The organism is Neoluteolibacter marinus (assembly GCF_014904755.1).
GTDB lineage: Bacteria > Verrucomicrobiota > Verrucomicrobiia > Verrucomicrobiales > Akkermansiaceae > Haloferula > Haloferula marina.
The window spans coordinates 1-57,671 of sequence record NZ_JACZFQ010000040.1 but is presented as its reverse complement, the minus strand read 5'-3'; the positions used below and the strand labels follow the sequence as shown (position 1 = coordinate 57,671).

The 57,671-nt window shown below is 65.6% G+C and carries 41 protein-coding genes (1 of these 41 running past the window's edge); 21 read left to right on the top strand and 20 right to left on the bottom strand.

The genetic code is table 11. The features are described from left to right. The 7 genes from IG178_RS09500 to IG178_RS09470 all read right to left on the bottom strand — a co-directional run. Positions 1–1,007 carry the 5' portion of a WG repeat-containing protein gene (locus tag IG178_RS09500; protein ID WP_193212306.1) on the bottom strand. The gene continues 109 nt to the left of window position 1, outside the view, so only the first 1,007 of its 1,116 coding nucleotides appear in the window; it begins with the start codon at positions 1,005–1,007; the stop codon falls past the left edge of the window. A gap of 163 nt (positions 1,008–1,170) precedes the next feature. Beyond that, complete coding sequence (locus tag IG178_RS09495; protein ID WP_193212305.1) at positions 1,171–1,893, bottom strand: uracil-DNA glycosylase family protein; 723 nt, start codon at positions 1,891–1,893, stop codon at positions 1,171–1,173. 55 nt (positions 1,894–1,948) lie between these two features. Next, positions 1,949–7,702, bottom strand: coding sequence for a lamin tail domain-containing protein (locus IG178_RS09490; protein WP_193212304.1), 5,754 nt, complete (start codon positions 7,700–7,702; stop codon positions 1,949–1,951). Positions 7,703–7,794: 92 nt separating this feature from the next. After that, complete coding sequence (locus IG178_RS09485) at positions 7,795–8,430, bottom strand: hypothetical protein (protein WP_193212303.1); 636 nt, start codon at positions 8,428–8,430, stop codon at positions 7,795–7,797. A gap of 4 nt (positions 8,431–8,434) precedes the next feature. Further along, the gene (locus tag IG178_RS09480; RefSeq protein ID WP_193212338.1) at positions 8,435–9,034 is read right to left on the bottom strand and encodes a murein hydrolase activator EnvC family protein; all 600 of its coding nucleotides are present in this window, start codon (positions 9,032–9,034) and stop codon (positions 8,435–8,437) included. A gap of 100 nt (positions 9,035–9,134) precedes the next feature. Further along, positions 9,135–10,073 (bottom strand): hypothetical protein, encoded by a 939-nt coding sequence (locus tag IG178_RS09475; RefSeq protein WP_193212302.1) that lies wholly within the window; start codon positions 10,071–10,073, stop codon positions 9,135–9,137. A gap of 60 nt (positions 10,074–10,133) precedes the next feature. Continuing rightward, the gene (locus IG178_RS09470; RefSeq protein WP_193212301.1) at positions 10,134–11,021 is read right to left on the bottom strand and encodes an undecaprenyl-diphosphate phosphatase; all 888 of its coding nucleotides are present in this window, start codon (positions 11,019–11,021) and stop codon (positions 10,134–10,136) included. Positions 11,022–11,139: 118 nt separating this feature from the next. On the opposite strand from IG178_RS09470, the gene IG178_RS09465 reads away from it, so the two are divergent. Next, positions 11,140–11,715, top strand: a complete 576-nt coding sequence (locus IG178_RS09465; protein WP_193212300.1) for a DUF2062 domain-containing protein — start codon at positions 11,140–11,142, stop codon at positions 11,713–11,715. On the opposite strand, the gene IG178_RS09460 is transcribed toward IG178_RS09465, so the two are convergent. The 6 genes from IG178_RS09460 to IG178_RS09435 all read right to left on the bottom strand — a co-directional run bounded on the left by IG178_RS09460 (position 11,675) and on the right by IG178_RS09435 (position 18,693). Continuing rightward, entirely contained in the window at positions 11,675–12,445 is a 771-nt protein-coding gene (locus tag IG178_RS09460; protein WP_193212299.1) for a TPM domain-containing protein, read from the bottom strand. The genes IG178_RS09465 and IG178_RS09460 overlap by 41 nt on opposite strands. A 54-nt stretch (positions 12,446–12,499) precedes the next feature. After that, positions 12,500–13,096 carry a signal peptidase II gene (locus IG178_RS09455; RefSeq protein WP_193212298.1) on the bottom strand — a complete coding sequence of 199 codons (597 nt, stop codon included), beginning with the start codon at positions 13,094–13,096 and terminating at the stop codon, positions 12,500–12,502. 22 nt (positions 13,097–13,118) lie between these two features. Then, positions 13,119–15,866 carry an isoleucine--tRNA ligase gene (gene ileS, locus IG178_RS09450; protein WP_193212297.1) on the bottom strand — a complete coding sequence of 916 codons (2,748 nt, stop codon included), beginning with the start codon at positions 15,864–15,866 and terminating at the stop codon, positions 13,119–13,121. A gap of 102 nt (positions 15,867–15,968) precedes the next feature. Then, positions 15,969–17,066 (bottom strand): succinylglutamate desuccinylase/aspartoacylase family protein, encoded by a 1,098-nt coding sequence (locus tag IG178_RS09445; RefSeq protein WP_343225953.1) that lies wholly within the window; start codon positions 17,064–17,066, stop codon positions 15,969–15,971. After that, a complete protein-coding gene (rimK, locus tag IG178_RS09440) occupies positions 17,063–18,253 on the bottom strand; it encodes a 30S ribosomal protein S6--L-glutamate ligase (RefSeq protein ID WP_193212296.1) in 1,191 nt (396 codons plus the stop codon). The genes IG178_RS09445 and rimK overlap by 4 nt, the downstream gene beginning before the upstream one ends. Beyond that, positions 18,250–18,693 carry an ATP-dependent zinc protease family protein gene (locus tag IG178_RS09435; RefSeq protein ID WP_193212295.1) on the bottom strand — a complete coding sequence of 148 codons (444 nt, stop codon included), beginning with the start codon at positions 18,691–18,693 and terminating at the stop codon, positions 18,250–18,252. The genes rimK and IG178_RS09435 overlap by 4 nt, the downstream gene beginning before the upstream one ends. Before the next feature lie 103 nt (positions 18,694–18,796). Here IG178_RS09435 and IG178_RS09430 point away from each other — a divergent pair, with 103 nt between their 5' ends. Both IG178_RS09430 and IG178_RS09425 read left to right on the top strand, forming a co-directional pair. Next, positions 18,797–19,627, top strand: a complete 831-nt coding sequence (locus IG178_RS09430; RefSeq protein WP_193212294.1) for a hypothetical protein — start codon at positions 18,797–18,799, stop codon at positions 19,625–19,627. Between the two features lie 108 nt (positions 19,628–19,735). Beyond that, complete coding sequence (locus IG178_RS09425; protein ID WP_226895255.1) at positions 19,736–20,614, top strand: hypothetical protein; 879 nt, start codon at positions 19,736–19,738, stop codon at positions 20,612–20,614. A gap of 198 nt (positions 20,615–20,812) precedes the next feature. Here the strand turns inward: IG178_RS09425 and IG178_RS09420 are convergent, their stop codons facing one another. Continuing rightward, complete coding sequence (locus IG178_RS09420) at positions 20,813–21,406, bottom strand: EF-hand domain-containing protein (protein WP_193212292.1); 594 nt, start codon at positions 21,404–21,406, stop codon at positions 20,813–20,815. A 763-nt stretch (positions 21,407–22,169) separates the two neighbouring features. On the opposite strand from IG178_RS09420, the gene IG178_RS09415 reads away from it, so the two are divergent. From IG178_RS09415 to IG178_RS09390, 6 genes are all read left to right on the top strand, one after another. Then, complete coding sequence (locus tag IG178_RS09415) at positions 22,170–23,786, top strand: hypothetical protein (protein WP_193212291.1); 1,617 nt, start codon at positions 22,170–22,172, stop codon at positions 23,784–23,786. Positions 23,787–23,791: 5 nt separating this feature from the next. Continuing rightward, the gene (locus IG178_RS09410; RefSeq protein WP_193212290.1) at positions 23,792–24,976 is read left to right on the top strand and encodes an inner membrane CreD family protein; all 1,185 of its coding nucleotides are present in this window, start codon (positions 23,792–23,794) and stop codon (positions 24,974–24,976) included. A gap of 100 nt (positions 24,977–25,076) precedes the next feature. Further along, the gene (locus tag IG178_RS09405; RefSeq protein ID WP_193212289.1) at positions 25,077–26,138 is read left to right on the top strand and encodes an SPFH domain-containing protein; all 1,062 of its coding nucleotides are present in this window, start codon (positions 25,077–25,079) and stop codon (positions 26,136–26,138) included. A gap of 63 nt (positions 26,139–26,201) precedes the next feature. Further along, complete coding sequence (locus IG178_RS09400) at positions 26,202–27,392, top strand: zinc ribbon domain-containing protein (RefSeq protein WP_193212288.1); 1,191 nt, start codon at positions 26,202–26,204, stop codon at positions 27,390–27,392. Positions 27,393–27,459: 67 nt separating this feature from the next. Then, a complete protein-coding gene (trmD, locus tag IG178_RS09395) occupies positions 27,460–28,167 on the top strand; it encodes a tRNA (guanosine(37)-N1)-methyltransferase TrmD (protein WP_343225952.1) in 708 nt (235 codons plus the stop codon). A gap of 565 nt (positions 28,168–28,732) precedes the next feature. Further along, positions 28,733–29,923 (top strand): coiled-coil domain-containing protein, encoded by a 1,191-nt coding sequence (locus IG178_RS09390; RefSeq protein ID WP_193212287.1) that lies wholly within the window; start codon positions 28,733–28,735, stop codon positions 29,921–29,923. Between the two features lie 346 nt (positions 29,924–30,269). Here IG178_RS09390 and IG178_RS09385 read toward each other — a convergent pair whose 3' ends face one another. Further along, positions 30,270–31,085 carry a helix-turn-helix domain-containing protein gene (locus IG178_RS09385; RefSeq protein ID WP_193212286.1) on the bottom strand — a complete coding sequence of 272 codons (816 nt, stop codon included), beginning with the start codon at positions 31,083–31,085 and terminating at the stop codon, positions 30,270–30,272. Between the two features lie 109 nt (positions 31,086–31,194). Between IG178_RS09385 and IG178_RS09380 the strand changes: the two genes are divergently transcribed. The 3 genes from IG178_RS09380 to IG178_RS09370 are packed head-to-tail and all read left to right on the top strand — an operon-like array spanning position 31,195 to position 36,020. Beyond that, positions 31,195–34,053, top strand: coding sequence for a PSD1 and planctomycete cytochrome C domain-containing protein (locus tag IG178_RS09380; RefSeq protein ID WP_193212285.1), 2,859 nt, complete (start codon positions 31,195–31,197; stop codon positions 34,051–34,053). 53 nt (positions 34,054–34,106) lie between these two features. After that, entirely contained in the window at positions 34,107–34,493 is a 387-nt protein-coding gene (locus tag IG178_RS09375; RefSeq protein WP_193212284.1) for a four helix bundle protein, read from the top strand. A gap of 51 nt (positions 34,494–34,544) precedes the next feature. After that, the gene (locus tag IG178_RS09370; protein WP_193212283.1) at positions 34,545–36,020 is read left to right on the top strand and encodes a DUF1501 domain-containing protein; all 1,476 of its coding nucleotides are present in this window, start codon (positions 34,545–34,547) and stop codon (positions 36,018–36,020) included. 49 nt (positions 36,021–36,069) lie between these two features. Here the strand turns inward: IG178_RS09370 and IG178_RS09365 are convergent, their stop codons facing one another. Beyond that, the gene (locus IG178_RS09365; protein ID WP_193212282.1) at positions 36,070–38,226 is read right to left on the bottom strand and encodes a hypothetical protein; all 2,157 of its coding nucleotides are present in this window, start codon (positions 38,224–38,226) and stop codon (positions 36,070–36,072) included. Positions 38,227–39,058: 832 nt separating this feature from the next. Here IG178_RS09365 and IG178_RS09360 point away from each other — a divergent pair. The 5 genes from IG178_RS09360 (at position 39,059) to IG178_RS09340 (ending at position 46,001) form a co-directional block, all read left to right on the top strand. Further along, on the top strand, positions 39,059–41,041 hold the full coding sequence (locus tag IG178_RS09360; RefSeq protein ID WP_193212281.1) for an MraY family glycosyltransferase: 1,983 nt from the start codon (positions 39,059–39,061) through the stop codon (positions 41,039–41,041). Positions 41,042–41,081: 40 nt separating this feature from the next. Further along, entirely contained in the window at positions 41,082–41,993 is a 912-nt protein-coding gene (locus IG178_RS09355; protein ID WP_193212280.1) for an exosortase/archaeosortase family protein, read from the top strand. Further along, entirely contained in the window at positions 41,990–42,676 is a 687-nt protein-coding gene (locus IG178_RS09350) for a hypothetical protein (protein WP_193212279.1), read from the top strand. The genes IG178_RS09355 and IG178_RS09350 overlap by 4 nt, the downstream gene beginning before the upstream one ends. 50 nt (positions 42,677–42,726) lie before the next feature. Beyond that, entirely contained in the window at positions 42,727–44,454 is a 1,728-nt protein-coding gene (locus tag IG178_RS09345) for a hypothetical protein (protein WP_193212278.1), read from the top strand. A gap of 236 nt (positions 44,455–44,690) precedes the next feature. After that, a complete protein-coding gene (locus IG178_RS09340) occupies positions 44,691–46,001 on the top strand; it encodes an autotransporter-associated beta strand repeat-containing protein (RefSeq protein ID WP_193212277.1) in 1,311 nt (436 codons plus the stop codon). An 87-nt stretch (positions 46,002–46,088) separates the two neighbouring features. Here IG178_RS09340 and IG178_RS09335 read toward each other — a convergent pair whose 3' ends face one another. Continuing rightward, complete coding sequence (locus tag IG178_RS09335; protein ID WP_193212276.1) at positions 46,089–47,231, bottom strand: autotransporter-associated beta strand repeat-containing protein; 1,143 nt, start codon at positions 47,229–47,231, stop codon at positions 46,089–46,091. Positions 47,232–47,759: 528 nt separating this feature from the next. Here IG178_RS09335 and IG178_RS09330 point away from each other — a divergent pair. Further along, positions 47,760–49,019: an autotransporter-associated beta strand repeat-containing protein gene (locus IG178_RS09330; protein WP_193212275.1), complete on the top strand. Its 1,260-nt coding sequence runs from the start codon at positions 47,760–47,762 to the stop codon at positions 49,017–49,019. Here the strand turns inward: IG178_RS09330 and IG178_RS09325 are convergent. Next, entirely contained in the window at positions 49,016–50,395 is a 1,380-nt protein-coding gene (locus tag IG178_RS09325; RefSeq protein ID WP_193212274.1) for a glycosyltransferase, read from the bottom strand. The genes IG178_RS09330 and IG178_RS09325 overlap by 4 nt on opposite strands. 266 nt (positions 50,396–50,661) lie before the next feature. On the opposite strand from IG178_RS09325, the gene IG178_RS09320 reads away from it, so the two are divergent. The 3 genes from IG178_RS09320 (at position 50,662) to IG178_RS09315 (ending at position 54,058) form a co-directional block, all read left to right on the top strand. After that, complete coding sequence (locus IG178_RS09320) at positions 50,662–52,836, top strand: O-antigen ligase family protein (RefSeq protein ID WP_193212273.1); 2,175 nt, start codon at positions 50,662–50,664, stop codon at positions 52,834–52,836. Between the two features lie 197 nt (positions 52,837–53,033). Next, complete coding sequence (locus tag IG178_RS25915) at positions 53,034–53,168, top strand: hypothetical protein (RefSeq protein WP_255518961.1); 135 nt, start codon at positions 53,034–53,036, stop codon at positions 53,166–53,168. A 62-nt stretch (positions 53,169–53,230) separates the two neighbouring features. Then, positions 53,231–54,058 (top strand): PEP-CTERM sorting domain-containing protein, encoded by an 828-nt coding sequence (locus tag IG178_RS09315; RefSeq protein WP_193212272.1) that lies wholly within the window; start codon positions 53,231–53,233, stop codon positions 54,056–54,058. Positions 54,059–54,692: 634 nt separating this feature from the next. Here IG178_RS09315 and IG178_RS09310 read toward each other — a convergent pair. Both IG178_RS09310 and IG178_RS09305 read right to left on the bottom strand, forming a co-directional pair. Further along, positions 54,693–55,529 carry a hypothetical protein gene (locus IG178_RS09310; protein ID WP_193212271.1) on the bottom strand — a complete coding sequence of 279 codons (837 nt, stop codon included), beginning with the start codon at positions 55,527–55,529 and terminating at the stop codon, positions 54,693–54,695. Positions 55,530–55,609: 80 nt separating this feature from the next. Then, complete coding sequence (locus IG178_RS09305; RefSeq protein WP_193212270.1) at positions 55,610–57,547, bottom strand: hypothetical protein; 1,938 nt, start codon at positions 57,545–57,547, stop codon at positions 55,610–55,612. Between the last annotated feature and the right edge of the window lie 124 nt (positions 57,548–57,671).

Sequence of the window (57,671 nt, the reverse complement as noted above, 5' to 3'; positions counted from 1 at the left end):
GAATCCGCGGCGCTGTAGCGAAAAGGAATCACGATCCCCCCTTTGGGGTCGATGAATCCCCAGCGTCCATCCTTTTCCACCGCAGCAAGGCCTTCGGAAAACTCGCGGGCCGAGCCGTAGGTCAAGGCGATGACCTCGCGGCCGCCGCGATCGATGTATCCCCACCGTTCCTCCTCGGTATCCTCGAGGGCAACCGGGGCCAGTCCATCGGCGAAATCCTTGGCATCGGAGAAGCGCGGTTCGACGGCCCAGCTCCCGTCCGCCTTGATGTATCCCCAAGTGCTCATCACCCGCACCGCCGCAAGCCCCTGGTAGAATTCACGGGCGTAGGAAAAACGGGGTTCGATCACGATCCGCTTGTCGTCGACGCGACGGAACCCGGAGAGCCGCACTTCCTCGAGCTCGTCATCGGGGTTCGCGATCCCGTCCTTGAGATCCCGAGCGGCGCGGGCGTGGAAGTCTGCCACCTGGTTTCGCGCCCGGGTCGCGAACGAGTGCATCGCCGGACGCAATCGGATGAACCACTTGCCCCCGGATTCAATCACCTCGGCTTCCTCACTCAGGCGGCGGTTGATCTGGAGCTGCTCGTTCTGAAACAGGAACGAGTATTCGATTTTCCAGGTGCTCCCCGGTGGACTGTCGGCGGAAGGCGCCACGATCCGATCCAAGCGCACGGATTCGAGCAACTTCGCGAGCTCCCCGGGAGCCCGGCGCCGGATGCTGGCGAACTGCTGGTCGAGCATCGCGCAGAAAAGATCCAGGGGAGCCATCGCCGTGAGTTCGGCGACGCTGCCGACACCGGCATTCCGCAGCAAGCCTTGGGCTTCGCCCAACGGCTCGAGGATCTCCGCCGCCGCGGTGACCTGGGCGTGGAAGCTGTCGATGTCCGCGGGAAAAACCAGCGGCGACCATTCCCGCGGACCGGCACTCTGGCTGAGCTCGATGTAGCGGCGGACGGTGACTTCGAGGGCCGGCGGGTGGGCTGGATCTTCTTTGATTACAGGCATGGCAGGAGCGGGGTCGCGCGGGGCATCCTGCGCGCGCCCAGTCAGGACTTGCAAGGCGAGCAGGCCGCCAATGAAACCGGGACAGACGCCGGGGATTCCCATGGGGACAAGGAAATCATCAGCGGGCCTTGCCACAAGCCAAGTTTGCCAGCCACCCGCTCCTTCAATCGGCCCACACGCCCTGCGCGACCAGTTGCTTGGTCGCCGCTTCCGCCCAGCCGCGGTTGGCGGCGGGCGAGGCAGGGGATGGATGAAGGACGCGGCCGAGTCGAGCGGTGGAGCCGAGACGTTCCGCGGCGGCTTTCAGGCGCTGCTCGGCGTATGCGCCCACGCCGATCAAATACTGCCCGTCCAGTAGTTCGAGGGCACGCACCAGGTGGTCGAGGCAGGCCTCCTCGACCGGTTCCATCTCGGCCGCCACCAGCTTGTCCGGGGTGAGGTTCGCCCCGGTTTCGCTCATCCACACCAAGGGGCAGAAGTTGAGGACGAAGTGATCGCGGAAGAACGCATCCGCGGTGCCGAAGCGTTCGGCGAACAAGCCCCACAGCCGGCGGCCGCTGACCTCGGATTTGGTGCAATCGAAACCCTGCACGGGGCGCTTGGGATGCTCGTGCCCCGGCTTCCCGACCTTGCCGGAAATGCCCATCCACTCTTTCACCGCGGCGATCTCCCCGAACGGAACCCCGGTCTGCGCCATCCCGAAGGGCCCTGGATTCATGCCCAGGAACACGACACGCTTGGGGCCGCCGCCAAAGCGCTTGAGATAAGCCTCGTGCGGTTCCCGGGCGTAGTCGAGTGGCAGGTAGACGTGGCTCGATTTGGTGAATTCGAGCGGGCGCAGTCGGTCCGCCAGTTCGCGGGCGGCGGCAATCAGGGGCTGGGTCACGCGGCCGAGCTAAGCGGGCGCACGGCCCGGCCGCAACCCCGCGCCGGAGCGTCTTTCAGCGGACGACCTCGACCCGGAAGAAGCGGGCCGGCTCGAGTCCGGTCGGAAGCTCGGCCGATTGGATCCCGGTCTCCGTCGCCAGCCGGGTTGCCCGGACCGACCATCCGCTGAGAGTCTCGCTGGAGGTGACCTGATAGAGTTTCCCGGCCACGGCGGACCACTCGACGGTGAAGGTCTCACCTTCCGGATCTCGATGGTGTGCGGTGATTGCGAACACCGATGCCGCGAGCTGCGGATCCGTGCCTGCTTCGAACTCCTCGAGGTTGCTCCTGCCGTCGCCATCGGCATCGAGACCGCCATCGCCGGGATCCAGGGAGGAAAGCCCGTGTTCCGCTTCCCAGTCGTCCGGCAGTTCGTCCTCGTCGGCATCGACAAAGGCGAGCAGGTCGACCGGCGGGGAATCCCCCGTCGGTCCTTCCGCGTCCGTCACCCTCAGGACCGCGCTGGCGGCGGGTTCGGCGACCGAGATGATCCCGACGAACTCGCCCGCGGTGAACGGAATCCCGGCCGGGGTGAAGGTGAGTTCCGTGCCGACACCGCTGAGCGTGGCGCTTTCCTCGTAGTCGGCCTTCGGGTTCCCGAAGTCGTCCCACGCGACAATCCGCACCGCGAAACCGTGGTCCGCATAGGCCGAAGCCGGGACAAATTCCCAGGTGAAATGATCCAAGGACCCGTCCGGGAGCGGTGGCAGCAGCAGCGGATCATACTCGACGCGGTAAAATTGCCGGGAGCTTCCGAGGGTCGGCAACTCGACGCTAAGCGGACCATCGACTGTCGCGATCCGCTTCGCGCGCGTCGTCCAGTTTGTCAGCCCGTCGCCGCTGGTGACGCGGTAGAGTTTCCCCGCGACGCCCGTCCATTCGAGGGTGAAGGTCCCGGCAGCGGCGTCGTGATGGCTTGCCGTGACCGCCAAGATCGAGGAGGAGGAATCGGGATCAGTCCCGGTTTGGAACTCCGTGAGATTGTCCTCTCCGTCGCCGTCCGCATCCCGCACAGCATCGCCCGGATCAGCCGGCGAAAGGCCGCGCGCGCTTTCCCAGTCATCCGGCATGCCGTCTTCGTCCTCATCGACGAAGTCAGCAAGCACGACCGGACCGGCGATCTCGCTGCGATGACCGAAGGCGTCGGCGATCTGGAGAAAGGCCGCGTCCGCGGCTTCCGCGATGGCGATCGTTCCGACGAACTCTCCGCCCTCGAAAGAAGCCCCCGCGGGGCTCAGCGTCAGGGGCGTGTCGATCACCCACGGCAGGATGAGAGCAGAATTGGCCGCACCCAGCGACGAGTCGACCAGCGACCAGGCCCAGTCGGACGGGTCGTTGTGGTCGCCCCCCCCGCCGCGCTGCCAGAAGTTCGAGCCGGTCTGGAGGGGATCGCCGGCCAGCGCACCACCGCTCCAGTGACCCGAGGCGACCGGGTCAATGATCTGGCCACCGATCTCGATCGAAAGGCCGGCAAGCTCGACGTCGGTCCACTGTCCGATCGCGACGAAGTCGCGCAGCGTTCCCGTATCATCCAGCAGCATCAGCCAGCCCCGGGAATCCGCGGGGTCCCAGCCGATCTCGCCGCCGAAATGGATGCGTCCGGGCGAATCGGATTCGGAAATCCGCAGGATCCCGCCCGCCCCGACCACCGCGGGCAGCGCGTAGCTCACTTCGTTCGGAACCACGATGTCCGCGCTGTCGCCGATGACCACCGTCCATCCGGCGGTGTCCGCCGATTCCGCGGTGACGTTCTGCAATTCGAACTGATCCTCCGCGCCGTCGGTGACCTCGGTGATCAACACGGGCGAAGCGCCGGCGAGCCGGCTGAAGGCGCGCATCGTCGCGCCGCCCGCGTAGTCCTGCTTCAGGTGGCCCGCCGCATCGCGCGCCGAAACTTTCACCGCGAAGCCCGCGCGGGCATACCCGGCGTCCGGCACGAAGTCCCAGGTGAAATGATCGAGCGGACCGTACTCGATCACGTTCAGGATCAAGGTGGCCTGGGCCGTTCCGGCGGGGCCGGTCGCGGAGATCTGGACCGGGAACTCGCCCCCTTCCGCGGGGATTCCCGAAATGAGGCCGGTCGCCGGACCAACGCTCAGGCCGGCAGGCAGTCCGGTCGCATCGTAGGCCACGGGCGAGCCGGTCGCGGCGATCGAATACGCGAAGGGGTTCGCCATCACCCCGCGTGCGCTGGTGATGCTGGTGATCACCGGGGGTTCACCGCTGCCCGGGCTGCCGTGGATCGCCGCCGAGGCCACCCAAACGCCGATCGACCCCCAATCCGCCGCCCGGGTCGTTCCCGCGTCGCGGAGGTGCAGCGAGTACCCGCCGCCTGCGGTGGCGGGATACCAGGCGGGGTCATACTTGAAACTGAGGATGTTCAGGCCGAAGGGCAGCGGCAGAGTGAGGCTGACCTTCTCGCCGTCGTTGGACAGCGAGCCGGTGTATTCTCCGGGTGCCAGCACCGCGGCCTTGTCCGGATAGCGGCCGAGGAACGCGCTGCGGTTCTTGCACACGACGACGAAGTCCCCGGGGGCCAGCAGGAATCCCGGACCGAACAGGTAGCTGATGCCATCGGTGAATCTCACGCCCCCGAGATCCAGCTCCACCGCCCCGGTGTTCTGCAGCTCGATGAACTCGAAGTCGCCGCCGCCCGCCGGATCATACATCACCTCGGTGACCCGCAGGGCCGCCAGCACGTCCACCAGGCTGCTTGGCGCCGTGGCATTGAACAATCCCGGGGTCGGGATCGGGAAGAGGTCCCAGTTGAAGCTGCCATCGGGATTGAGACCGGTCGACTCGTCGGCGCGCTGCGAAATCATCGCGACGTGGCGAATGACGGTGCCGTTCTCCCCGCACAGCCAGATGTTCTCCGAGCGCCCGTCGAGGCCGAAGCCCAGGCGCCCCGAGTCCAGCACCAGGTAGTCTCCCGGCGCGCAGAAGCTCAGCTCCGGAAAGACAAAGCGGTCGGGATAAGCGCTGAGGTGGTCGGTCAACCTCAGCCCGGAGAGCGCCACCGGGAGACTGGCGGAGTTGTGGATTTCGACGAAGTCGTCCTCCAGGCGGAAGCCGGTGTTGCCGGCCCATTCGTTGATCCACAGCCGGTCCACGCCGCCCAGGCCAACGGGATCGCCGTTGGGACCGTTGAGGGTCGGCTCGCCCAGCCCCCAGGTTGCCGGGTCGGAGGCACCGCGCGCGATCGACCTGTCGGCGACCTGCGGCCCGAAGTCCACTTCATCCAGCACTTCTCCGAGGTTGTTCCTCAGCTCGACCCGGTCGCCTTCCGCCGCCAGGCCGAAACCCAGGGTGTCCGAGGTCACGATCTTGAATCCCCCGGCAGGGACATTGCCGCTGCCTGCGGGAAAAACATACTCGTTGGACGCATCCGCGATGACATGGCCGGCCAGGGCGATCCCGCTGGTGCCGCTGTTGTGCAGCTCGATCACATCGGGAAACGAACCGCCACCGGGGTAGGTGGAGACGTTGACCGCAAGCACCTCGTTGATCCGCAAGTCACCGGCCGCAGCCCGGGTGAAGGTGCCGTGACTGGTCGGCGCCGGCGGCACGATCTTTCCGGCCCCGACCTTCCCGAGCAGGTAGTTCTGGCGGGAGGTCATGTAACTTTTCATCTCGCCGCGGACCGACGCCGGCACCCAATCCCCGAGCAAGTTGTCCACGAAGGCATGGAACGGCGGATTGGGGTTGGTGGTGGTTTCGGCATCGAAGGGCCCGCCGAACATCTCGCGGATGGCACCAAAGTATTTCTCCAGGATCAACGCGTTGCCGGGATCGTCGTTGTCCCCGATCAGCGGCAGGAAGCCCTCGAAGATGTCGCCGGATTCGGTCGACTCGAACAAATCGTCACGGGTCGGTGAAGCAGGGTCGTCCCCCTGCCCGACGATGGTGTCCAGGTCGTGCGGCAAAAGTTGCATCCGCCGGTGGCTGCCATCGTCAACCCAGACCGCCGCGTAGTCCTCGTCCTCGCCGTTGGAGAGGCTCGATTCGCGGTTGTCGATGATGGTCATCAGCGCCAGCCAGCGCGCCAGCTGGTCGAAGTCCACCACCGTCGAAAGGCTGTCGATGTCCGCGTTGCTGAACGGCGCCTTGGTCCAGGTGCCTGAGGCGACATTGCCGGGGTCGGCACCGGTGAAATAGGGTTCCGACACCGACTGCCAGAGGTCTGAAAAGGCGATCACGTCGGACCAGTCGTTGCGGCCGCTGTGGTTGCGCTTGAGCCAGCCGGAATAGACCCCGTCGGGCGTTGCCGGTGCGGTGCCGATGTTGGACCACTCGGTCTTGTCCTCGTTCTTGCGGTAGACCTGCACGTCCGGGGCGGTCGGCCAGTGGTTGTCGACGTAGTCGCTGTCGATGGCTTCCATGCGCACCCACATGCCATGGTCCGGATCATCCCCCGAGCTGCCCGTGGTCCGCTCGATGCCGTTGCGGCGGACCTCGACGGGCGTGGTGTCGTTGGCCGGCAGGCCGGTAGCCTGGTACATCCTCATGCCGAGGAACTGCAGCCAGGGGAACTTGGCGTTGAGATTGAACTTGGTCACCCCGCCCCAGCCGTCGTCGGCCGGCATCGAGATCTGCAGCGACTTGTTGACGAACTTCCGCGAACTGCTGCCGCGGATGCGCATCCCCGTGCGATAGCGGATCGTCTTCTCGCCGCCTTCGGTCGCGACGAGCGTCACATTGAACTTGCGGTCCGGGCCCTTGACGCGGTCGATGTTGGTGGTCGGGCCGTATTCGGACTGAAGATCCTCGTACTTGTCGTTTTCCGCCGCCGTCAGGATCAGCCGGTAGGTCGGCGCAGCGGTGCTCTCCGGCTCGTCGTCGACTTGATAGGTGCAGTTCGCGGTCTGCCCGTCCGAGACCGGCGCCGGCCAGGTGCGGGTCAGGATGCCGTCGCTGGCGTGCACGTAGAACTCAATGATCGTTCCGTCCGGCATCGCCCCGAGGGTGGCGGTGAAGCGGCGGTTGCCCTGGTTGCTCATGGCCAGCGGCTGGAAGGGTCCGGGCGAAGCACTCGTCGCATCCCGCCAATGGAGCGTCGCGAACAAGGCTTCGGAGGCATTCTCATCGACCAGCTCGCACGACAGGGTGACCACGTCGCCGCTGCGCGGCACGGCGGGCGAATGCTGCACCTTCAGGATGACCGGCGCGATGTCGTCGCTGATCAACGAATTGGGCGCCCCGGGAGACCCGCCGGTCGCCAGTGACGAACCCCAGTTCTGTCCGTTGTCGACGGCCAGGTGCGGGTTGCGCCGCTCCAAGGACGCGCCGCCGCCGCTGCTCGGGCTGTTCCAGCGCCAGCCGTTGGTGTCATCCCAGGTCCGGAAGCCCCAGTCACCTTCGTCCGCATAGCGGATCGAATCGACCTCCGCGAACCCGCCGTTTCCGTCCGGCTTCGAAAGTGTGACCCGTTCTCCACGGTTCGAGAGCTGATCGCCGTGCTCCCAGGGACCGAGGATCCCCGGCACGCCGGTCGCCAGCGCCAAGGCGACCGGATCCGCCGCCACCACCCGGTAGGCCCCGGGGCCCAGCATCGAACCCGGTGGAAACACGAAGTCGACCCCGCGGGTGAGCGCCCAGCCGGAAAGATCGACCGCCTGCTGGTCCGGATTGTGGATCTCGATGAACTCCAGCGCGGTGTTCTCGGGGTAGGAGATCCCGGGGCGGTACATGATCTCGTTGATCACGGGCACTCCGGATGCCGTGGGCGCGATGAACCATAAGGCCAACAGTGCCTTTTCGTGAGCTTTCATGAACTGGGGGGAACCGCAGGGGGGCGCGGCAAAGCAACTCCGGGTAGCACATCCCGAGCCTCGGGTCGACCTCGACCTGACTTTAAAAGTAACTAACGTTCAATCACCAAGCCCCAGGCACCACGGCCGTCGCGCTTTGCAATGCGCTCGAATTCCCGCAACTCGCGCAGACGCGTGTGCACGGAGGTGCCGTCGGGAAGGCCGGCAGCTTTGGTGTGAATTCTTGCCAATCCATTGATCACCAGAAACTCGTGAACCATCGGACCGTCCGGCGGTGCGATGAAGGCATGGTAGCGGTGATCGCCAAAGGGATCGTCCCAAGCCGTAAAGACCGTGAACTCCGTGCTCGCCAGCCATTGGTGGACTTTCGCCTTTGCCTGCCGGCCGATCTCGACCGCCTGTTCGTCGGAAATCCCCAGATCCTTGGCCTGGTCGTGGATCCGGTCAAAGTTGTTCCGGCCGCCCTTGTAGCGGCGGAAGTCACTTTCCGGGGCGTCTACATAGTAGAGGCGGAATTGCTCGACCCGACCGTCCGGCAGGCGGACGCGGAAGCTGTCGCCGTCGTTCTGCCGGTGATCCACCCAACGACAGCCGGCGAAGCTCTGGTAAGCGCCCGTCGGGAGCTTTCCGGCAGGAAGCTCGTTGCGGTGATCGAGCCACCACAGCACCGCCGCCGCGATCAACAGCAGGACCCACTGCCAGGTCTTCCTCGGCCGGCGTCGCGCCATGCGGTCAAAGCCCCTTGAAGCCCTTGTATTCCTTGTAGGTGCCGAGCGGCATCGACGCCTTGCCCCAGTCGCGGTTCAAGCGCCGGTAGCGCTTGATGAACTCGGTCGGATCCGCCCAATGGGTCATGTCCCGCGGCACCGATTCCCGGTGCATGCCAACGGTCAGGTCGTGGCGGATCTCGAAGTGCAGGTGCGCGGCGTACATCCCGCGGTTGCTGCCGATGGTGCCGACCTGCTGGCCGCGCTTGACGATCTGGCCCACCCGCACCATCCGCTCGTTCAGATGCCCGTAGAGCGCGTCGCAAAACTTCACCTGTCCGGTCGAGGGCTCGCGGTAGGCGTAACGGATGATGACCACGTTGCCCCAACCGACGCGAACGTCGTAGGACCAGGTCACCACGCCGTCGCCGATGCTGTAGACCGGGTCGCCCAGGTCGGTGTTGCCGCCGCCCCGGCCGTTCCAGTCCTCGCCGAAGTGGACGGGCGGCCTCAAGCGCAAGCCGCGGGCCTTGTAGTAGCCGTTTCCATCCGGTTTCCCGACCGGGAAATCAAAACCGTCGGTCAACGCCACGCGCGCCGTCCTTTGCTGCGCCAGCGCCGGCATGATGCATGCAAGGAACAGGGCAAGGACGGCGAGGAAGCCGGGTTTTCGCGGCGATCCGCTCACCCCCACAGTGCAAGGCCGGAGGCCCCTGCCCGCAAGTCTAATTCGACACCTGCCCCGGGGTCGCCACGGGCGGGTCCCGCGGCGCAAGCGCCATCATCGTCCAAGGATCGGACCACCCCGATTCCAGACGAGCCCGATAGGCCTCGAGCTGCACCGCATCGAGGAGCGGGCCCACTTTCTCCAAACGGCTTTCGATCACGGCCCGGACTTCCCGGCGGAAATCCTCCACCTCCGGCCTCGCGCCATCCGGCATCCCGATCCGATCCCCGAGGTGCTCCCAGACCAAGGCTTCAATCCCCAAGGCGTGGGGGTCGCGGTCGAAACTGGAATGGAAAAACTCGACCGGCCGGGGATCATTGACACGGAAATCCGCCACCGCCCCGGCTTCCTCCATCAACGTCGCCCGGAGCAGGTCGAGCCGCCTCGTCCCCATGCCCTCGCGGCCCGGAAACGGCGCCAGGCAGGACTCGAGCGCGGCATCACGGACCCGCTCCCGCTCGGCGCTCCGGAATTCGTCGAAGACCCTGGTCTGCGCCCCTTCGAGCTGGCTCTCCAGATAACGATCGTAGGCCCGCTGGTTGCACGAGCTCCCGACCTCGCGAACCGCAAGCCAGTCGCTCTCCTTCGCCATCCGGGCACTGACTTCATCCCGCCATTTCGCGAGGTCATCCAATTGGTCGCGGCGAAGCGCCAGCACCGGGGTCAGCTCCTTTTCCCGCCAAAGCAGCCCTTCCATCAGCCGCTCCCTCATCATCGCGGCGATCTCCGCCCCGGACATCGTCCCGTCGAGCTCCCGATGATGCGCGTCCCCCGGACGGTCCTGCGGACCCGTCGCCGGCAGTCGCGGCGCCACCTTGGTCCGCCGGCTGGCGGGAGGCAGTGTTGCCGATCCCTCAGGCGCATCCCGCGGCAACTGCAGCCCGGCCACGAGAGCTCCGAGCAGCCCTGGAAGCAGGAATGGATACCCTCCTTTCATCGGCCATCGCTGCATCGAATGCCACCTCGCGGGGGCGATGTCGATGGCAATGCGCCGCCCTCAACCCTGCCCGAGTCCGAGGAAATCGGTGGCGATCATCGCTGCCGCCACGATTGCGATGGCGATCCGGTACCAGCCGAAGACGCCGAGACCGCGGCGATTCAAGTAGCCAACCATCCACTTCACCGCGATCGCCGCGGACACCGTGGCGGCAATCACGCCGATCAACAGCGGGATCAGCCCGTAGCTGTCCCACATCAGCAGCGCCCCGCCGAGCTTGTGGTCATACTTCTCCGCGATGTCATGGACCGGCCAGACCGCCTTCTTGGCGGTGGCCGCACCGAGCGTCACCAGCCCCAGCAGGAAGGAAAACTCGACCGCCGCCCCCAGACGCAGACCCACCAGGATCCCGCCGAGGATGGTCATCAAGCTGCGCGAGGTTCCCGGCCACATCGCGACGCATTGCGCGAAGCCGATCACCAGCGCCATCTTGAGGGTGATCTCGGCCAGCTCGACGCCTTTCGAACCGCCACCCTTCTTCATCCAGCGGTCCACCACCAGGATCGCGATGCCCCCGACCAGCCAGGCCCAGGCGACCCACTTGAAATGGAACAGCTTTTCCTCGATCCAGTCGTTGGCCAGGATCCCGATCACCGCCGCCGGCAGGAAGCCGGCCACGATCGCGAAAATCAGGTGCAGTCCTTCGCGGTCCTTGCCCAGCAAGCCTAGGATCATCTGGCGGACCCGCGGCCAGTAAAGCCCCAGCACCGCGGCGATGGCGCCGCCCTGAACGCAGATCGCGAAACAATCCGCGGCCGCCTTTTCCTGGCCCGTCAGGTCGCCGAGCATCATCCGCTGGGCAACGATGAGATGGCCGGTCGAACTGACCGGGAGGTATTCCGTGAGGCCCTCGATGATGCCGAGGATGAGCGCTTGCCACCAGTTCATGGGAGGATGCGAGCGACACTGGAGAGCCTCATTCCAACCGGCAAGGGATTTGCGGTTGAATCACCCGCACTCCACGCGGATGCTCTGCCCACTTGCCGGGGGGGCGAGGTTTGTCGGCATGAAGCAACGGTACCTTTGGATGGTCAGGCGCGCCTATCGGGCAATGCGCCATCCGAGGCTGCGTCACCGGCCGTGGTGGCGAAAGTTGACCCGCCCGCTGATGCACAAGTCGCTGTGGAAACCCTGCCGGGACTCGGTCGCCAAGGGCATGGCGATCGGCCTCTTCATCGGTTTGATCAGCCCCTTCATCCCGCAATCCCTGTGCGCCGGGGTCATCGCGGCCTGGCTGCGGGCGAACGTTCCCTTCGCCATCGTTTCCACCTGGCTGAGCAATCCCTTCACCTACCCTTTCATCCTGCCGGCCCAGCTGTGGCTCGGCCGCTGGCTGCAATCGAACATCGGCCTGCGCGTGCCCGGCATCGACGACGCCGATCAGATCGCCGGCCTCGGCGGCGCGGCGATCGACCTGATGCTCGGCGCCGCCGTCTCGGGAATCCTGATGGGCATGCTGGCCTTCCCCCTCGTTCACCTTTTTTCGGCGATCCTCCCGCACCACCTCCCCCACCTGCCGCACCTCCACCGGCAGAAGCAGGCTACGACTCCGGCCCGGGATGGCGGAAAGTCCTCGAGCTGACCTTGCCGCCTCCGTACGGCGCGCCGAGTCGGATGCCGACCGAGACTTTCGGAAAAACATAGCGCTCCTGGGCCCGCGCCTCGGCCCGTTTCAGCCCGGCCACCACCAGCAGGGCGATCAATCCGGTCGCGGCGATCAACCCGACGGCCAGCGCGATCATCCGCGACCGGGTGGCCGCCTCCGGGATCGCATCGTGCTCGTCGAAAAGCGCCGACACACCTTCCGCGAAGCCGATCCCCAGGACCTCCGCCACTTCCTCGCGGTCCGGGACGTCGCGCAGCCGTCCTTCCAGGCCGCGAACCAGCCCGGCCAGCTCGACCGGAGAAAGCTCGGTCGCCCCCTTCAGCTGCATTTTCATGCCCGGCTCGATCTCGGTCTCCCGCGGCCGCGACCGACCCACCTGGAACGCGCGGCTGTCCACCTCGAGCACCAGCACCATCCCCGCCGCATCGCCCACCCAGGCATCTTGCAATCGCTGGGCCCGCTCCGCCACGGTGGTGTCGAACAGCGAATCGTAAATCGCGTAGTAAAGATGAAACCCGTGGGCCTCCTCGAGCAGGCTCAGGGCCTCGACGATCTTGGCGAGACGCTCCGGGCTGCGCACGAAAAGCCGCGCCTCGTCGAACACGCCATCCTCGGGACGCGGCGGGGCGACGAAGGTTTCCTCATCCGCGCGGAGCACCGGCACCGCCATCGCGACAGCCAGCAGCAGGAAAAGAAACCATCTCACGGGCACATCATCCCCGGCCGGCCGTGGCTGGCAAGCCGCGAGCCGGGCAGCACCTCAAGCCTTCTTCTTTTCACCCGCCGACTTCAGGTCCGCCTTCATGCCGGTGAAAAACAGCAGCGCCGCCGCCACACAGATGCAGGAGTCGGCGACATTGAAGGAGGGCCAGTTGTAGTTCACCACCGGGATGGTGAAGTCGAGGAAGTCGACCACGTAGCCCGCTTTCAACCGCTCCCACAAGGGGGCACCCTTCATCTCCACCAGCAAGGACCCCTGGACCAGCCGGTCGGTGAGGTTGCCAAGAATCCCGCACAGCAGCAGCCCGACCGCGAACTTGCCGCCGTTGCCGGCGAAGAATTTCCTCCGCACCCCCCAGGTGATCAGGGTCAATGCGATCACCGGCACCGCGAGGAACACCACCGGCGCCCAATCGCTGCCATTGCCGAAGCCGAAGGCCACGCCCTGGTTGTGGACGCGGCGGAGATTGAAGTAGTTCTCGATGACGACGATCTTGTCCTCGTGGTCGATCCACGGCGGCACGAAGCGCTTCACCACCCAGAACTTCGTCCACTGGTCGAGGACGTAGAGAGGGAGGGTAACCCCGAGGAGGATCCACCACAGCGGCCACTCCTTCTTCTCTTTGTCAGGTTCCATCGGCGTCCAGTATTGGGAACCCTCAGGCGTGCGACACCGTCTGCAGCACCGACTCGCAGCGGCCGCAAATCCCGGCCTGACCCAGCGGTTCGTAGCGCCGGCAACGCGGACACATGCAATAGTCCGTTTTCTCCGCCTTGGCCGACAGCGCCGGCCCGGCCGACACGTCGAGGCCGGCGATGATGAAGAACTCGGTCGCGAACTGGCGGTCGCGCAGCAGGTCGTAGACCGCTTCCTTCTCCGGCACCACCAGGGTGACCGACGCCTCGTTGTTCTTCGCGAAGGCCTTGGCCTGGATCTTTTCCTCGATCGCCGTCTGCACCGTCCGGCGGATCTCCAGCAGGCGGTTCACCTTCGCGGTGGCCTCGGTGCCGGCGAATCCGGGATCCGGTTCCGGGAAATCCTGTTCGTGGACGCTGCCGTCAGTGAAGGGCGCGTGCTCCCAGGCCTCGTCCGCGGTGTAGGCGAGGATCGGCGCCATGATGCGGCACAGCGCGCTGAAGACGTCGTGCATCGCCGTCTGGCTGGCACGGCGCCGGACCGAGCTACGAGCATCGCAGTACATCCGGTCCTTGGTGGCGTCGATGTAGATCGCCGACAGGTCGGTGGCGCAAAACTGGTTCACCGCGTTGAAGACCTTGCGGAATTCGTACTGCTCGTAGGCCTTGCGGCACTCGGCGACCACGGCGTGGAGCCTTTCCAGGATCCACTGGTCGAGCAGCGGCAGGTGGCTCGGTGCGACGCGGTCCATTTCTGGGTCGAAGCCGTCGAGGTTGCCGAGCAGGATCCGCAGCGTGTTGCGCAGGCGGCGGTAGGGTTCGGCGACCTGTTTGAAGAGGTCCTCGCCGAAGGGCACCTCGCTCTGCCAGTCGACCGAGGAGACCCACAAGCGCACGATGTCGGCACCATACTTGTCGTAGAAGTAGGAGGCGTCGGTCGGCTTGCCCGCCTTGGCCGCGTCGGACTTGGAGATCTTCTTCTTGTCCTTGTCGACCACGAAGCCGTGGGTGAGCACCGCCTTGTAGGGCGCGGCACCGCGCCAGGCCACGCTCATCATCAGCGAGCTCTGGAACCAACCGCGGTGCTGGTCGGTCGCCTCGAGGTAGAGGTCGGCCGGGGCGTGCAGCTCGGGATGGGTCTCGAGCACCGCCACGTGCGAGCAGCCGGAGTCGATCCACACGTCGAGGGTGTCGCGGCACTTCTTGACGCCGGCCGGCAGGCCGAGCTTGGCCGCGAGCTCCTCGTCGGAAAGTTCGAACCAGATGTTGGTGCCTTCCTTCTCCACCAGGTCGGCCACCTTGCGGGCGGTTTCGGCGGACAGCAGAGCCTTGTTTTCGGCATCGAAGAACACCGGCAGCGGCACACCCCAGGTGCGCTGGCGCGAGATGCACCAGTCGGGCCGTGACTCGACGGTGCCGTAGATGCGGTTGCGGCCCCACGACGGCAGCCACTCGACCTGGTCGATCGCTTCCAGCGCCTGGCCGCGCAGGTTTTCCAGCGAGATGAAGAACTGCTCCACCGCGCGGAAGATGATCGGCGTCTTCGAGCGCCAGCAGTGCGGGTAGCTGTGGCGGTAGACTTCCTTCGCCAGCAGAACCCCCTTGCTTTCGAGCAGCTCGATGATCGGCTCGTTCGACTTGAAGACGTGCTTGCCGACCAGGTCGGGCAGGCCGCACTCGGCGGTGAAGTTGCCGTCGTCGTCGACCGGCGAAAGCACGCCCAGCCCGTACTGCTGGCCGACCGAGTAGTCGTCCGCGCCGTGCCCGGGGGCGATGTGGACCGCGCCGGTGCCGGTGTCGGTGGTGACGAACTGGCCGAGGATGATCTTCGAGGTGCGGTCGAGGAAGGGATGCCGGGCCTCGAGCAGTTCCAGCTCGCGCCCTTTCAGCTCCTTCATCACCGAAGTACGACGCATGCCGGACTTGGCCTCGAGCTCGGCGACCAGCTCCTTGACCACGATCAGGATCTCGCGGCGGCCGTTGCCCTCGAACTGGGCGACCTCGTAGATGAAGTCCGGGTGGACCGCCACGCCGAGGTTGGCGGGAAGCGTCCACGGCGTGGTCGTCCAGATCGCGATCGAGGCGTTGCCGATGCCCAGCTTCGACGACGACTCCGGCGTCATCGGGAACTTGACGAAGATCGCGCTGCTCTCCTTGTCCTGGTACTCGACCTCGGCCTCGGCGAGCGCGGTGTGCGCGCCGTAGGACCACTGGACCGGTTTCTTCGACTGGTAGACCGCGCCGCTCTCCACCAGCTTGGCGAAGACCCGCAGGATCTCCGCCTCGTAGCCGGGTGCCATCGTCAGGTAGGGATTGTCCCAGTCGCCGAAGACCCCGAGGCGGCGGAAAGAGCCGCGCTGGATGTCGATGAACTTTTCAGCGAACTCGGTGCAGCGGCGGCGGATCTCCGCCGGCTCCAGGCCGGTCGCCTGCTTGACCACCTTGAATTCGATCGGCAGGCCGTGGCAGTCCCAGCCCGGGACGAAGGGCGCGGCGAAGCCGGCCATCGTCTTCGATTTCACTACCAGGTCCTTCAGCACCTTGTTGAGCGCGGTGCCCATGTGGACGTCGCCGTTGGCGAACGGCGGGCCGTCGTGCAGCAGGAAGGTCGGGGCCTTTTCGCCGCGACGGCGGGCGAGGATGCGCTGGTAGAGTCCGTTCTTCTCCCAAATCGCCAGCCGCTTCGGTTCGTTTTGAACCAAGTCCCCGCGCATCGGGAACGTTGTCTGCGGCAGCAGCAGCGTGTCTTTGTATTGGGCGTCTGAACTCATCGGCGGGCGCGGAAGCTAGCAACCTCCCCCCGGGGGGTCAATCACCGGGGCAGGGATTGAAAATCAGGCGGATTTGCCTGGTTTCCGGCCTCCGCGGGGACCTCAGCGGCGCCGCCGTTTCTTCACCAGCAGGCTGGTTGCGAGCTGTTCCTGCACCTCGTGATGCAACCCCTCGCCCGCCCGGGCCGCCATCCGGCGCTTGAGCGCGGCGAAGGAAAGCCGCGGCAGCGCGATGTGGAAGACCGGCTCGCCGGGCTTCACCGCCGGCATGGTGGTGAGCCCCTGGATGATCCCGTCCGCCGGCGAGCGGATCTCGTTGAGGATGTGCCCGAAGATGTCGTGGTTGGTCGCCAGCAGCTGGCCCTGTTGCACCAGTTCCCCCGGCCCGCAGCGGAATTTCAGGATCCCGCCGTGCTCGGCCCGGACCCACACCGATTTCCTCACCTCGACTTGGAACGGCGGCGGGACCGGCTTGCCGTCGATCATCTTGAGATGCTTGAGGACATTGCGGGCGCCTTGGGCGCCGAGCGCGACCACCCCGGGCTCGATCTTCCACACTTCGCCGGCCTCGAGCACGATCGTCGGAATCCCCCGGCGACAGGCAGTGCGGCGGAGGCTGCCCTCCGCGCCGCGGCTGTGGACGATCAGTTCGCACCCGAAGGCCCTGGCCATCCGCCGCACTTTCGGGTCGTCGAGGTCGGCGCGGATGTTCGGGTAGTTGGTCCGCCGGACCGCCGCGGTGTGGAGGTCCAGGCCGTAGTCGCACTGGCGGATGACCTCGTTGAAGACCAGGTGGGTCAAGCGGCTGGTCAGGCTGCCCGACCGGGATCCGGGAAAGCAGCGGTTGGGATCGCGGCGGTCCGGCAGGTAGCGGCTGTGCGCGTCCATGCCGTAAACATTGACCACCGGCACCGCGATCACCACCCCGCGCCGCAGTTCCAGCGGCTGGTCGAACACCAGCTCGCGGATGATGCCCAGCCCGTTCAGCTCGTCCCCGTGAACCACCGCCGCCACGAACAGGATCGGCCCGGGCTTCTCCGCCGCCACCACCCGCACCGGCACCGACACCTCGATGCCGGTGTAGCTTTGCGAATACCCGAGCCGCAGGTCGCGGGTGCATCCCGGCTCGATGAGCTCGCCCGCCACGACGAGGGGGTTGCCGAGCCGGGTGACAATGCCGCTGGCGGCCTTCTTCCTCACGCGTCCTTCTTCTTCGAGTTCTTGCTGCGCCGGGCCTTCTTCTGACGCTTCCTTTCACTCTCCATCATCGAGCGCATGTGCAGCAGGTCACCGTAGCAGATCAGTTTGTCGCCGGTTTCGATCAAGGTGTCGCCGTCCGGGATCGGGATCGGCACCTTGTTGCGGATGATGTTGAGCACCTGGATGCGGTTCTCCATCAGGTTGGTCTCGCGCAGCTTCTTGCCTTCCAGCATCGGCAGGTTCGCCACGGTGAACTCGGCCACCCCGAAGCCGGCGGAAATCGTCAGCCGCTGGCGGTAGTCCATTTCGGGGAAAAGCACCTTCTTTTCCAGTTCCTCGATCACCAGCCCGGCGATGTCGATCCTGGTCGAGGTCTCGATGCCCTCCAGTCCGGGCGACGAGTTCACCTCCATGACCTGCGGCCCGTCGTTGCCTTCCAGCATGTCGACGCCGGCGACCTTGAGACCGAGAATCTGCGCCGCGCGCACCGCGGTCTCCTCGTACTCCGGCGTGAGCTTCACCGCCGTGGCACTGCCGCCGCGGTGGACGTTGCTGCGGAACTCGTCGCCCTGCGCCTGCCGCCGCATCGCCCCGACCACCCGGTCGCCGACCACGAAGGCGCGCAGGTCCTTGCCCTTGCTCTCCTTGACGAACTTCTGGATCAGCACGTTCTGCTTGGTGCTCTGCAAGGTCTCGACAATCGCCTGCGCCACCTTCGCCGTGTCGGCGAGGATGACCCCCACGCCCTGCGTGCCTTCCAGCAACTTGATGATCACCGGCGCGCCGCCGACCGCCTGGATGGCCCCGAGCACGTCTTCCTTGCGCCTCACGAAGGCGGTGTGGGGCATGCCGATGTCGTGGCGGCTGAGGATTTGCATCGCGTGCAATTTGTCGCGGCTGCGCGAAATCCCGAGCGCCGGATTGAGGACCGACACGCCCATCTGCTCGAACTGCCGCAGTACCGCCAGACCGTAGAAGGTGATCGAGGCCCCGATCCGCGGGATCACCGCATCGTAGGTCGACAGGGTCTTGCCGTTGTACATCAGGTGCGGGTCATCGCCCTCGACGTTGAGCGCGAGCCGCAAGGTATTGAGAACAAAGACGCGATGCCCGCGCTTCTCCGCCGCTTCCTTGAGCCGGCGGGTGCTGTAGCACTTCGGGCTACAGGAAAGGATACCGATTTTCATGTGATCTTTTTCTTCTTCGAGCGGCGGCTCGAGAGCACGTTGCGCCGGCTCACGTCCACCAGGAAGCGGTGCTCGAGCGCCTTTCGCCCCAGCAGCATGCGGAACAGCATTTTGTCGCGCGACACCAGCGAGATCTCGACCTCGCACTCCTCTTCGCCGATCCGGATCCGCGCCATCACGAAGCAGCGCTTCTGGAAGTGGCCGGTGCTCGATCGCACCCGCGCCCACTTCACCACCGGCGCGGTGACCCGCTTCCGCTTGAAGGGCTTGCGCCGCGAGTAGACGACATCGAACTCCACCCGGCCGTCCCCGAGGTCCTCGAGGTTCTCCACGTGCAGCGCGCTGCTGCGCGCGCCGGTGTCGATCTTCGCCTTCACCCCGTCGATCCCCCACTCGGGATAGTCGATGTATTCGGCCCAGCCGATCGTCTTGAGGTTCATGCTGATGGCCGAATCTAGCAGACGCCCTTCCGGCTGCCCACCCGGGATCGAAAAGATTTGAGGATTGGCTTCCCGCCCCGACCGCAGGAAAGCTGACGCCGCCATGATCCGCCTTCCCCGCCTGTTGCTACTGGCTTTCGTCTTCACCGGATGCGGACCGGGCGTCCCCCGGATGCCACCGGCACCCACGAGCGCCCTCTCGGTCGCTGACATCCGCCGCGACTCCGACCAGCGTTTCGCGCAGCTCCTCGACGGTGCCACCTCAACCGACATCTTTTCCCAATACTCGCGCAGCGGCACCTCGCAACGGGCGCGGAACTTCACCGGCCGGCTGAACTTTTCCGGCATCGCTTGGGACGACTCCCGCACCGCCACCCTGGTCTCGCCGGTTCACGTGGTGATGGCCCGCCACTATCCGCGGCCGGTCGGCGCGACGCTGGCCTTCCACGATCCCCGCGGAAAGCTCCACCAGCGCACCTTGACCGCCGTCGTCCCGCTCACCGGCATCACCGACGTCTGTGTCGGCAAGCTCGACGCCCCGCTGCCAGCCTCGGTGCCGTTCTACCGGGTGCTCCCGCCCTCGCCATCGAACCCAAACCTCGCCGGCTGCCTCGCCGTGGTAACCAACCAGTATCGGCAAGCCCACATCCACGAGATCAACCGCGTCTCCGGTATTGGCATGGCGTTCCGCCGCCCCGATCCCGACCGCATTCCGCCGAACCTGACCAGAAATGTCGTCAAGGGCGACTCCGGCAATCCCTCTTTCCTCCTCGTCGGCGGGGAGCTGGTTTTGATCGAAACCCACTCCACCGGCGGCATGGGCGCAGGACCGTTCTATTCCAGCCCGGAAGTTTTCGACGCAATCAACCAGGCCATGCTCAAGCTTGGCGGCGGAGCCCGGCTCACCACTGTCCCCGTGCGCGAGGACCGCTGACGCGACCCCGCCAATTCCCTCTTGCCAGCTTCACTTTGTTTTGCAAAGTGATTGCACACCCCGTCATTCGGGATCACCCGCAGCCAATTACTTTGCATCACAAAGTTCATGTCGTCCCCAGCCATTTCCCCGCCGGCCATGCGTTTTGAAATCCGCCGCGCCCACACCGCGGGCCACGGCGACGAAACCCGCGCCGCCCTCGCCCGGCTCGACGCCCGGCTGAAACGCGGCCCGGTCACCCTCCTCGGCCCGCTCGCCCCCGATCCGGCGCTGTGCGAGCTTTACCGGCGCCGCGGCGCCCTTGAAGGATCCGCCGGGGAATATCGAGCCCCGACCCACACCGTGGTGGTTCCCCTCCACGGCCTGCCCAGGGACTGCCGGCGGCGCTGGAAGGAAGCCGGCCATGAATTGCTCGACTTGACCCTGCCCGCCGTTCGCCGTGCCCAGACCTCCCTCAACCTGCTGACCCTGGAACATTGCAAGCCGCTGGTGATCGGTTCCCGCGACGACGCGGAAAGCGCCGCGATCTCCGGCGAAGCGAAAGGTGCGATCGTGGTGGAAGATGGCGACCAGGCCTCGCAACTGCCCTTTGCCCCGAAGTTCGGCCTGGTCTGCCAGACGGGGATTTCCCGCCGCCTCGCCAACGGGGTGGCGGAAGCGCTGCGGCTGCAGCACCCCGACAGCCGCATGGTTTTCCTCGATACGACCGCACCTGCCAATAGCGAGCGGGTCCGGTCCGTGGAAGCGCTCAGCCGCTGGTCGGAAGCCATCATCGTCGCGGGCGAGGCGCGGGAGGCCTCGGTCCGGACCTTGATCGAAGCTTCCCGGCGGCTGGGCCTCCCGGCCTTTGCCATCCCCGATGTCGCCAGCCTCGATCCCAAGGACTTTGCCGGCATCTCCCGCATCGGCATCACCGCCGGCGAGTTCTCGCCGGACGCCGTCACCGAAGGCCTGGTGGCCCGGCTTGAAACGGAGTCTGCAGGCTAGAATGAGGGCATCCAAAAACAACTGCTAGCCGCTCCCTCTCGCTCGCCGCACTCGGCGGCAAACCGAAAACGGCACGATACAACTCCGCGATGGAGCGCAATACCTTCGGCCGAGACCTTCGATCGCGGCCTCAACAAATCCCGTATCTGTAGTCTTCAACACGTTGCCATGCGCCAGCCGCAACATCACGGTCCTGCGTCAATCGGGTTGCCGGCGCGGACCGCGGCCTTCGCCGAAGTTTCCCCGGCCGCCGAAGTTCCCGCCGCCCCCGAAGCGACCGCCCCGGTCGCGGCGGTCGAAGTCCGCCATCCGTTCGGTCATGCTCTGGATCATGGCCTCCTGCTCGGCGGCATCGAGCATCCCGTCGCCATTGGTGTCGGCCCGGTCGAAGCCGCGCCCCATCCGGCCGGACACCTCGTCCTTCGCCAGCATGCCGTCGCCGTTGGTGTCGCGCTCCTTCAAGCGGGCCGTCACCTGTTCGGTCATGCGGGCGATCCGTTGCTCGCGTTGTTCTGCACGCCGGGCCTCGCGCTCCTCCGCCGTCATCGCCGGCGCGGCGGGAGGCACGACCGGAGGCGCTGCGGCTGCCGCCTCGCCGGCGATGGCAGGCGGCGCGGCTTCGGGGACCGGCGCCACTTCTGGCGGCGCCGCCGGAGTGCGCGTTTCCGCCCGTTTGGTCGGGAACGGCTGGGTCGATTTCGATTCCGGCGCGGCGGCGGCCGGCTCGGTCTTTTCATCGCAGGCGGCGAGCAGGCCGGCGGCGAGGATCATCCAGGGAAGTTTGGTGTTCATGACGGCAGGAAAATGGAAAGCGGCCAAGGAAGCCGGAGTTTCCAACCGGTGGCCCGCCGGGAAGTTGCGACGCCCCTTTGGAGTGCGCCGGCAGAGGGAGCTCGCGACCGGCGACGGCGCTTTGGCTTGGGTGCTCGCAGTGCGGGGAATGGGGAGGATTCCATCGGGTTGCCGGGCTGGAACGGATCGGTGCGGCAGTCCTTGTGAACTCGCGGACTTGCCCCAGTCACTCGAATGCGGTGTCGCCGCTTCGCTCTGCCACCGCACTCCAAGGTACTTTGGAGTGCGCCAGCAGAGGGAGCGCAGCGACCGGCGACGGCGCTTTGGGTGGGGTGCTCGCAGTGCGGGGAACTTTTCGAATCCCCCCGGATTGCCGGACTGGCGCGGATTGGTGCAGCAGCCCTTGTGAACTCGCGGCCTTGCCCCAGTCACTCGAAAGCGGTGTCGCCGCTGCGCTCTGCCACCGCACTCCAAGGTACTTTGGAGTGCGCCGGCAGAGGGAGCGTAGCGACCGGCGACGGCGCTTTGGCGTGGGTGCTCCCAGTGCGGGGAATGGGGAGGATTCCCTCGGGTTGCCGGGCTGGCGCGGATCGGTGCAGCAGTCTTTGCGAACTCGCGGACTTTCCCCGGTGGTTCGAAAGCGGTGTCGCCGCTTCGCTCTGCCACCGCACTCCAAGGAGCTTGGGCTCTCATTCACACGGCGAAGCCGAATTCTTCACCCGGGGTTCATCCGCCTTTCACCCCTCGCGGCGACGGTCACGACATGAAGCGATTGCTGATGGCCGCGGTTTTTCTTTCACCCTGTTCCGCCCCTGCCGACCCGCTCGGCGATGCCGAGGTCAGGCTGCCCTACCTGGAGCTGAGGCGGCTGCTGGACGAAGGCAAGGACGTCTCCCCCGCGGCGGAAACCTTGCCGCCGGCACTCGGTGCGGCACGGATGAAGGTCCTCCGCGCGGGCGGTCAGATCGCCGTCGAGGCGACATTCCGCACTTTGAGCTTCACCGACGCACAGGTTCTGGTGCCCTTGGTTGGCGGGACCGTGAGCTTGGATGCCGATGAGGCGATGGAGGTCAAGCTGCTGGTCCGCGACGGCCGGATCTGCCACGCCGCGGAGGCCAAGGGCACCAGCACGTTCACCGTTCGCCTGCTGGGCGACGGCCCGGAGCTGACGCTCGATCTGCCTCCCTGTCCGTCGCTGCTGGTGGAAACCGACGAGACCGGCCTGCTGGTGAATGAACGGCCGCTGACCGCCGGGCAAACCCTGCCGCTACCCGCGGCCGGAGGCCCGGTGACCTTGCGCGCGCTTTCCACCCGCGAAGCCGAGGAAGCCTCGCGCCCGCCGCAGCCATCGGACTGGTCGTGGCAGTTCCAGGTGCTGGTCCGGGAAGACGAGGGAGAGCTGGTTCACGTCGTCAGCGGCCGCGCCTCCGCCACCGGCGGGTCGGGACTGTCCGCCGGATTGCGCCTGCCCGCCGACGCCCGCGAGGTGAGCGCGCAAGGAAGCGATCTCGCGAGCCAGCGGACGGGACGGGATGCCGACGGGACGACGCGGCTGAACCTGAAATGGAAGAGCCGTGACCTGCTCGAGCGCGAGATCGTCCTGAGCTACCGCCGCCCGCTGCGCCCGCTCGACTCGACCTGGCAGCTCGCGACACCCATGGGCACGGGCGCCCTGCAGACCCGCTTCCTGATTGCCGCCAATCCGCGCCGGGCCTTCGAGGCCGCCGGTCTGGCCGGTCCCTTCGACGCCGGCAACCTCCCCGCCGCGCTGCGCGAGGCCTTGGCCGGGTCACCCTACTTCACCCTCGAGGGCAAGGACGGCACAACCCCGCTGCAGGCCCGCGAATTGCCGCTGGTCGCCACCGCCGACGCGGTGATTCCCAAGGCCGCCTGGTTTCTCCAACAAGAGGTCGACGGTTCGCGGCTGATCGAAGGCGTGCTGGAGGTGGAGCACCGGCAACCGCTGCGCATCGCCCTCGAAAGCCCGGCGGGAGCCACCTTGCTGAACTGCTCCGTGAACGGCCGCGAAACCCGGCCGGTCGACCGCGGCGACGGCAGGATCGAGATCCCGCTGCCCCCGGGCGGCGAGTCGACGACCAAACTGCAGCTCTCCTTCACCGCCGCCGGCGACCCGCTCGACCCGGTCTCCGGAACGCTTTCGCTGGCCCTGCCCCGCACCCCGGTCTTCATCCACTCGCTGTCGTGGAGGATCGATCTGCCCGCCGCGTACCGCTCCGAAGTGAACGGCAACTTGACCCGCACGAGTCTCGAGTCCGGGGACCCGGGGTCCGCCATCCGGCTGGGCAAGAACCTCTGCCGCGACGAGGTGCCTGCCGTCGCGGTCTTCTACCAACGCGCCGACCTCACCACCACCCGCTGACCGCCATGAAAAAGAACAACCTCCTCGTCTCCGCTGGCATCGTCGCCTGCACCTGTGTCGCCTGGACCCTGCTCGGCTCCGCGATCGGCCAGCGAACCCGCTCCTCGACCTCGGCGATGCGGGGCGAGGTCTCCGGCGTCTGGGGGCCGGCCCTCGTCCAGGAACATCCGGACGCCTACTATCTCACCCCGAACGCACCCGACGGCCGCGCCGAAGTGCTGCCCGCAACCAGCAAGGTCACCGTCGCGCTGGAATCCGAGCCGAAACGCCGGGGGCTGCTGTGGCACCGCACCTACGGGGTCGATTTCAAGGCCGACTACACCTTCGCCAATCCCACCCGGATCCCGCAGACCTTCTACCTGCGCTTCGCGTTGCCACCGGACAGTGCCGGCCTGCACGGCTTCGTCTTCCAGCTCGACGGCGTGGCCGACAGCGCCACCGCGGCCAGCAACGGCGTGGTGACGCGGGCGGTGGTGGTGCCCGCCGGGGAAAGCGTGCCGCTGCATGTCGCCTACCGCACCCGCGGCACCGACTCCTGGAACTACTCCTTTCCCGACAACCGCCGGATCACCGGCTTCGACCTGCGGATGCGCGTGAACTTCGCCGACATCAACTTCCCCGTCGGCACCGGCTCGCCCGACCAACGGCAGGAGGATGCCACCGGCTGGGACCTCGCCTGGCTCTTCCCCGACGTGCTCTCTGCGCCGGACATCGGCATGGACATGCCCAAGCTCCTCAATGCCGGCCCGGTCGCGCAGCGGATCGTGATGTTCGCGCCGGTATCGCTGCTGTTTTTCATCTCCGTGGTCATGATCATCGCCGCGCTGAAGGGCATCCCGCTGCACCCGATGCATGTCTTCTTCGTCAGTGCCGGCTTCTTCGCCTTCCACCTGCTGTTCGCCTATCTCGTCGACCTGTTGTCGCCCTATGCCAGCTTCGCCGTCGCCAGCGGGGTGTCGCTGCTGCTGGTCGCCGGCTACCTGCGCGCCATCGGCGGCCGCCTGTTGTTCCGGGTCGCGGTACCGGCCCAGTTGACCTATCTCACCCTGTTCAGCCTGTCCTTCTTCTTCGACGGCCTGACCGGCATCACCCTGGCGGTGGTCTCGGTGCTGACGCTGGCACTGCTGATGTTCCTGACCGCCCGGGTCGACTGGCGCGGGGTTTTCGGGCAGGGGGCCCGGCCGGCCTGAGCCCGTCCGGGCACCGGCTTCCGAAATCGCCGCCGATTTCTCATTGCCCGCCCCACGGGTGCCATCCACTGTGATCGGGCACTTCAACCCCTCCAGAATTATGGGACTCATGGACTTCATCAAAGGCGAGCTGCTCGAGATCATCGAGTGGCAGGACGACTCGCGGGACACCATCGCCTGGCGCTTCCCCGACGATGACAAGGCAATCAAGAACGGCGCCCAGCTCATCGTCCGCGAAAGCCAGTCGGCCCAGTTCCTCTATCTCGGCCAGTTCGGCGACGCCTTCGGGCCCGGCAAGCACACGCTGACCACCGACAACATCCCGGTGCTGACCCGCCTCAAGGGCTGGAAGTACGGCTTCCAGTCGCCCTTCAAAGCCGACGTCTACTTCGTCAACACCCGCCTCTTCACCGGCAACAAGTGGGGCACCGCCAACCCGATCATGCTGCGCGACGCCGACCTCGGCGTGGTCCGGGCCCGCGCCTACGGCACCTACGATTTCAAGGTGGTGAACGTGCCGGTCTTCCTCAAGGAGGTCGCCGGCTCCGACCATGACTTCCGCGTCGACGAATTCGCCGACACCATGCGCTCGCGCATCGTCAGCGTCTTCTCCGACGCCCTCGCCACCGCGCATGTGCCGGTCTTCGATGTCGCCACCCGCTACATGGACCTCGGCGACGCGTTGCTGCCGCTGATCAATCCGGTGATCTCCGCGAAGTACGGCATCGAGGTCGCGTCCTTCATCGTCGAGAACGTCAGCGTCCCGCCGGAAGTCGAGGAAGCCATCGACAAGCGCTCGGCCATGTCGGCGATCGGCAATCTCAACGACTATGTGAAGTACCAGATGGGCCAGGGCATGGCCGCGGGCGGTGGTGGCGGTGGAGCCGCCGGCATGGCCAGCGAACTGGCGGTCGGATTCGCGGTCGCGAAGGAGTTGATGCAACAGGGCAACCTGACCGGTGGCACCCCGCCTCCCGTACCCGGTGCCTCTCCCGCGGTGCCGGAAATCGACGTCCTCGACCCGGCGACCATCGCGCAGATGCTCGGCGTGTCCGATGCCGACGTGATGGCGGAGATCGAGGCCGGCAACCTGCCCGCCAAGAAGATCGGTTCCGCCTACCGTGTCACCCGCGCCGCGCTCGACGAGTTCCTCGCCAAGTAATCTCCATCGCCGGGGCCATCCGCCCCGGTCCGTGATGGGGGCTGCCCGCCCTCACGCACCATCATGGACGCATCCGACCCAGCGACCGCGGACTCCTCGCCGATCGAACTGCCGAAAAAACGCATCCCGCCGCCGCTTCCCGGCGACCGCGGGGTGGCGGCGGAGGTGCGCTCGATGGAGCGCCACGTCTGCCCGGAGTGCGGCGGCAAGGCTGAATGGGACCCCGGCAAGGCGCAACTGGTGTGCCCCTACTGCGGGACCGAGTTTCCCCGGCTGGGCCCGCCGCCGCTGGCCGGAGCAGTGGTGGAACACGATCTCGACGAGGCGCTCCACCGGCTCGGCGAGGCCGGCCGCACGGTCGACACCTCGACCCGGCGCGTCCAGTGCAACCACTGCCACGCGGTGCTGGTCCGCTCCGCTGAAACCGTTGCCCAGCACTGCGACTTCTGCGGCTCGCCCGAGCTGCTCGATTACACGGAGATCAAGAGCCCGATCTCGCCGGAGTCACTGTTGCCGGCGGTGGTTTCCAAGGAGCAGGCCTATCACGCGCTGAAAAAATTCCTCGCCGAGCGCTGGTTCGCTCCGAACGACCTCAAGCGCCGCAACCTGATCGACCGCATCCACCGCGTCTACCTCCCCTATTGGACCTTCGACGCCTCCGCCGAATGCCCGTGGACCGCCGACAGCGGCACTTACTACTACGTCACCGTGACCGACCGCGACTCGCAGGGTCGCACGGTCACCCGTCAGGAGCGCCGGATCCGCTGGCGTCCGGCCAGAGGTCACGTCTCGACCTGGTTCGACGACATCGTGATTTCCGGGTCGCGGGGGCTGGACATCGACCTGTTGCGGAAGCTCGAACCCTTTCCGACCAAGGACCTGGTACCCTACGAGACCCGCTATGTGTCGGGCTGGCAGGTCGAGCAGTATCAGGTCCCGCTCCTCGATGCCGCCCGGCACGGCTTTGGCACCATGGAAGCGATGCTGCGCGAAGCCTGCGGCCGCGAGGTCCCCGGCGACACCTACCGCAACTTGCGGATCTATCCGGAATTCTCCGACAAGACCTTCAAGCACATCCTCGTGCCGATCTGGCTGCTCGCCTACCAGTACCGGCGCAAGACCTGGCAAGGCGCGGTCAATGCCGTGACCGGCAGCGCCCATGCCCGCTTCCCGATCAGCGCTTGGAAGGTCGCCTTCGTGGTCCTGCTGGTGCTGATCGTCATCGGCGTGATTGCCCTGGCAAGCCAGCGCTAGGGTCCCGACGAGCCATTGCTCCGCCGGATGACCCCGGCGCCTCCGCGACAAAGATTCGACCGGTCCCGTGATCCGCGGTTACAAGGCGGCCCGCACGATGCGCATCGACATCCTCACCCTCTTCCCCGAGATCGCCCTCGCCCCCTTGGGCGAAAGCATCATCAAGCGCGCCCAGGCCGCCGGCATCGTCGAGATTCACGCCCACAACATCCGCGACTGGGCGACCGACAAGCACCGGCGCACCGATGACACCTTGTGCGGCGGCGGCCAAGGCATGCTGATGCTGCCCGGCCCGATCTTCGACGCGATCGAGGCGCTGCGCCGGCCCGAGTCGAAGGTCGTGCTGATGACTCCTCAGGGGCGGGTCTTCAAACAGGCCGTCGCCCGGGAGCTTTCCCAGGAAACCCACCTCATCCTGCTGTGCGGGCACTACGAGGGCGTCGACCACCGCGTGATCGAGCAACTCGTTGACCTTGAGCTCTCCATCGGCGACTACGTCCTGACCAACGGGGCCATCGCCGCGGCCGTCGTCACCGATGCCATCGTCCGCCTGCTGCCCGGCGCCCTCGGCGACGAGCGCTCGCATCAGGATGAATCCTTTTCCGATCCGAACCTGCTGGAAGCCCCCGCCTACACCCGGCCGACCAATTTCCGCGGCATGAAGGTCCCCGACGTCCTGATCTCCGGTCACCACGCGAAGATCGAGGCCTGGAAAAAGGAGCAAGCCCTGGAGCGGACCCGCCGCAACCGGCCCGACTTGCTGGGCGGGGGCTGACCGGGCTTTGGAGTGCGCCGGCAGAGGGAGCGCAGCGACCGGCGACGGCGCTTTGTTGCGGGTGGCCCCGCCTCCAATAGCCGGAAGCCCCCCACCGCTGTCCCCACAGCACGTCCCGGCGATTCAACGCTCGAATACCCGGTCTTCCCCTCCGGTGCCCCGAAAGCGGTGTCGGCGCTGCGCTCTGCCACCGCACTCCAAGGTACTTTGGAGTGCGCCGGCAGAGGGAGCGCAGCGACCGGCGACGGCGCTTTGTTGCGGCTGGCCTCACCTCCAATAGCCGGAAGACCCCCACCGCTGTCCCCACAGCACGTCCCGGCGATTCAACGCCCGAATACCCGGCCTTCCCCTCCGGTGGTCCGAAAGCGGTGTCGCCGCTGCGCTTTGCCACCGCACTCCAAAGTCGCCTGTTTCCCCCATGCAGATTGCAAGCACCATGCACGAATCCAACGCATTTGCTTAACCTAGATTAATTATCGCTTTTCATCGGACACAACGACGCCTACCCGTCAGGGGAAGCTCAACCTCACCTATGATGAAGCTAACTCAAACTACCCCCCTCTGGATGAGTCTCGCGGTGGCTATCAGCCCCGTGGCTCGCGCCAACGAGGATCCGTCGAAGAACGGATCCCAGCCCGCCGCCAATGCCGCGGCTACCGTGAATTCCCAGGAGGAAGCCATCCCGCTCGATGCCCTGGCCGGCTTGCAGAAGCGCTTCGAATCGATGAACCACGCGATCAAAGAAGCGCGTGGGGAAGCCAAGGAAGTCGCCGGCCAGCGGGATGCCGCCCGCAAGGAAGCCGCGACCGTCCGCGAAGCCAAGCAGCAGCTCGAGAAACAGCTCGCCGACCTGCGCAAACAGCTCGAAGGCACCAACCGCGAAGTCGCCGATTGGAAAAACAAGGCCGGCGTGCTTGAGAAGAAGCTCGGTGCCGGCGAGGAGGCCTACCAGAAGCTCGCCAGCTTCCGCGATGAAATGGGCTCCGCGCTCAAGGAATTCGCCACCCTGAAACAGGACATGGCCGCGGTCCGCGGCGAACTCCAGGCCCCCGCCGAACGGATGGCCCTCAAGAAGGAAATCGCCGGCCTGAAGGAGTCCGGCGAGCAGCTGGCCCAGAAACTCGCCGCCGAGACCAAGGCCCACGACGAAAGCAAGCGCCTGCTGGCCGCGGCCCGCAATGCCGCCGATCAGGCGAAGAAAGCCTTCGCCGACCTCACCGGTCGTGCGAAAGCCCACCTCGCGGACCTGATCAAGACCCGCAAGGAGCGCGATGATCTGGCCAAGAACCTGGGCACCGCCAAGGAGCAGCTGGTTGCGGCGAACAAGGAAGCCGAGACCCTCAAGACCACCAACGCCAGCGTCACCAAGGAGTTGGAAAGCACCCGCGGCAAGCTGGACTCGACCCAACAAAGCCTGGCGATGCTGGAGAAGGAAGCCGCCCAGTTGCGCGGCACGATCCAGCCGCTGGCAGCGGAAATCAAAGCCGCCAACGAACAGTCCGCCCAGGCCACCAAGGCGATCAAGGAAGCCACTGCGGCGCGGGTCAAAGCCGAACAGGCGACCGTCCGTCTGGAAGGCGAGCTCAAGGAAACCCACCGCAAGCTGGCCGCCGCACTCGAGACCCAGAACGGCCTGAAACAGGAAGTCGCCAGCAAGAGCACCGAGGTCAACGACCTGCGCAAGCAGATCGAACAACTCGAAGCCAAGACCGCCGCCAAGGATCCGGCCCAAGGCCAGGAGAACGCCGGCCTCTGAGTTCCAGCATCAACCTTTCATGGCCCAGCGGCCGGGATCCTCGGGGTCCCGGCCGTTTTTCTTTGGAGTGCGGTGGCAGAGCGCAGCGCCGACACCGCTTTCGGGGCACCGGCTCATATCCCCTCCCGGTATCACTTCTCCGCCCCGGAAACCGAAAGGTCGCCACCCGATCTCTCCCGGACACGACCGCCCCCCAAAAGCACCGTCGCCGGTCACCAGCTCCCTCTGCCGGCGCACTCCAAGGTTACGATGCCACCGCAGCAACACTTTGGAGTGCGGTGGCAGAGCGCAGCGCCGACACCGCTTTCGGGGCACGGGACAGTGCCACCCTCCCCGGAAACGCCTCTCACCGTGACTCCTGTCGGGTCCGGTAAGCCCGCGGCGAGCGCCCCGAAATCTGTTTGAAGACGCGGGAGAAATAAGCCTCGTCGCTGAATCCCAGCGTGCGGGCGATCTCCGCGGACTTCAGGGTGGTAGTGTCCAGCATCCGCGCCGCGAGGTTCACCAGCTGCTGGCGATGGTAGCGGTGCGGGGCGACGCCGGCGTGTTGCTTGAATTTCCTCCGGAAGGTCTCGTAGTTCATGCCCAGCTCCGCGGCGGCCTTCTCCGCCCCGGTTTCGGGGCGCGAAAGCATCCGGCAGGCGTCGCCAAACCAGGCGGGCCGGTTGCCGGACGATGGCGGCGAGTCCCCCGCGCCCTCGAGCGCGGTCGCGAGCAGACGCTGGAACCCGCACAGCCGCGTCAAGGCGCCGGAATCGGATTCCAGCAGGGTCTTCCGGAAATCCTCCATCCAGGCGTCCGCGTCCGGCAGCCGTCCGGTCGGCCGGGCCGGGTCCAGCACCCCTTGCTGCCGCCAGGTTTCAAAAACCGGCCCCTCGAACATGATGTAGACCTCGTCCCAGCCGCCCGGCTGGTCGGGCCGGTAGAAATGGCCGACTTCTGGAAAAACGAGGATCCAGTCGCCCGCGGCGACACTCCGCGCAAGCCCCCGCTCGTCCTCGAAATGGCCTTCCCCGCGCGTGATGACCACCAGCGCATAGCGCCGCAGGTAGCGGAACCGCGACATCCGCCCCGTCGAGTGGAGAACCTGCCCGGTCTCGACCAGCGAGCCGAGCGGCGTGTTCAGCTGCTGCGCCCAAATGTTCCAAGCTTGACCGCTCACAACCTACCCATTCGGGGGAAATCATCCCAAAATCCACAAGTTTTATCCTGAAAATCCAAGTGCCGCCGATGAAAGGCCGGCGCCAAGTTCCGTATGCTCGACCGATCCGATGCGTTGCCAACTGACCATCCTCGCCACTCTCGTCCTCCCGCTCTCGGCAGAGGTGTCGGTCGATTTCAACCGCGACGTGCGGCCGATCCTCACCAAGAACTGCACCACCTGCCACGGCGGGGTGAAAATGGCCGGCGGCGTCTCCTACCTGTATCGCGAGGACACCCTCGGCAAGGGCGACTCGGGCAAAGCCATCGTCGTCCCCGGCCACCCGGAACAGTCGGAGATGATCGCCCGCCTGCTGACCGAGGACCTCGACGAGCGGATGCCGCCACCGGACCACCATCCCCATCCGCTGCCCCAACAGGACATCGACACCCTCACCCGCTGGATCAAGGAGGGAGCGAAGTGGGGCGACCATTGGTCGTTCCAGAAACCGGTGATGCCGGCCCTGCCCGCGGTGAAAGACCAGGCCTGGGGCAAGCAGGAACTTGACCGCTTCATTCTCGCGCGGCTCGAGTCTGAGGATCTGGAGCCTTCCCCGGCGGCGGCTCCCGAGGAATGGCTGCGCCGTGCGTCGCTCGACATCACCGGCCTGCCGCCGACGCCGGACGAGTGGGCCGCCTTCAAGCAAGCCTGGGAGGGCGACCCGCAGGCCGCGCTGGAGGGAGCCACCGACCGCCTCCTCGCGTCCCCGGCCTTCGGTGAAAAGTGGGCCGCGATGTGGCTCGATCTCGCCCGCTACTCCGACACCTTCGGATTCGAGAAGGACCCGCATCGCGACATCTGGCCGTTCCGCGACTGGGTGATCCGCGCCTTCAACGCGGACATGCCCTTCGACCAGTTCACCCTCAAGCAACTCGCCGGCGACCTGATCGGGGAACCCGAACCCGGCGACCTCATCGCCACCGCCTTCCACCGCAACACCCAGAACAACTCCGAGGGCGGCACCGACGACGAGGAGTACCGGATGAATGCCGTCATCGACCGCGTCAACACGACCTGGACGGCGTGGAACGCGACGACCTTCGGCTGCGTGCAGTGCCACGCCCATCCCTACGACCCCATCCCCCACGACGACTACTACCGCTTCATGGCGTTCTTCAACAATTCGGAGGACGTCGACATCAACTCCGATTTCCCTCGTACCAAGGTCGCCGACGACCCCGCGTTGCAGGCCGACGCGGTCCGCCTCGAACAGCTCGTCCGCCAGCGTCGCGCCGACATGAACACCCCGATGCGCGAGCTGGCGCTGAAAGTGGCGGACTGGCAGACGCTGCGCTTCGACAAGGCGACCGCCGAGCCGCCGACCGGCATCCTGACCCAGGGCGAGGACGGCATCGTCGTCACCTCCGGCACCACCCCGAACAACACCGCGTTCCTGTTCGAGGCAGCCGCCCGGCCGCTGGCCCTGATCCGGGTCGAGATTTTCCCCGAAAGCGACAATCCCGCGGAATGGCGCGGCCGCGGCGCGGTGGTTTCCGGCCTCGAGGCCGCCTATGTCGGCGCCGATGGCACGCGCACCCCGATCCGCCTGCGGGAAGTCGCGGCGGACTTCATCGCCGGACCCTTCGATCCCAATGACGCGCTCGCCGGCAATGCCGGCGGGGTCGGCGACTACCCGATGACCAAAAGCCCGCGCACCGCGTGGTTCATCCCGGCGCAAGCGGTTGCCCCCGCCGGGGGCGACCGGCTCGAGATCAAGGTCCAGCACCGCGCGACCTGCAACGAAAGCCAGAACTGCGTGGTCCAGCGCCTGCGGATCGCGACCAGCGAGGATCCGGCATTGATCGCCTACCTCGACACCCCGGAACACCACGCCCTGTGGAACGAGGTCGCGGAACTACGGAAGCAGTACCAAGCCATCCCCGGCATGACCATCCCGGTGATGCAGGAGCGTTCCGACGCCGCCCGGCGCGAAACCCGGGTCTTCATCCGCGGCAACCGCATGACCCTCGACAAAGTCGTCGAGCCCGGCATTCCCGAACTCCTCGGCGCCCCGGAGAAACCGCGGAACCGCCTCGACATGGCGCGCTGGATCGTCGGCAAGGAGAACCCGCTTGCTGCCCGCGTGCTTGCCAACCGGCTGTGGGCCGAGTTGTTCGGCATCGGCATCGTCGAGACCCTCGAGGACTTCGGTAGCTCCGGCGCGTTGCCCAGCCACCCCGAACTGCTCGACTTCCTCGCGCTGCGCCTGCGCGACCACCACGCCTGGCACCTCAAGCCCTTCCTCCGCGAACTCGTCCTTTCCGCCACCTACCGGCAATCGGACAAGGCCACGCCGGAGATCATCGGCCGCGACCCACGCAACCGCCTGCTCGCCCGCGGCCCGCGCAACCGGCTCACCGCCGAGATGGTCCGCGACCAGGCCTTGATGGTGTCCGGCCTGCTCAGCCGCAAGATGTTCGGCAAGCCGGTCTTCCCACCCCAACCCGACGGGATCTGGAACAGCGTCTACAGCGGCGCGAAATGGGACACCTCTCAGGGCGAGGACCGCTACCGCCGGGCGCTCTACACCTACAACAAGCGGACCAGCGGCTACCCCGCCTTCCTCACCTTCGACGGCTCGGCCCGCGACGTCTGCCTGGCCCGCCGCATTCCGACTAACACCCCGCTGCAGGCACTGGTCACCCTGAACGATCCCGCCCATATGGAGTTCGCCCAGGCCTTCGCCAAGCGCATGGCCGAAGCCGGCCCCGAGCTCGGCGAGCGGCTCGCCCGTGGCTACCAGCTGCTCACCCTCAAGCAAGCCACCCCGGCGACCCTCGACACCCTCCGCGCCCTCCACGCCGATGCGAAGGCCGAGTACGAAAGCACTCCCGCCGAGTCCGCCAAGCTCGCGCCGACGCCCGACGAAGCGGCACTGGTGCTGGTGGCGAACACCTTGCTCAACTCCGACCTCGCGCTGAACCGATAAAGGGGGGAATGACGAATGAAGAATTTCCGAATGACGAATGAAGTGTGCTGGGAATGAGTGATGCGGAGGGACAACGGGAGCCGCGGTTCGGTGGCTATGATCTCGAAGAACGCACCGCGCGCTTCGGCGAGCAGGTGATTGAGTTCGCCCTCGATCTTCCGCGCAACGCCATTACCAACCCTTTGATCTCCCAGATTGTTCGGTCCGGCACCTCGGTGGGTGCCAACTATGTCGAGGCGGACGACGCGGTGTCGCGGAAAGAGTTCGCGCTCAAGATCAACACCTGCCGCAAGGAGGCCCGCGAAACCAAGCACTGGCTCCGGATGATCGCAAAGGCCCATCCGTCCGCCAAGGACCTCGCCCGCCCCATCTGGCAAGAAGCCCACGAACTCCATCTGATCTTCTCCAAGATCCGCCGCACCACCCTCGACCAACCCTGATTCCCCACCCACTCCATTCGTCATTCGGGAATTCCTCATTCGTCATTTTCCATGAACTTGTTCCAACAGCTCCACCACGACCGCGCCCGGCATCTCACGCGGCGGCATTTCCTCGGCCAATCGGCCTTGTCCCTCGGCGCGCTGTGGATGGGGTCGCAGATGGACCTGGCCTGCGGTGCCGGGTTGAAGAAGAACCCCGCCGCGCCGCTCGCGCCCGACTTGCCGCATTTCGCGCCCAAGGCGAAGCGCGTGATCTATCTCCACATGGCCGGTGCGCCGAGCCAGCTCGAGCTCTTCGACTATAAGCCGGACCTCGTCAAATACGACGGCCAGGACTGCCCCGCCGAGTTCCTCGAGGGCAAGCAGTTCGCGTTCATCCAAGGGGTGCCGAAGATGCTCGGCTCGCAGTACCCCTTCCACCGCGCCGGCAAGTCCGGGCAGTGGATTTCCGACCGCTTGCCGTACTTCGAGGAAGTCATCGACGACGTCTGCTTCATCAAGTCGATGTGGTCCGACCAGTTCAACCACGGCCCCGCCCAGCTCCTCCTCCACACCGGCAGCCAGACGCCCGGCAGCCCCTCCGCCGGCGCGTGGGCGACCTACGGACTCGGTTCGGAAAACCAGAACCTGCCCGGCTTCATCGTCCTCACCTCCGGCGGCAACAACCCCGACGCCGGCAAGTCGGTGTGGGGATCCGGCTACCTGCCGAGCGTCTATCAAGGCGTGCAATGCCGCTCCCAGGGCGACCCCGTGCTCTTCCTCGGCAACCCCGACGGCGTCTCACAAAAACTCCGGCGCCGCACGCTCGACGCACTCAACGACCTCAACCAGCGCGTCGCCACCGAGATCGGCGACCCGGAGACGATGACCCGGATCGCCCAGTACGAAATGGCCTACCGGATGCAGATCCACGCTTCCGACGCCTTCGACATCTCCCAGGAACCGCAAGCGATCCACGAAGCCTACGCCACCCGGCCGGGCAAGGAGTCCTTCGCCAACAACTGCCTGCTCGCCCGCCGCCTCGCCGAGCGCGGGGTCCGCTTCATCCAGCTCTTCGACTGGGGTTGGGACTCGCACGGAACCAACGACCAGACCGACCTGCGCAAGGGCTTCGCCGACAAGTGCCGCCAGATCGACCAACCGATCGCCGCACTGCTGAAGGATCTCAAGCAGCGCGGCCTGCTCGACGAGACGCTGGTCGTCTGGTCCGGCGAGTTCGGCCGCACGCCGATGCGCGAAAACCGCGGCGGCATGACGATGAGCAACGTCGGCCGGGACCACAGCCCGTCCGCTTACACCTTGTGGATGGCCGGCGGCGGCGTGAAGCCGGGCTTCAGCTACGGCGAAACCGACCCGATCGGTTACGAAGCGGCGGTCGACAAGGTCAGCGCCCATGACTTCCACGCCACGCTGCTGACGCTGCTGGGCTTCGACCACAAGCGCATGACCTATCCGTTCCAAGGCCTCGACCAGCGCCTCTCCAATGTCACCAAACCATCACGGGTGGTGACGGATGTGATCGCCTGACTGCGTCCCGCCCACAGACACCGCCACGAGCGGGACCGCTTGCCATGGGTCAGTTTTCGCTGCCAGTCACACGGACAAAATTGCGGATGCCGAACGGGATCAACGCCTCCATCCGGGTGTAATCGGCGGGGACTCCGGCTTGATCTGGTGCGACGGCAGGAAGCACCGGACCCGGCGTCCAGTCGCCGGCGAGGTCGTCGTTTTCCTCGAGGACATAGGTCGCACCGGTGGTCCGCTGCAACCAGACCAGGGTGAGACCGGTCGGGCCGGGGGCCGACATCACGGCCCGCCCCGTCCCGCTCGCCGGTGAGGTTCCGAACAGGAATTCATCGCCGCTGGAAATCCCGTCGCCGTCCGGATCCCCCTCGCGGCTCAGGTCGGAGAGGCCCTCGAAACCGGCGATCCAGGCGTCGAAGCCGGCCGGCGGCCCGATGTTTGCATAGTAAACCACCGGCAGCACCTGCTCGACCCCGTCCGGCCCCAGGTTGACGGTCCGGTCGGGCGTGTCCTCGTAGCCGGAGTTCGGCCCGCCATCGATGAAGAACTTGTAGACACCGAAGGGGCTGCCCTCGAAGCCTTCCGCGGTGAACGTCCCGGTGTAGATCATGTCCTCGTCGGGATCCGCCAGCACCACCCCTCCCGCGACATTCCACGGGCCGTCGAACTGGCCGATCACCCGCACCGTGCTGACCCCGGCGGTGAAGTAGCCGTCGCCGATGGCCACCGACATGTCGACCTGGAAGACGATGTCCCGCGACTCCGGTGCCGCGACCAACGGCTCGGGATCGACGTCGTCCTGCAGGCCGTCGCCATCGCTGTCGGCATTGCGCGGGTCGGTGTTGGCCGCGAACTCGTCCTCGTTGAGGACATTGTCGTTGTCCTCGTCGGCACCGGCCGCCAGTCCGTAGGCGGCGAGGTAGGCATTGGCATCGGCGAAGGTCGCGCGGGCAAAGGTGTGGGCCAGCGTGATGCTGTTGAAGGTGATGCGGTGGATCCCGCTGGCCTCGACCAGCCGGTTGATATCGCCGCCGTTGGGCGCCGCCACCCCGGCGGTGCCGCTGGCGCCCCAGTTGGTCGTCCACGAGCCCGCGGTGAACTTGTGGGTGATCGTCGTCTTCGGCGTCGTGAAGTGATAGTCGAGGGACCACTGGAATTGCTCAGCGAAACCGGTGCCCGCCAGCGACATCGCGTTGCCCGGCGTGCTGATCCCCGCCGGATCCCAGGCATCGGGCAGGTTGAAGCTGCCGGGAACGACGATTGTCACATGGTTGAAGTGATTGGGATCCTGCGGGAAATCCAGCCCGACCCCGTCCACCTCGTCGCCATCGCTGATGCCGTCACCGTCGGTGTCGAAGGCCATCGGGCTGGTGCCGGTGTGGGTGCCATCGACATAGGTGCCGGTGAGATTTTCCCAGCCGTCCTTGAGAAAGTCGTCGTCCGAGTCGTCGTTGACCGGCGACAAGCCGAGGTCGAGGTCGAACTCCTCCTGGTTGGTCAGGCCGTCGTCGTCGTAGTCGGTTTCGGGTAGCGCATCATTGCCCGCGAGCCCGAAGCCGGCGATCCACGTCGCGAAATCCGCCGTCCCCGGCATCGTGAACGTCAGGGCGGCATTCGATTCACCGCCCGCCACCGCCGTGGTGTAGGCATCGCCCCAATTGTTGATCGAACTCGCCGCCGCCGACAAGGCGTCGACCGCCCCGTCGCCGCCACCGCCACCGGTGGAATAGACATCGAAGCTGAACACCTCGCCCGGCGAAAGTCCCAGCGCCGCCGTCGTGGTGGTGATGCTCACGCTGGTCGCGTCCTTGGTGACCACCGGTGAGTCCGTCTCCGCCCACGAACCGGTGTAGTGATGAACTTGGCCGCCATTGCCCCCGTCGACCCAGCAGGCAATCCAGTGGGTCATGCCACCGGCGAAATGGATCGGCCGTCCCCAGCCGTTGCCGGTGGTCGCCCCGCCGGGGTTTGAGCGGAGCCCGATCGCGTATTTCCCCCAATCCGTCGCCACCGGACTGCCGGCGAGGTGGAGTATGAAGGTGATGTTCGTTTCGGTGGCATCGACCGTGACATCGACGGAAGTCAGGTCGAGATGAGGAAAGGTCCCCACCGCCACCTCACCGGTGGCATCCGGGTAGTTCTCGGTGGTCTGGGCGATGGCCGTGGCGGCAACCAGGCACAACGCCCCCGTCAGCGGGCGGGTCTTCATGGGTTTTTACAGGATGGGTTGACGGGTGCCGCCCCGATAAGGCAGGCACCGAAGAGGGGAATGTCGGCAACCGGGCCCGGGGTTTAAGCGGGACTGCAAATTTTTTGCGCGATCCGTGGTGCAGCTGGCGGCCCAAGCCCCTTGGAGTGCGGTGGCAAAGCGCAGCGTAGGCACCGCTTTCGAACCACCCGCCATTGCCGAGGCCACCCGTGAATGCACGGCCGACCTCCGAAACCCGACCAGCAGAACACCAAGCGCCCAACCCAAAAGCGCCGTCGCCGTTCGCAAGCGACCTCTGCCGGCGCACTCCAGAGTACCTTGGAGTGCGGCGGCAGAGCGCAGCGGCGACACCGCTTTCGAACCACCCGCCGTCGTCGAAGCCACCCGTAAATGCACAGCCGACCTCCGAAATCCGACCAGCAGAACACCAAGCTCCCAACCCAAAAGCGCCGTCGCCGGTCGCGAGCGACCTCTGCCGGCGCACTCCAAGGTTTCGAGATCGTCACGTCCTGCGAGTTGCTTCGAAAGTTATCTGCCCATCGATCGAATGCCGTGATCGACGGCCCTGCAATTCTTTGCAAGGCACCCCCTGATTCGGGGGCTAAACTTCAGAAAAACTGCTCCAAATGACTCGCGAGGAGTTTTATCCTTGGAGCAGATCCCGATCCGGGCATCTTCATCGCGCCCGATGATCAATTGGGAGCCCAACCCGGCATTGTTCATGCTTTCCGCATCTGCAACTCATTCCGGTTGAGCCACCGATCCCTCATCTGGAGCCACTCCCAACACGCCAATCGCCCGCTGGAGCAACACCGGGCCCCCTCCCTCCCCCATGTCTGAAACCGTCTGGTCCTGGCTTATCGTGGGTCTCGTCCTGCCGTTGTCGCTCGCGATGACGCGGCTGATGATCGGGATCGCTCCCAAGCTGGGCCTGGTCGATCAACCCGATGCGCGGCGGATCCATCAAAAGCCGATTCCCCGGGCCGGCGGACTCGGCCTGTTCGTCACCCTGATCGCCGGCCTCATTTGCCTGCGCGCCTTCGGCACCGGCTTCGAGGGCATGCTCGGCGGCCGCTGGACCTTGCACTTCGTCGCCGCCTCCGGGCTGCTGGTGATCGCGGGATTCTTCGACGACCGCGGCGGCATTTCCGCCTGGCTGAAGCTGGGCGTGCAGATCCTGGCGGCGGTCCTGATGTTTTTCCACAATCCCGGCGGCGCGGGAATTTTCATGGGCTGGAAGATCCCGTGGTTCCTCGACCTCGCCATCCATGTCGCGTGGACGGTCGCACTGATCAACGCCTTCAACCTGATCGACGGCATGGACGGGCTGTGCTCGGGTCTCGCGACGATCTCGCTGGTGATCCTGACGGCGCTGGCAGTGGCGGGCGACCGGCCCACCAACGCGTTCGTGATCGCACTGATGGCGGCGGCGCTGCTGGGCTTCCTCCGCTACAACTTCCACCCCGCCCGGATCTTCCTCGGCGACACGGGGTCGATGCTGATCGGCTTTTTCATCGCCTCCGTGGGTACCGCCACGGTCGGCCGCCACGCTGTGGTGGCCGGGTTGCTGCTCCCCCTGCTGGTCGGCGGCGTGCCCCTGCTGGACGTGACGCTCGCGATCTGGCGCCGCGCCGCACGCCGGATCGCGGTCTCAAAGCCGGGACAAGCGACCATCCACATCTTCGGCGCGGACCGCGACCACCTCCACCACCGCCTGCTGAACTGGGGCCTGAACCAGCGCCAGGCGGTGTTCGTGATCTACGGCTTCGCCGGCCTGTGTTCCTTCCTCGCCCTGCTGCCGATTCTCGGCGGTGCCAGCTACTTCACCGTGTCGGTCGTGGGGATCATCGTCATCGGCCTGGTCGGCCTGCGCTACATCGCCCCGGTGGAGTTCATGGAAAGCGGCCGCGGCCTCCGGACCCTGATCCGCCGCCCCCGCGGGTGCCGGGAAACCATGTTGATCTATTTTGTCTACGACCTCGCGGTGCTGTTCGGCTCCGCCCTGCTCGCCTGGTGGATTCTCGACAAGGTGATGATCCGGCCCTTTTCCTGGGAAGCCGCCCGCCAGCCGGCGACCTTGTTCGCCGCCTGCACCGTCGTCGGCCTCTGCTTCGCCCGCGCCCACTCCCGCCGCTGGACGCGGGCATCGACCCATGATTTCGCCGAATGCCTGCTGTGGCTGGCTTGCGGGGCCGGAATCAGCTTCGCGCTGGTGGGCATGTCGCAGGACGACTTCAATTTCCATGACGCGGCGGTCCACCTCGCCGCGCTGTCGCTCGGTTGTGCCGGCGTGCTGGCACCCCGCTGCATCGGCTTCCTGCTCCAGGAGAGCGTGATCGACACCATGCACCGCAAGCGCCGGATGCGCAGCAAGCGGTCGTCGCGGACCGCCCTGATTTATGGTGCCGGTGACCTCGGCGAGCTGTTCGTGTGCAATCTCCGCCTGTCGCAGCCCGAAACCTGGCTCGACTACCATTTCATCGGCTTCATCGACGACAGCCCCAAGCTCCGCGGCCGCCGGATGCGCGGATTCCCGATCCTCGGCACCTCGGCCCAGATCCCCGAGCTGGTGAAGCGCACCGGCGCGAATTGCATTCTGGTCACCTCCAGCGTCCTCTCGCCAGGGCGACTCGACGAACTGATGGAAATCGCGGAAAGCCACGATCTGGAAGTCCATCATTGGCAACCCGACATGATGCCGGAATTGATTCGCGCCGCCGACCGGCCAGCGGCGGAAGCCATCCGCGAAACAACGCGCCGGCCCTCGTCGGAGATCCCCCGGCCCGAGGAAACCACCGCCTTGCGCCCGGCCTGATCGGTCGCGCCGCGACTTGATTCCAGGCCATCCTCCTGCGATGACCGCCGGTGTGACGAAAGCGAGCGCCCCCCCGGCCGACCCGACCCCGATGCCGGGGGATGTGGTGCTGGTCACGGCGCTCTGGATCCAGGTCTTTGCCGCTTGCATCTACGGCTGGCGCTTCGGCGAATACTACGACTACGGCTGGTACGTCCCGCCGCTGACCCTGCTGTTCGCTTACCGCCTGCGCGGGCTCTTTCCTACCGCCGCCCCGCTGCATGGGTGGATCTGGCTGAGCGCCGGCCTCCTGCTGACCGCCTTGCTCACCGTCCTGAGGGTGGTCGGGCGGGTCGATCCGCGCTGGACCCTACCGCTCTGGATACAAGCCGCGGTGGTCTTGGCGGTGACCTTGTGGGTCGCCCGTCGGCGGGGAGGCACGCCGGCCGCCCGTCGTCTGATCCCCGTCTTGTTGTTCGCCTGCACCGCCATTCCGCTGCCTTCGGTGCTGGAGAAAATGGCGGTCACCACCCTGACCGACAGCGTGATCTCGAGCTCCGCCGTGCTGCTCGGTTGGCTGGGTCGACCGGTTGAAGCGATCGGCGACCAACTCGGCCGGCTCGGTGAAGTCGTGCACGTCACCGAAGGCTGCAGCGGTATCCGCTCGGCCCAGAGCTTCCTGATGGTCTCGCTGTTTTTCGGCGAATGGATGTCGCTGCGGGCGCGCAACCGCTGGCTCATGGTCGGGGCGGGCCTGCTGACCGCCTGGACCCTCAACGTGATCCGGGCCAGCGCCTTGGCGTGGATCCGCTTCGAACACGGCGAGGCGGCCTTCGGCAAGGCGCACGATGTTGCCGGACTGCTCGCTTTTGCCGCCGGTTCCGCGACTTTGCTCGGGATTTCAAAGGCGCTCGACCGCGGGGCCTCGCCGCGCCGGATCAGCCGTCAGGTGGTGGAAGGAGGGGTGGCATGAAATTCCGCGCCGCGTGCCTGCTTTTCGCCCTGCCGGCGGTCGTGTCGGAGCTCGCGTCGCGCGCCTGGATGGATCCCGCCACCGCGGACCGTTCCGTGCCCCTGCTCGACCTGCGGGTCCCTGATGGGCCGGACAAGTGGATGCTGCACCCCGACCAGTACCGCGAGGTGCAGCCGTCCTTGCACTGCGACGCCGGCTGGATCGCGCAGTCCGACGGCGAGGAAAAGGCCGGCATGCGCATCGCCTGGTTCCAGTGGGACGGGGCGGAAACCGTCAACACCCTGGAGGCCTTCAAGCATCTGCCGGAGCAATGCATGGGAAGCATCGGGATGAGACTGGAGAAAATCCATCCGCGGCGGCGGCTTGAGATCGACGGCCACACGCTGGTTTTCGACTCGACCCAGTTCCGGCCGCGGGGCGGCGGGCAGGTGATGAATGTTTTCAAATGCGTCTGGGTCAGCGGGCTCGACGGTGCCGACCTGCGCGGGGACATCCTGCTGGGCGGCACCGGCCACGATCTCCGGCGCCTGCGCTTTGCCGCCGCCTTGACCCGCTTCAAGCCCGCTCACACCCGCGTCATCATGGGCTCGGTCGCCGGCCTGCCCTCCGAAGACCTGGCCTGGCACCAGCTTTCCGCCTCGCTCCGACAGGGCCTGCATTGGCAACTGGCAAACTCCCCTTGAGATGGGCGGCGCTTGCCCGAACCCTCGAATCATTCAAGCTTCGATCCCCCATGAATTTCATCGACCGCTGCCGCGACCGCTGGGCTGACCTCCATCCGCTGTGGCGCACGCTCGCGGTGCTGGGGGTGCTCGCCGGCCTCGCCTACGCTGCCTTCGGCCCGGCACTCGGGGTCTATCGCCATTGGCGCACCGACCGCCGCCTGGCCGACTCCCGCAAGGCGCTCGAGATGCAGAACTTCGCCGAGGCCCGCGAGCTGTCGCTGCAAGTCCTCCGCTCCGACGGCAGCCGCCAGGAAGCCATCCCGGTCCTGCTCCGCGCCGCTCATGCCCTCGGCGATCCCCGCCGTGCCGAGGTCGCCGTCGGCATCCTGGCCGCCAGCGGCTTCCCGCCCGATGACCGCAAGCTGGCCTGGCAGATTGTGTGCCGTTCCTGCTCCACCTGGTACGTGCGCGCGGTGTGGCCCGGCCTGCAGGACGCCGAGCGCGCCGACCCGGAATTCGTCGCCCCGCTTGTTGACCGGCTGCTGCGCGATGGCATGCCGACCGACGCCGCGCTCCTGCTCCGGCAGCACCCCCAGCCGCTGCCACCGGAACTCGACCTCCGCCTGATGAAGATCCTGATCGCGAAAGGCAGCGACGAGGCGTACCAGGAATTCCAGAAGACCCTCATCGGCCGCCTGGCCTCCGCCCCTGGCGATGCGGAAGCATGGGTCGGCTTGATTGACGAGCTGCCCCAATCGAGCCTGCTCCCCGGCACCTACGCCCCCTTGGCGGCCTGGCAGGCCACCCGGGGCGAGCCCGACCCCGCCGCAGCCCTCCGCCTGGCCCGCTGTGAAATGGCCGCCGCGCCGGATCGGGCGGATGAGATCTTCCAAGCCACTCTCGCCCGTTTCGGAGGATCCGCCCCCCTCGCGACCGCCCGCTGGTGCCTGCGCACCCGGCACCTCGATGCCGCGGACCGCTTGCTCGCCGCCCTGCCCGCCGGCGAGGAAATCGAGGCCTTTGACCTGCGCCGCCAATTGTTCGAGCAGGCCGACCGGCTGGAGGATTGGGAAAATCTGCTCGAGGACCCGCCGTCGCTGGCTTTCCTCCCGGAGATCCACTGCGACCAGGCCTACATCGCCGCCCGCCGCAAGGACCGCGACGCCCGCGACATCGCCGAGGCGGCCGCGCTGCGGACCGCCAAGGAAGCCACCGCCGACGACGCCCTGATCCGCCTGGCCCGCCACGCGGAGCAGCGCGGGCTCGATGCATTCGCGCAGCGCGCCTGGGTCGAGGCGATCCGCCGCGGCAACGGCCCGATCCCCCCTGCCACCCGGCTCAAGGGGGTGATCGAGAAGCTGGCGCTCGACAAAAAAGAATCAGAACTCCTCGAGGTCCTGACCGCCTACCGCTTCATCGAGCCCGGCAATCCGGTGATCATCGTCCAGCACGACTACCTTTCCTGCCTCAACGGCCGCATCACCCCGGACAACCTGATCCGCGACCTGGACCCGATCCACGAGAAGCTGCCCGACGCCCTGCCGGTCCGCTGCGTCCTCGCGCTCGGCCACCTGCTCAATGACAATGCCGACAAGGCGCTGGAGCTCACCGCCGGGTCCGACATCGACTGGTTCGCGGCCAGCCCCGCCTACCGGGCCATCCGCGGCATTACCCTCGCCGCCAACGACCGAAAAGAAGAAGCCGGGGTATTTCTGGAGGACTTTCCGTGGGACGAACTGCTGCCGGCGGAGCGGAAGACGCTCAAAGGCTTGGCGGATACACGAACAGAATCCTGAACAGCCATGAAGACGTCGTTCTTCCGATCATTGCTGTCAGACCGTTCTTTTGCACCAAATGGCAGATTGAAACACCCCCTGTTTTGGGGACCCGGAATCATTCAGTTCCGCGAAAAATCACTTTAAAATTTGTGCAATTCTGGATACCGAACTGCTGCCGTTTGGCTACAACTTACTTGGCCCGTCATCTTACCGCCATCTGAAGCTCGCTTTCATCTCATTCCTCCCCCTTCTTTATGATCTCACGACCTACCGTCGGGACCAGCGTCATTGCTGCATGCTTCGCCTTTGGTTCGACCAACTCCCGGGTGCAGGGAGCAGCGCTCTATTGGGACGCCAGCAATGCTTCCGGCATTCAAGCAGGTAATGGCAACTGGGACACTTCCAATGCCAATGCCTCTGGCAAGAACTGGAGCGAGAGCCCTGGTGGCGGAGGCAATATTTTCTGGAGCACCACCTCGACGCCGGCAGACGACGCTTATTTCACGGTCAACGGATCATCGTTGGTCACGGTTGTTACCAACGTCACGGTGAACTCCATGACCTTCACGGGCACCGGTTACTCCATCGCGGGAAATGCCGGCACCGCGGTCACTCTGGCGGGCCCGAATATCACGACAAATGCCGCGGCTTCGATTTCGGCAGTCCTTGCCGGAACTTCGGGACTCACCAAGCTCGGTACCTCAACCCTCACCCTTTCGGGCGTCAACACCTACACAGGGACCACGACCGTTAGCGCCGGCACCCTCACCCTCAGCGGGAGCGGCACCCTTGGCGCAGCTTCGGGCGCCATCAACGTCGCAGGCGGCACGCTCAATCTCGGGGGACTGGCCCGTACCCGCACCGGCACGGTCACACTCACCTCCGGCAGCATCACCAACGGCACGCTCAACCAGACCGGAGGAAATTTCTCGGTTCAGTCCGGCACAGCCTCAGCGATTCTCGGCGGCACCGCGGGGCTGAACAAGACGACATCCGGCACGGTCACCCTCACAGCAGCCAACACCTACACCGGAGCGACCACTCTCAGCGGCGGTATTTTGATTGCCGGAAATACTAACGCCCTTGCGGGCTCAAGCAGCGTCACCCTCGGCGGAGGCTCCCTGCATAGCTCGGTGGGCAACATCAACACCAACGGGCTCACGATCACGTCCGGAACGCTCGCGCTCAACGGCACCGCTGCTGGCAGCGCCACACTGGCTTCCGGAACCAATTTCGCCATGAGCGGTGGAATCTGGTCCCTCGACCTTGCCTCTTCGACCGATCAAATTTTCGGATCAGGCGGTGGGATTTTCTCCATCACCGGCGGAACCTTCGATCTCGGTGGCGGCGGGATCGATTACACGAGCAGCTATAACCTGCTGTCTGGCTTCGCTTCCGGCAGCGTCTCGGGTCTCAGCTTTTCCAACTACGACACCGTCAACTACGCGGCTCAATTCAGCCCTGCCGGGGTTCTGTCGTTCTCGGTGATTCCTGAACCCGGATCGGCCTTGGCGGGTCTCCTGATCAGCGCCGGCCTCTTCCGCCGCCGCCGCCAACGGCGCTAGGATTGGTTTGCAACGACCTTCCGGTTTTTCCAAGCCGCCCTCCTAACCGGAGTGGCGGCTTTCTTTTTCTCAACGGCTTCGATGGCTCTACCCGCGGGCCGATTCCCGCCGCCTGCGCGTCAATCCGCACAACACCAGCAGCCCGGCAATGGCACTCCCCGGCTCGGGCACGGATGACAGCGCCGTCCACTGCACTCCCGCCGGATCCACGCTGAACGAGCCGTAACCCGCCTCGGCCCCGCCGTTCACCACCGCGAAGCTCGAGAAGGGATCGATCGACGCGAAGTTCGCGAAGATCGACGACCACCCCCAAGTCCGGTCGCTTTCCCAGAATGACCCGCTGAAGTCGACACCATCCCCGATCACGATCTGGAACACCGCGGCGCCATCGACCGAAAGCGTCCCGCCTGCGCTGGTCCGCTCAACCGAATCGAACCCTGAACTGATGCTGTTCCCGTTGAGATCCCACTCGAAGACCGAAGTCGCCCCGTAGCTGAGATTCCCGACAAAGCGCTGGCTTGCCACCGCCCCCGCCGCGGCGCCGACACCGTGGGTGCCGTTCACCGTGGTGTTTCCTCCCACGGTGCCGCTGCCTGCCAGCCGCGCGCCTTGGGCAACCAGCACACTTCCCGACGCCGCGGACTGATCGCCATCCACCTGCAAAATACCGGCATTGACCGTGGTCGCACCGCTGTAGCTGTTGGCCCCGCTCAGGATCACCCGGGAGTTCTGGTTCACATCGATGCCACCGCCCCCTGAAACGGCCGCCCCCAAGGTCAGGGATTTGCCGTTGTCCCCGTAGACCTTCAGGTAGTTGCCGTTGGTATCGATCGCCCCGCCGATGACCAGGTCGCCGTTGACCGGATTCAGCTCGAGCCCGTGGACGTATCCCAACTTGATCGGGAAGTTGAGCGTCTGCGTCGAGGCCGACAGGTTCTCGATCTTCGGGATGTTGCCGCCAAAGTCGTAAAAGGTGTTCTCGGTGCTGCCGCCGATCACCCGCGACGCCGAGCCGCCATCAAAAAAGATCCGGTAGCGGTTGGTCGCCGACAGGTCGTTGGTCATGGTTGTCTGGACACCATTGTCGAAGCGCAGGATCTCGGAGCCTGACGGCGTCTCGGTGTAGCCCCGCCACCAGTTGCCACTCTCGGACCAGGACCCGTTACTCGCCTCGTTCCGCCAAGAGTAGGTGGTTTGGGCGTGAGCGCTCCCCGCGGCAAGCAGCAGCATCGCTTTGATCAATGCAATGCCCGGGAGGGCGCGAACTGCCCTCGACAGGGCGGCAAATCGTACAGTCACCATGGATTCTCACTTGGGTTGATCGCCGGCTCCTCATTTCGGGTCGAAGGGGAACCAGCTTCTATATGATGTCGGCGAGCCCCGGGTGGTTTAGAAAAAGCGTCCACACACACGCCGATCTCATCTTTGGACGCACTTGGGTTCGGGGAATCGCGCGGAAGCGCGAGCAGGGCCGACCGTCCCCGGTCGGCCGAGAGGTGGGAGATCGGCCAGCCGTCGGGGACCGTTCCGGTTGGCCGAGGGCGTCCAACCCTACCGATTACAGCCAGCCAAGATGCGGTAGCCCTGAATCCGCACCGGCCAGTGATCGAAGCCCGTGATCCGGTCGCAAGACCGCAGCGGCGCTTGGCCCGGTAGATGCTCGCATGGGATCAACCGCGTGACTTCCCTGTCGCAATCCACTCAAATGTTTGCCATCGACTCGGATTATACCCTTAACTAAATAGCTTCTTGTTTTGGATGAATAATCACTCTTCTTCTTTCATTGGCGACCAAAACGAATGCCCTTCCCGTATTATGAAAAAACATTCGACCCAATCCCAGCGACGAACATTGGTTGTCATTTCAGCAATCACACTCGCCACCGACCCCACCAGGGCGGACACCCTCTATTGGAATCCGCCCGGATCATCTGGCGCGATCACCACTGCTACAAACAATTGGTACAATGCCGATTCCGGATCACAAGTCGCTGCCGGAGGATCCAGTTCGGCTGACTCTTTGCGCTTTGCAGGAACCGGCACGAATTCCAAGGACGCACCATCATCAATGTCTATCGGCTCAACGATCGGCTTTACTTCGATGACATTCGAAGACGGATTCAATCCAACCAACACCTCCACGATCAGCCACAATTCATCAAATAACTACTATTTCCGGATGCAGCCGGGCTGGAGCCTGAACAACAATGCTTCGAGCGGAGTGGTCTCGTTCGGAGCGACAAATTCCGGTGAATTCAACTTTGCCATGAATGGCAACGGAACGGTTCATGTCGCCACGGGTGCTGGCATCCTGGTCGGATCCGGAGTCTCCTTACAGAACCAGTCTTCGATCGCAACCGGCGGCTTCACCAAAACCGGCAACGGAACCCTCACCCTTTCCGGCGCCAACAGCTACACCGGCGCGACCGTGGTCTCCGGCGGTACCCTGGTAATCAATGGCAACCAAAGCGGCGCCACCGGCGACGTCACCGTGCAAAGCGGGGCGACCCTGGCCGGCAGCGGGACGATTGGCGGCGCCACCACGATTCAGGCCGGCGGCATCCACGGACCGGGGAACAGTCCGGGGCTGCAGACTTTTTCCGGGGACCTTTCCTATAGCGACGATTCGATCTTCGCGTGGGAGTTGGGGTCGGAAACAACCAGCGGCCGCGGCACGGCATTCGATGCCGTCAACGTCGGCGGCAGCCTGACCGTCGGCGACGCGGTGTTCCGCGTGATCGTGAGCGGCTTGGATCTGGGCAGCGAATTCTGGGACAGCCCGCTGCTCGATTGGGATGTCTTCAACACGGCTTCATCCGGCGCTTTCACGCAGTTCGAGCTCTACGATTCCGGGGACCTGATGACGGCCATTGATTTCAGCGGCCACGGATCGTTCTCGTTCGATTCCGCCACCGGCAACCTCCAGTGGTCGGCCATCCCCGAACCCTCGAGCGCCCTCGCCGGCACCTTGATCGCGGCCGGGCTGCTCCGCCGCCGGCGGAAACCCCTCGCGGCTTAACGGGATCCCCTCCCGAAGAGACCGGCCAGCTTGGCGGCATTGGTGTCGCGGTTGAAATGCTCGAGCCCGAACCGGGCGGCCGCAGCCCCCCGGGCGCGGGCTTCCGCGGGATCACACGCAGCCCCGATGACTTCCACCAGAGAACCGCTGTCCCCGGGCTCCACCACCCACCCGCCGCCACTCTCCCCGATCCATCGGGCGGTGCTGGATTCACGGGATCCGACGTAGATCACCGGCCGGGCGGCCGCGAAGATGCCCTGCAACTTGCTCGGCAACATGGTGCCTCTCCACGAGGGTTCGAGCGATGCGAGGTGAACGTCGGCGCTACGCAGATGGGCCGCGAGCTGTTTCCGCGGCACGTAGTCATGGAGTTCCACCGCGGCCCCGGGATTCGCGGCCATGAACTGCTCGATCTCAGCCTGCCGCTTGCCGCCACCGAAGAAGACGAAGCGGACGCTTCGGTTGCAGGGAGCAGGGGGCAGAGAGCAGGGAGCAGAGGCCGATGAAAGTTCGCGCGCTGCAGCGAGGAATTCGCCGAAGCGATGCCCGAGGCCCATGTTCCCGGAATACATCAGGATCAACTCGTCGTCCTCCCAGCCGCGCTCCCGCCGCAGTTCCAACCCCTCGGCTTCAAGGCTTGAGGAGCGCATGGGGCATGGGGCATGGGGCATGGACGCTCCCGATTCCCCCTCTGCCCTCTGCCCTTCGCCCTCTGCCCCTCCCTCTTCCGAACTCCACAGCGGCACCCACTCCGAGGCCTTTCCCCCGTGGAGATGCCGGTCGACCCGCTCCGCCATGTCGGGTCCCAGGGTGACGATGGCGGCACTCCGGCTTCCACCGAAGCCCCAGCGCGTCAGCCAGGCGAGGCATCGCTGCGGTATGGATCCCTCCTGGATCATCCCATGCGCCACCATCACGTCGGGATAAAGATCCATCACCCAGTGGGCATGATCCGCACCGCGCAGCTTTGAAAGGATCCGCGCCAACACCGAGAGATAGGGCGGTGTGGTCAAGACCAGCACCCGGTCGGGCTTTGGGCTCAGGGTCAACAACCGCCAGGCGACACCGAGGTAGAAGGAAGCATAGTCGCCCAGCTTGCCGATGAAAGTCCCGCGCCCGAAGCGGGTCGCACCGATCCGGATCACCTGGAGACCGGCGTGAGAGTGGCCGGTGGTCAGTGGTCGGTGGTCAGTGTTGTCTGACGAGGAAGATGGCAACGGGGGTGACGTTCCCGATTCCAGCGTTTCAGATTTTCCCGCATACCCCCCCTCCGCACAGAGCACCGTCACCCGGTGCCCCGCCGCGACCAGCGCCGCGGCCACCGCCTCCAACATCAGTCCCGTCGGCGCTTCGTCGGGAGGATAGTATTGATTCACCAGCACCAGATGCACAGAGGGAGAAAAACGCTGAAACCGGGGTGGATGAAACTCTGAAATCCCCGGAGCAGGCGGCAATTCAGCGACCGGGCTTGCGATCCCAATCCGGATCCCGGGATATCCCCCAACCTTCCTGTCCCGCTGGAAATGCAGGGGCTCGATCGGACCCCGCCATGGATCGCATCTGCCGGAATTTTTCATTCTCGCATTCGTTCTTTCCCCGTTTGATCGATCGCAGGCCATCGGCACCGGTGGTTTCCCTCCTCATGTCCTATCGCACCCCTTCATCCCTCGCGACCGACACCACCGACGCGGAACGGCGATCCGGCGTCGTTTTCTCAGCGTTTCTCGCCTTCGCCATGCTCGCCCTGGCGTTCCCGGAGATGGCTCCTCAAGCACTCCAAGGGATCCTTTGGACCGGCGCGGGCCTGGTGATGGTCCTGTTTCCACCGGAGTCGAGGATCCCGCGTTCCTGGTGGCTCCTCGGCTGTGGCTTCGCGGCAGCTTCTGCCATCGGGTTCCTTCCGCGCGACTGGTTCCACCTCACGGAATGGAGGCAGAAGCTCGAGGATCAAGGCCTCGATACCGGGCCCTACGCCTTTGTGCAGGCGTCGCTGGCGATCGAAACCCTGGCAGGCTACATCGTCACAACGATCGTCGCGCTCTTCCTCCTCGGCCACCGGGTCGGGACGCGCGGGCACCACCAGCTCCTGCTGGCCTTCGTGACCGGAACCGGAGTTCTCACGGCAGCGGCGATCGCCTTGCACAAGCCGGGTGACGTGTTCGGCTTCTTCCCCAACCGCAACCACACCGCCACCTTGCTCGCGATGGGAAGTTGCGCCGGCTTCGGGGCCCTCGCCCAGGCGATCCGAGTTCGGGACGCATGGCGAATCGCCCTTGCCGCCGTCCCCACCTTGCTCTGCCTCTATGCGATCGTCGTCGTCTGCGAAAGCCGGGCCGGCGTCTTGCTTCTCGCCGTCGGATCATTCCTCTGGCTCGCCGCGACCGGCTTCCGCCTGATGGGCGGACATGCCGGGAAGGCCCTCCTTCTGATCGCCATCGCGCTGGTGGGAACCTTCTTGACGGTCGATTCCCGCGTGAAGGACCGCCTCAAGGACACGGTGGAGAAAATCCAACAATCGGCGGATGCTCCTTCGCCGGGGCAGCTGTCCGCCGGCACATCGCCCGGTGACATGGCTTCCCCCGAGGTCACCGAGCCCCCTCTCGACGCCAGACTCGCCATCTACAAAGACACCTTGCAGATGATCGGACACGAGCCCTGGTCCGGAGTCGGGCCCGGCCAATTTTCACGCGTCTTTCCCCAATACCGCCGTTCGTCAACGGCCAGCAACGACTCCATCTGCCTGCACCCCGAGAGCGACTGGCTGCTGCTGCTCGCCGAGAACGGCGGTTTGGCAACCGGATGGCTGCTGGCCGTGGTTGCCATCGTCTTCATCACCGCCGGCCGACGCGCCTGGAGAGGCCGGGCGAGGGCTTTGCGCATGGGCTCGCTCGTCGCAGCCTCGCTTCTTTGCCTCCACGCAACCTTCGACGTTCCGGCGCATCGGGTCGGCCTTGCCTGGAGCGCCATCCTGCTCGTGGCAAGCGCGCTGCGGACATCCTTCACTCAAGAGGGCGATGAAATCCCGCCATTCCGGTCGGCCCGCTGGTTCTGGCGATCGACCGGCGTTCTGCTCGCGCTGACGGGGGCAGCGCTGATGGTCCTGCAATGGCGCGGCGACGTCGCCCTCCCGAGCCGCCAGGCCTTGGCACACCTCGACCGGGCCCGGTTGCTGCATGAGCAGGATCAGATTGCCCAGAAAGCAGCGGCCGCCGAAGGACGGGACTACCAGCCTGCCCCGCAGGATGACCCGTTGGAGGCAGCCTTGGCCGAGATCGGTCGGGCACTCCGGATCACTCCCTTGGACCCCCACGCCCACTACCTGCAGGGCGCCCTGGCCCTTTACTTCGATGACAAACAGGCCCTTGCCGCGCGCTCCTTCGCCATCCAGCGGATCCTTCTGCCCGACCGCGTCCTGGTCCCGATCGATCAGGCCCGTGCCTGGCTGGTCTCGAATCCGAATCGCTCCATCGAACTTTGGCAGGAAGCCATGCAGCGTGCGACCGCGGCCGAATCGAAAACCATGAACCAGGGACTCATCTCCCGGACCTTCCAGACCATCCTGAAAGATAGTTCCCAATCCCCGGGCACCCTCCCGTCCCTGCTGCCCCTCGCCGGATCGGATCCGAATCTCGTCCGACGCTGGATTGCCGCTGTGCCAACCGATTTGAGCGACAGCGCGCTGCCCGGACTGCTCCTCCAGATATCCGACCCCTCGAAACGGAAAGAGATTTTTGGAATTTGGTCCAGACGATCGAAAAGTCCGGTGCCGCGGAATTTCGCGAGCGCGCATCCGGAATTCGAGCTTTCCGACCCGTGAATCGCCGGCAGCGGCCCAGCCATCCCCTGGAAACCCGAAGACACAACGAGGATTCCGCCCCGGAAATGAACCGCCTTCATGCTTCGGGTCCTTGCCATTGAATGCGACTCCAAATGCAGCCTCGAATTAAAAAAACCCACGGAATACGTTCTGCAAAATTGACCCCGCGAATCTAACCTGTTAATTCCAGCGCCGTCATGAAGAAGATCCTCCTCGCATCTGCCATCGCCTGCCTTGCCGGGCTCTCGCCCGCTTACGCCGCAAGGGGTGGCGCGCCGATCGTCGTGGTCACAACCACTTCGACCACGACCCCTCCGGTCAGCCCGTTTTGACCGGTCATCCGTCTTCGATGTCAACTCCGTCCAAACTTCATTAGTTTACATCCATTCTCTCCATGCGACTCCCCCTCCTCACAAGCGCCTTGATGGCGACCGCTGCCTTGGTATCCGTTTCGAAGGGTGCCGTGACGGTTTACTCGACCGGATTTGAATTCGGCGAGGGCACCACGCTGGGCGCGAAACTCGACGGCCAGCTCGGTTGGTCCGTGAACAACTCGGCCGGCAACGACGATGCCAGCTACGTCATCAACCCCGGTGCCTCCTGGGGTCGGGCCGCCACCTTGGGCTACACCGCCACGGTCGCCAATTCCGAAGTCTACGTGAGCCACACCGCGTATGATGTTCCCTTGGATGGCTCGATGTTTTCGGTGAAGTTCCAGGTTGTCGACAGCGTGAGCGACACCTCGGGCGTGGGCCGGGACACCTTCGGCTTCCGGCTTGAGAATGGTTTCGGTGACAATCTGCTCAGCATCTTCCTCACCCCCTTCGACCAGGATCCCGATCCGGACACGGATACCCTTTTCAACACCTTTTCATGGTCGACCGGAGCCGGTGCCGCAACGTCCGTGCTCGGGGGCTTTTCCGCCCAGGAGTCCTTCGCCTACACGCTCTCCATCGCCTTCAGCCTGTCGGGAGCGAATGACATCAGCTTCCTCGCAGATGTGAACGGCTCCCAGTTCAGCGGCGTGCTTGCCGGACTGGGCGCGGAGGACATCTCCACCATGGGTGCATTCTGGGATATCAACAACATTGCGGATCCCGGCAGCAATTTCCTGGTCTTCGACGACGTGACCCTCTCAGCAAACGTGATTCCTGAACCTTCGGTGGCCCTCCTCGGACTGGCCGGCCTCGGCGCAGGCCTCCTGCGCCGCCGCCGCTCGTAAGGTGGCACGAGTCATCTCTGGTGGATTTTCCGACACACTGCCTCCCTTGAAGAAGGGAGGCAGTTTTTTTGCTCATGCCCTCGATGCCATATCCCCGCCAGCGCAGGTACTGACCCAATGCCACGGCATGCCCCGCACGCTTGCGTTCACGTGTGACCCTAGCCGCCGGGATTAGGACCGGCTCGAGCAGCGAAGTCCCACCGGGAGCGCGGGATTCATCCCGATGCCTTTGAGGACTCAGCCCTTCGCGCAGGTAATACCCGGCTTCTGGCCCCGAAGGGGTTACCTGAAGTAGCCCGGGGCGAGCGTAGTGCGGCCCCGGAATTCAAGAAGATGAATGCGGGGTGCCCTGAAGGGGCACACGGGGGGCGCGTCCAATCCCATGGGGACACTACCGCCTGCATCCCGCACCTTCAGCGCGGCAAAGGCATTCCGATTTTATTCCAGGGGCGCTGCCCCTGGCTATCTCAGGCCAGACCTTCGGCCTGCATGGAGCTCCCGATCCCCGCCATCCGCCATCCGCCAAGCCGCCAGCCACCACCCATCCTGATGCAGGCACAAAAAAGGGCGCATCCTGCGATGCGCCCTTGGAATTTAATCGATGATCAGAGCGAGCATTTGAGCCCGCGGCGGATCAAGCGAGACCCGCCACCGGTCCGCGCCTGCGATGGCGAAGCAGGCCACCGCAACCGACAAGGCAACCCAAGGCCAACATGCTGGCCGGCTCGGGAATGGCGGAGAGTCCGGTCAGCGCCAAGTTGTCGATGCGGAAGGTTTCCCCGCCACCCGCAAGAGTCGAGAAGGTGAAGGTGATCGATTGTCCCACTGCCAGCGAATAACCGGCCAGGCTCATGGCCAGATCGCTGTAGTTCGCACCCTCATCCCACTGGAAATGCTTCACGAGCGGGTCCGAAGTGCCTCCAAAGCTCGCTGAGCCCAACCCGCCACCACCGGAAATCGCCCAGCTCATGTTCAGGACGCTGGATGAACTCTCCTTGTAAGCGGCGTCGAACAGAAGCGAGCCGAGAGAAACCGAGGAGGTCGAACCGTTGGTGATCGAGAACACCAACTGCCCGCCCGTTCCCGATTGCACCTTGGCGTGGCCGTTCAGGGCCGTGCCGGACGGCACCGCGTAGCCGCCATCCGCACCGAAATAGCCGTCGTTGCTGCCACCGATATCTTCACTGGCAATTCCGTCGGTCACGGTTCCGGAAAAGCCGGTCTCACTGTTGGTGACAACTTCGACATTGTCGGCACCGTCGAAATTGTAAAAGCCCACCAACAAGGTGGCGGACGCGAGCTGAGGCAGTGCCAATACCGCGGTACCGGCAAAAACCGAGAGGAGGGAGCGCTTCATGTTCAGCGTTGGGAGGGGGTTGAAGGGGTAGATCGAAATCGAACAGGGGTGAATTAACGGCTGCCTCCCGGATTGGAAAGGAAAAACCTGACTTGCCATGAGATTCATCGGCATGGCTGGGAGATCGGTCCATGAGTCAAATTCATCCTCGTGTTTCCAAGGGGAAAATGGGCCGACGGAATATCAACACGGCCTCAGGATCCCGGTAACTCATATTGACCCGGCAGGCGGGGTGCCGGCAGGGCCGGCAGGACATCATTGGACCGATCCCGCTCCAACTTTTCCACCGCCTTGCGCCACGCCGGGACCTGGTCCACATCCGTGTCGGACTCGATGCGTTCGAGCTCTGGAAGCGGCAAGCCGGCGATCTGGAGCTTGATCAGCAGATCGCGGAAGGCGATCCGCTCCTGCCGCATGAAGATCCGCCAGTTCACTTGGCTAAGAAGCGCCCTGCCTTCCGCGGTCTTGCCGGCAAGGACCAGCGCGGATCCCTCGAGCGCTTCCTTCATCATCGGGGCCACCCGCTCGCTGGCCCTCACCTTGGGCACCAGCCCGAGCGCGCCCTCGACATCCCCGTCCATCATCCTCGCCAGCATCAGGGCGGAGTCCAACTCCGGCATCTCCGGATGCTGGGCGACCAGCGCCTCCATCGCGTCCGCCACCTGTTCAGGCGGCAGGATCCCGTGGATCAACGCGAGATAGTTGAAATTGTTGATCAGTTCGGGGTTCTGCGGCTCGAACCTCAACATGACCCGATACATCGCCAGCAGGTCCTCGGATCGACCCTTGACGGCCAGACGGCCGAACACATGGAGCAGGTCGGTATAGAGCGGAAGCGGTCCCCAGCCGGAGCACACCGCACCGACCCAGGCGTCTTCCACCGCGCCCTTCGCGTCGTAGCCCTGGGCGATCCCGGCGATCTCGATGAAGCGATTGCGCGACCCGTCGAAAGCGGCCTGATTGAGCGCCCGGGTCCAGGCAGCAGTCGCGGCGGCCCGGTTGCCATGGTAGCGGGCGATCGCCGCCCGAACCAACTCCACCTCCACCATGTCCGTCGATGCCGGCGGGGAATCCAGTGCGACCTCCAGCTCATCGTGCCGGTCGAGCCGCAGCAGCGCGTTGAGCCATGCGAGATAAGCGCTCGAGCTGGACTTTGCCGGCTCCTCCAACAACTCCACCGCTTGCGCCGACCGATTGTGCCGGACCAGCCAGGTCCCCAAGGGGCCCGGATCGACGGCCAGGAAGCGATCGATCGCCTCCCGGAAGATTTGTTCCCGGTCGCCGGGATTCGCCTCGATCCGGGGATGAAGTGCCAGCAAGTGGTGGAGCGTGGTCGCCTTGGTCGTACCCGCGACCCATTGGGGGAGATCTTCCGGCAGCGGCTCGCCCGGAGCCAAGCCCCCGGGCGTTTCGCCGAGGATCAACAATGCCTCCAGCGCCACCGCCTCGTCCCCGCCGGACACCATGTCCGCGAAGATCCGCCGCGCTTCGTCCATCCGCTTCCGGTCGCCGACGGCGCACAGCGTCCGCAGCAACTCGAGCTTGACCTCCGGGGGAGCAGCTTCCCCGGAACTTTCGCGAAGTCCTTTCTCAGCCAAGGCGAACTCCCCCCGCTTCACCAGCAAGGGCGTGATCGCCGCCCGGAACTCCGCCTCGTCGCGGAGCGCCTCGTCCAGACTGGCATAGGCGCTGAGCCCGACCGCCTGGGGGGCCTGGACTGCCAGCACCCGCAGGCACTCCAGCCGGTCGTCGCGGGTCGCCCGGGGATCGGTGAACAACTGGGCCGCGGCCAGATAGGCACGGGGTTCCCCCATCTTCCCCAAAGCCCGGGTCCACAGGCGGAAAGCCTCGAAATCATTGCGCCGCGCCATCAGCACGCTGCGCGCCTTGTCCCGCGCCGAGCCCCAGTCCTCCAGGCGGGCGGCCACCATCGCGGCCTCCATGTTCTTGTTGATCCGGTACTCACGGAAGGCGCGGTAGGCAGGCTTCGCCGACAAGCCGATGACCGCCAGCACCACCAGCACCACGGCGGCCACCTTCATGCGCCAGACCTTCAGCTCCTTCCGCAAATGCGGATTGTCACTGAAGCCACTGATATCTTGATGAGTCGTCTGCGAGGACCAACGGGCCATGGGAGGAGGGGGTGGGGGTAGAAAAGCTGAAACGTTGAAAGTTGAAAGTTGAAATGCGGGCGGCCGGAATTTGGGAAACGGACGGAACGTCAGTGGTCAGTGGTCAGTGGTCAGTGGTCAGTGG

Bases quoted from the DNA above. Each gene is read 5' to 3' on its own strand.
- IG178_RS09490 (WP_193212304.1), bottom strand. From the start codon at position 7,702: ATGAAAGCTCACGAAAAGGCACTGTTGGCCTTATGGTTCATCGCGCCC.
- IG178_RS09485 (WP_193212303.1), bottom strand. From the start codon at position 8,430: ATGGCGCGACGCCGGCCGAGGAAGACCTGGCAGTGGGTCCTGCTGTTG.
- IG178_RS09480 (WP_193212338.1), bottom strand. From the start codon at position 9,034: ATGCCGGCGCTGGCGCAGCAAAGGACGGCGCGCGTGGCGTTGACCGAC.
- IG178_RS09475 (WP_193212302.1), bottom strand. From the start codon at position 10,073: ATGAAAGGAGGGTATCCATTCCTGCTTCCAGGGCTGCTCGGAGCTCTC.
- IG178_RS09470 (WP_193212301.1), bottom strand. From the start codon at position 11,021: ATGAACTGGTGGCAAGCGCTCATCCTCGGCATCATCGAGGGCCTCACG.
- IG178_RS09465 (WP_193212300.1), top strand. From the start codon at position 11,140: ATGAAGCAACGGTACCTTTGGATGGTCAGGCGCGCCTATCGGGCAATG.
- IG178_RS09455 (WP_193212298.1), bottom strand. From the start codon at position 13,096: ATGGAACCTGACAAAGAGAAGAAGGAGTGGCCGCTGTGGTGGATCCTC.
- ileS (WP_193212297.1), bottom strand. From the start codon at position 15,866: ATGAGTTCAGACGCCCAATACAAAGACACGCTGCTGCTGCCGCAGACA.
- rimK (WP_193212296.1), bottom strand. From the start codon at position 18,253: ATGAAAATCGGTATCCTTTCCTGTAGCCCGAAGTGCTACAGCACCCGC.
- IG178_RS09435 (WP_193212295.1), bottom strand. From the start codon at position 18,693: ATGAACCTCAAGACGATCGGCTGGGCCGAATACATCGACTATCCCGAG.
- IG178_RS09430 (WP_193212294.1), top strand. From the start codon at position 18,797: ATGATCCGCCTTCCCCGCCTGTTGCTACTGGCTTTCGTCTTCACCGGA.
- IG178_RS09425 (WP_226895255.1), top strand. From the start codon at position 19,736: ATGTCGTCCCCAGCCATTTCCCCGCCGGCCATGCGTTTTGAAATCCGC.
- IG178_RS09420 (WP_193212292.1), bottom strand. From the start codon at position 21,406: ATGAACACCAAACTTCCCTGGATGATCCTCGCCGCCGGCCTGCTCGCC.
- IG178_RS09415 (WP_193212291.1), top strand. From the start codon at position 22,170: ATGAAGCGATTGCTGATGGCCGCGGTTTTTCTTTCACCCTGTTCCGCC.
- IG178_RS09410 (WP_193212290.1), top strand. From the start codon at position 23,792: ATGAAAAAGAACAACCTCCTCGTCTCCGCTGGCATCGTCGCCTGCACC.
- IG178_RS09405 (WP_193212289.1), top strand. From the start codon at position 25,077: ATGGGACTCATGGACTTCATCAAAGGCGAGCTGCTCGAGATCATCGAG.
- IG178_RS09400 (WP_193212288.1), top strand. From the start codon at position 26,202: ATGGACGCATCCGACCCAGCGACCGCGGACTCCTCGCCGATCGAACTG.
- IG178_RS09390 (WP_193212287.1), top strand. From the start codon at position 28,733: ATGAGTCTCGCGGTGGCTATCAGCCCCGTGGCTCGCGCCAACGAGGAT.
- IG178_RS09380 (WP_193212285.1), top strand. From the start codon at position 31,195: ATGCGTTGCCAACTGACCATCCTCGCCACTCTCGTCCTCCCGCTCTCG.
- IG178_RS09375 (WP_193212284.1), top strand. From the start codon at position 34,107: ATGAGTGATGCGGAGGGACAACGGGAGCCGCGGTTCGGTGGCTATGAT.
- IG178_RS09370 (WP_193212283.1), top strand. From the start codon at position 34,545: ATGAACTTGTTCCAACAGCTCCACCACGACCGCGCCCGGCATCTCACG.
- IG178_RS09365 (WP_193212282.1), bottom strand. From the start codon at position 38,226: ATGAAGACCCGCCCGCTGACGGGGGCGTTGTGCCTGGTTGCCGCCACG.
- IG178_RS09360 (WP_193212281.1), top strand. From the start codon at position 39,059: ATGTCTGAAACCGTCTGGTCCTGGCTTATCGTGGGTCTCGTCCTGCCG.
- IG178_RS09355 (WP_193212280.1), top strand. From the start codon at position 41,082: ATGACCGCCGGTGTGACGAAAGCGAGCGCCCCCCCGGCCGACCCGACC.
- IG178_RS09350 (WP_193212279.1), top strand. From the start codon at position 41,990: ATGAAATTCCGCGCCGCGTGCCTGCTTTTCGCCCTGCCGGCGGTCGTG.
- IG178_RS09345 (WP_193212278.1), top strand. From the start codon at position 42,727: ATGAATTTCATCGACCGCTGCCGCGACCGCTGGGCTGACCTCCATCCG.
- IG178_RS09340 (WP_193212277.1), top strand. From the start codon at position 44,691: ATGATCTCACGACCTACCGTCGGGACCAGCGTCATTGCTGCATGCTTC.
- IG178_RS09335 (WP_193212276.1), bottom strand. From the start codon at position 47,231: ATGCTGCTGCTTGCCGCGGGGAGCGCTCACGCCCAAACCACCTACTCT.
- IG178_RS09330 (WP_193212275.1), top strand. From the start codon at position 47,760: ATGAATAATCACTCTTCTTCTTTCATTGGCGACCAAAACGAATGCCCT.
- IG178_RS09320 (WP_193212273.1), top strand. From the start codon at position 50,662: ATGTCCTATCGCACCCCTTCATCCCTCGCGACCGACACCACCGACGCG.
- IG178_RS25915 (WP_255518961.1), top strand. From the start codon at position 53,034: ATGAAGAAGATCCTCCTCGCATCTGCCATCGCCTGCCTTGCCGGGCTC.
- IG178_RS09315 (WP_193212272.1), top strand. From the start codon at position 53,231: ATGCGACTCCCCCTCCTCACAAGCGCCTTGATGGCGACCGCTGCCTTG.
- IG178_RS09310 (WP_193212271.1), bottom strand. From the start codon at position 55,529: ATGCCGATGAATCTCATGGCAAGTCAGGTTTTTCCTTTCCAATCCGGG.
- IG178_RS09305 (WP_193212270.1), bottom strand. From the start codon at position 57,547: ATGGCCCGTTGGTCCTCGCAGACGACTCATCAAGATATCAGTGGCTTC.